This window comes from Pedobacter sp. SG908, from assembly GCF_011759615.1.
GTDB classification, from domain to species: Bacteria; Bacteroidota; Bacteroidia; order Sphingobacteriales; family Sphingobacteriaceae; genus Pedobacter; species Pedobacter riviphilus.
In genome coordinates, this window is the sequence record NZ_JAAOYY010000001.1 from 3,498,718 (window position 1) to 3,556,388 (window position 57,671).

Sequence of the window (57,671 nt, forward strand, 5' to 3'; positions counted from 1 at the left end):
GCGATCGTCATCCCCAACTTGATTGGGGATCTTAAAGCATTAAGCTGGGTTTGCAAGCTGCGTTAAGATTCCCGTCTGCACGGGAATGACGCGTGGGTTAGATATTGAGCCCGGGCATGGAATTGACAGTCCTACCCCACCTTCAATACCCAAACCGATACACTTCCGGCGTTGCAGTGAAACTCCGCCCAGCCATTTTCATCAATAATTACTTCCTGCTGGCGATAGCCTAAGGCATCAACAAAGGTTTTTCCGGCAAAGTGTTTACCGATTTCCATTTCTTTATAACCTTCCTCTCCTGTGCTTAACAATACCGCTAAGCCACTATTTTCATGTTCATCATCACCAGCGCGGGTCCAGCCAACGCAAATGCCATGGTCAAAATAATCGCGTTGCTCACCGTAGGCTAAGGTTGTACGGATTTTACTCATGGTTTCTACTACCGGAATGGCCACCAGCTCAACGTGTACCTCATCACCTTCTTTGTCTTTATCGTCATAAATCCCTCCATACAGATCAGGGAAGAATAAACAGGGAATACCCTGTATACGCAACAGGATCATTGCATAAGCCAGAGGCCTGAACCAAAAATCGACGTATGATTCCAGCGCCTGCAAAGGTTGCGAGTCATGATTATCAACAAATGTTACCGCCAGATCGGGCTTCACCTGTACCAATGTTCCGTCAAAAATCGTTCGCATATCAAATTCCTCGTCCTTACTCGCCAGGAAAAAATTATGGTGCAAAAGCGAATCGAATATTTGTGTCCTGCCGCCGGTAATTTCAATATATTTCAATTGTCCTTCTCTATCCACCACATTCCAATCTTCGGCCACGATAAAAAATTCGCGGTTAAATTTTTGGTTCAGGTGATCGATCCACTCAACAATAAAATCTGGATTGATGTGTTTAACCGCATCTAACCGAAAACCATCTACCTTAGTGGTTTCTACTATCCATTCGCCCCAGTATTTTAACTCTTCAATTACAGCCCTGTTGCGGTAATCGATATCGTTAAACATCAGGTAATCGTAATTGCCAAATTCGGTTGATGGAACCTCTTCAAAACCTTCGCCTAAATAATTCTGAATCGAATAGATAGCAGTTTTTTTGAGGTCTTCGGCCCAGTCTACCCCACTAAAACACTCATGATTCCATATAAATTCAGAATATTTCCCCTGCCGCCCTGGGAAAGTAAACTTTGTCCAGGCTTGTATTTCGAAAACATCGCTGGTAAATTCAGTTCTGTCATCAGGATTTACCGTTCTAACGGCTATTTTTTCCAGTTCATCGCCACCTGCCTTATGGTTAAAAACGGCATCGGCCAAGGCTCCAATTCCATTATCGTGCAGGGCTTCAATAGCTTTGATATACTCATCTTTGGAGCCATGTTTGGTATTCACACTTCCTTTCTGATCGAACTCGCCCAAATCGAAAAGGTCGTAAACCGCATAACCAACATCATAAGCTGCATTGTTAGATTTATAGGCTGGCGGCAACCAGACAGCAGTTATCCCAATTTCTTTTAAATGACTCGCTTCGGCAGCTACTTTAGTCCACAAATTTTGTTCTTCATTATAATACCAATGGAAAAATTGGATCAGGGTCTGGTTCTGCATTAATTCGATTTTTTTTGTTAGGATAACATGATAAAAGATGAATTGTTTTTAAATAACACGCTCCCAAATCTATTTCGCACTGATTACAACTATCGTTAATAGCGAGCGCATTAAGATTGCTTCGTGCCTAGCAATGACAATCCCTCGAAAACAACTCCGTCCAAATGCTTTAATTTTTCTAAATATGATCACTCAGCGTAAAGACCGCCTATGCTATTTCACCACATTTTAATTACTTTTGCCTCAAATGAGTTTAAAAAAGAAATTTGCCAGAGAAAGTTTTACCATCATGAACGAATTGGTATTACCAAATGATACCAATACCTTAAATAACCTAATGGGCGGACGCCTGCTTCATTGGATGGATATTGCAGCGGCAATTTCGGCTCAAAAACATTGTAACCGCATTGTGGTGACCGCTTCGGTTGATAATGTTTCTTTTAAACAGCCCATTAAATTAGGTGATGTAATTACCATCGAAGCCAAAGTTACAAGGGCTTTTAATACCTCGGTAGAAGTTCGTTTAGATGTTTGGGCAGAGAATATTCCAAGTGGTGCACGCCAAAAAAGTAATGAGGCTTATTATACCTTTGTTGCGGTTGATCAGAGTGCACGTACCATACCGGTACCCGAACTTGTTCCGGAAACGCCAGAAGAAATTGATTTATTTGATGGTGCTTTGCGCCGCAGGCAATTACGACTGGTTTTAGGAGGCAAAATGGACCCCGATGAGGCCAGCGAACTCAAGGCACTTTTCTTTAAAGCATAATTTTTACATTAAATTGCTTTCAGCTTAGCCTGATTGTTTTATTTTAGCGTTTACCCTACGCTGAAAAATATGACAACTTATACCATTCTTATTATTTTAAGCGGATTAGTAATTTTCTCTTATCTGTTTGATTTAGTGGCGAGTAAAACCAAAGTACCCTCGGTTTTATTGCTGCTCCTTTTAGGTATTGGTTTACGTTTGCTGGTCGATAACCTCAAGATACAAACCTTCAATTTCCTGTCTATTCTACCCACGCTGGGTACTGTAGGCTTAATTTTAATTGTTTTTGAGGGCTCGCTCGAGCTTAAATACGACAGGCATAAAAACAAGATTATACGCAGTGCTTTTTTCTCTGCCCTAAGCATTTTAGCTGGAACTATCGTGGTAATAACCAGTATTATTTACCAGATCACGCATCACGATTTATATACCTGTATTGCCAATGCCATTCCCTTTAGCGTAATCAGCTCGGCTATTGCCATCCCTTCGGCGGCAGCATTAAACAATACCGATAAAGAATTTGTGATCTACGAATCTTCTTTCTCTGATATTTTGGGGATTATCATTTTCAACTTTGCCATTACCAACCACTCGATCAATACCTCTGCTTTTATTGGCCTGGGTTTAAGTACCTTCCTCATCCTTTTGCTATCGGCCATTGCCTGCGTGGTGTTGTTATACGTAATGGGCCGACTGGTACACCACATTAAATTCTTCTTAATTATAGCCATACTGATACTGGTATATGCCATTGGCCAGTCATACCATTTATCTTCACTGGTTTTAATTTTAAGCACCGGATTATTCCTGAACAATGCCGATGCCATCGAGAATGCCTGGTTTAGAGGGATCTTTTTATATAAAAATTTAACAGCCGATTTATCCCAACTCTATCAATTATCGGCAGAAAGTGCTTTTATATTACGCACTTTTTTCTTTGTTATTTTTGGTTTTACCATGAATATCAGTAGCCTGAACGATAAAATTGTACTGGCTAATGGTTTTTTCATTTTGATATCGATTTACATCATCAGAGTGGTATTTCTCAAAATATTCAAAAAAGAAAACCTGAGTCCGATTTTATACATTGCCCCCCGAGGACTGATCAGTATTTTGCTTTATTTCAACCTGCCAGCTTCCTTAAAAATACCAGAAGTGGGTACACCTTTTTTATTCCTGGTTGTACTGGGATCGAGTATTGTAATGACGCTGGGTATCACTTTGAGTAAGAGAAATACGGTGGTTCATTAGTTTATTGGGTTGATTGTGGAAACTGGTTAATCGGTTAATTGTTTAAACCGGTTAACTGATAGCCAACGCCTAGGGTTTAAAGGAAGATGATATGCTTTTTAATTGTTGCAGCTCAGCCAGTACGTTTGGATTGGCCTGGTAATAAATAGAATAATAACTCAGCTCGTTTATAGGCTTAGCACCTTCATTGTTAAACTTAAAACGTGCTACATTAGGGTTAATGGCATGAATAGGTAAAGCAAGAGCATTTCCCACTGCAGTAAAAATAACCGAATAAAAAGTGATGGCGGCATAGTCTTTTAAATCGGGTGCTTCGTGTCCAAATTTGTCAACGCTTTTACCCCGCTCATCTGTATGGTACTCATCCGGATCCTCATCCCCTACTTTAATGAGATTGATGCCTTTAAAGTCTTTTTTAACGGCACGGATCTGCACCGTTTTAATTTCTTTGAGCAGTACCGGAATAAGCGTACCATCGTGATTTAAAACCACCTTTACCGAATCTACCCTTTGTAAAATACCTTTGTACTTAGCCTTTTCGGTTTTAATGATGGCAATGTATGGCTTTACTCCCTGAGCTTTTAATAGCGTACAGGAGAGAAAAAAGATGAGCACAAAACAGATGGTTTTCATATTAAAGTATTAAGGTTTGTCTGTATAATATGCTTTTGAATACTTTTCCAGTTTGTGATACTCATTTGCAAACAGACTGGCGTCTTTATTGATTTTAAGCGTCATTTTATTTGCTAAAATTTCAGATGCCAGGCCATAACCTACGCCAGCTACCATTCCGGCAGATGTTACACTTGCTAAAATAAACAACCGCGAATCATCAGGAAGATCACCCAAAAACGCCATAGAACCAATAGCTGCGCCGCAAATTGTTCCGTACAATAAGCCTTGAGCTGTGGTGAAGCTGTTTTTCTTTAAACGGATACTCATAATATGCCGGGCCTTTATCGCCACAGATTTTCCATCAAGATCGAGCGTGAGCCCCTCACTATTGATCTGTGCTAAGATGCCTTTATGTGTACCTAAAGAATCGGTTTTTACCTTTACCTGGTAGTGGTTAAATTCCTGTGCGCTACTTCGATTCACGAATAAGCAGGTGGCCAGAACAACGAGCGATGCAATTATTTTAAATTTCATGTAGAGGGTGTCAATCGTAGATAAAAATATCGATAAAAACTGAAATTAATAACTAACAACTGAAATTGCCAACTGCTTACTGAAAACTGCCAACTGAAAACTTTAGTGCGTAGCATTAGGCGCTTAGCGTGAAAACTCCCAACAGAAAACTCTCAACTCCAAAATTTAGTGCGTGGCACTAGTCGCTTAGCGGGAAGACTCCAAACTCACAGCTCCAAACTCCCAACTTTATTACCCCCCTTAAATAGACTCAAGACTTCCGACTTAAGACTTTGGGACTCTGGACTTGGGACTCCGGACTAACCCTACGCCCCCATTTCTAAAATCTTATCAAATTCTGCTGCTTTTAATGGCATTACCGATAAACGCCCCTGGCGTACCAATGAGATATCAACCAAACTCGGCTCAGCTTTGATCTGCTCTAAAGAAACCGGGTTTTTCAGGCTTTCTACAGGCGATAAATCAACCACCACCCAATTCGTATCATCAGTTGTAGGGTCCTGGTAAAACTCTCTTACTACTTTGGCAATACCCACTACATTTTTACCTTCATTACTATGATAAAAAAGCACCAAATCGCCTTCTTTCATGGCTTTCAGGTTATTCCGCGCCTGGTAATTACGCACACCATCCCAAAAGGTACGGCCATCCTGATTAAATTTTTCCCAACTGTATTTAAAAGGCTCTGATTTGACTAACCAATGATTCATGCTAATTATGTTTATTTCTATTATTATGCCCTCAAAACTAAGAAAAGGGAATGGATTAGGAAATAGTCAAGAAAGAATGGAGAAAATATATGGAGATTAAGCACTGCGCTTCATCCTAGATAAATCTAATCAGGCTCCGCTTTTCAGCTCACCTGCTCTATCGAAAATGCTGCGCTGCGCTTGTGTTAAAACATAGATCGAACCTCGCTACTTTGCAGCTACCAGTTCTCACACATTTTCTCAGTTCGCAGACGGTGAGTCATTAATAGACATAAGGGCATTCATGTAATTTTTTAAATTAAAATGTATGTCTGCTAAGTAAAAATAGCCCATCTATTTGATTTGGTATAAAATTTAAGTATTTCATTTCGAGCAGCGATTCAGTTGTTATACTTTTAGGCTATTATTTCTCTCAATTTTGAAAATTTAAATTAACGATGAAAAAATTAACTCTCTCTAAAGGTAGGGCTATGGCTTGCCTAATTCTTATGTGCCTCCTCTTGGCACAAAGTTGTAAAAAAGACTTGCTTTTACAAAAGGAACCTCCGAAATCCGATGCTGAAATACAAAAAATAAGCTTTGTTGATTTTAAACGTTCTGTTAACTTAGACAAGCTAGGTTTCTTAAAACAGAGATTTGCTTCAGGATCTGGTAAAATCATGTCTATTAGTGATGGCGTTGGCTTTGGACTATCAGTTAATACAGATGTAATACAAAAATTGATAACGGAAGATGCCGTGAGTTATATTTTTGCCATGCCATTGATTAGTCCAAGAGCTGTAGAGTTCAGTAATTTAACGATAGAGGTTAAAGGTGACAAAACGATTGCATTCATCACCACTTTTACGCCAACAAAAGCTTGGAATGAGGCCTATAAAAAGAAACATACTATTGCTTTTGAGGGCGATATAACATTTATTCCAATTAGTTTGGAAACATTAAACCTAACTGAAGCATTATCATCTTTTAAAGCTAGTCCAGGTGAAAAAATAATGTCGGCACCGAACAAGGTTATGAATACCAGGGCATGTACCACTTATTACCTGTATGATTATGTGCCTTATGGTTGTTCGAGCGGAAATCATATGCCCGATGACCCAAATTGCATTTGGAATGATCCTTTTGCATCTGTTCCAGCCGGCGAGTATAGAGCGGGTTATCATGTCATTCCGAAATCTTATCAGATATGTGAAGATGGGGTACAATCTCCAGTAGGCAGTAGTGGCGGCGGAGGAGGAACAGATGGTGAAACAAGCCCCTATACACCAGGAAATTATAACCCTTGTGACGAACCCCCTCTAGATGGCAGCACCAGAAAGAAAAACACCCCATGTGATGATTCCCCCTCTCTTGAAGAGATAGAACAGATAACCAACTCGGCGCTACTCATAAAAATGCTCAATATTGGTGATAATCGAAGATTACAGTTTATTAATGATCCTGTTAATGCAGCAATTGTAAATGACCACTTAGCTTATATAGCGGCTAAAGGAAAAACGCCAGAAGTTGTTGATTTCTTAAACTGGTCGATCGAGTATTTAGCGGAGAATCCAACTGAAATTAATTCATTTATTAGAGATGTTTTTTCGATCGAAGATTTTATTAGTGATTTCGATAATAACAGCAATGATCTAACTTTCGATATAAATAATAATGGCAGTCCTTCTTTTGTTCGAGATAATATTGAATACTTTGGTTTTCATAATCAAATTGAGCCAGATTACCCACAAAATCATCCTGTTTCTCAAGTAATAGAAAATTATAATCCTTGGATTTATTGGGCATTCGCAGGTGCAAATAATACCAGTATAAAACATTTTCATCAAACAGCAAAAGGACTAGCTGGCGTTGATGGATATAGCAAAGCGATTGGCGCAATAGGAGAAGGACTATTCGTTAAGCGATTAACTAGTGTTCCAACATTTCCACCTGCAGATGTGGTAATAGGTAAGTATGTGGGTACGACACATATTGATGTTTTCCTTCAAAGATCCTTACCATCTTTTGGTCCCGCAGGGTTTGAGATCGCTATTAATTACAATACGATAGATGGAACTCCTACTGTTAATAAAATTTCTCATCCAAAAGGATTGACATTTGCTGGTCAAACTACAACGGCAGTTGCCTATGAGGTGAAAACATATAATGCTGACAAGAATACCGAACAAAGTTTGTTTAAAGCATTTAATGAAGGTGTAAGACAGGTGAAGCACAGAGCCAACTTACCTGGTATTGGTGCTGCCGTTTTAGTATTTGATGATAAAGCGTGGAAGAAACTTATAAATTCTTCGTATGGAGCACAAGTTATTACCACTATGAATGAAATAACCGCAATAACAAATCCAGATGGTGAGCAGATAATCTACTTAAAAATTGAGCAAGGATTAACTCGGGATGCTCAGAAAGTATATTTTGATTTGAAGAATCGTATAAAAAATTTATAGTATGAGAAAAATCAGCATTCTTTTCGTTTTTGTAATTTTGTATTCATCTTGCAATAAACCTATGGTCTTAGACATATCAGTTAAAAATTTCCTTGAGGGGTACGAAAAAATAAACCCGGGGTCCCTTGAGGCGACAACTATTTTAATAAGGAACGATAAAACAACAGTTTATCCCCCTTTTAATCAGATGCCACCAGATGCAACCTACTACACGATTCCAAGTTCAATAAGATTTTATAAAAACATCGAAAATCTTCATTTAGTAGGCTTGTTTGTTAAAGAATTACCTTATGAACTAGAAGGACTACCAAATTTGGAGAATATCTCTTTTTCGATAGGTGATGCCAGTTCTGTGTCACAGATCATTGACGTTTTAAAGTCGTGCAAAAAACTTAAAGCTTTGCATTTAATGACTGCCATAATGACGAATGCCCAATTGAATAATTTAAAACGAGGCTTGCCTCATGTCAATGTATCTATTCAACCTTAATTTTATTAAATTATTGTTTGAATAGATCGCATCTTATTATAATTGCAGACATATTCGCGATTTCCTTAAAAGGCTATCCGCCTTTTGGAGGGGCACTGAAAAACTACCCATTGAAAAAGGCTTATGAATCTTTAATTTCATACCCCCTACTAGCGCAAGTCTTAGTATCTAGCCTGACGGGCTGGATGACTTGTGCTTTGATGAGTAATTTAATTTAAAGTCTTTTTTAATACAAGTCAGGCCAATGCTTGAGGCAATGTGCGCTAAGACTTGCGTTAGAATGGGAGAATAAAGTCGAGTCTATCCCACTTCTAGAATTAATTCTTGTTAGGCTTGATTCACTTAAAACGAGTGGTTATATCGGGAACTCAAAATATCTGTATTGGGTTCAAGTAATAAACACCATCAAATTAAAATAATACAATTACATAAGCATATCGTTGCATCGTTCTACGAACTTCTTTGCAACGACCTTCGTTCCATACGCATGTCGGCCAGCAAGCAAGCTAATAGATGATAAGATATTTTATATCTTTAAATATGGATTTAGGAGCTATATTAAGCAATAACAAACGAGACTTTAATCGTGAACTCGTTCATTTTTCAGAAAAAAACACAACAATAATTCCGTTAGACTGTACCGAATATATAATTCAAATGTTCATCGAGCAAGCGGCAAATTTTGACACGCTAAAAGAGTATTTATCTCATTATCATTCATATATACGATATAAAACTGAATATAAGGATAACGCAATCATTGAAATTATTGAAAGCTTTAATCTGGATACATTTGTAATAGAATATAACTCTACTTTTGCTGATAGACCTCAAGATTGTTTGTTTCTTGCGATAATTGATGATGAGATAATGAAAGAGTCTATCTTTACCCCGGAGATTCAAAATCTCTGTGATCCCGGACCATTTTATAAAATTATCGGCGTTGATGAATCTTGGTCTAGCAATGAAGAAATATATTATGACTATGCCACGGCAAAAAAAGCATTTGATAAACTTCAATAACTCTTAATTAAACCAATGGAATTTTTACCCCCCCTGCTGGCGCACGCGTGCCGCGTGTGAATTAAATATTAAGATGATGCACCCGTAGTATCAAATGGGATTGGTATTAATAATTTAATTATTCAACAAATTTAAGCTTATAATCTCGACACACTTAAAGGATCTGCGGCATAAACACTCGCGTGGCAACCGCACAGCCTATTTATTCCGTTGCTCATTTACTTAATTGGTTTGAAAGCTTGATAAAAGTATCATATTTAAATGATGCAACTACATGGCTAAATTTTGGATATGCATGGGTATGATTTATATTTAATAAAATTAAAGATATGGCTCAACTAATTTGTGCATTAATAGTATTGGATGATACGGTCGTACCTCCTGAAATCGTACACTTTCGGGAAAATCGAGCATTTGTAATACCTTTAGACCCTGATAGGTATGATGTATACTGGCCTTCTCTTAGCGTTTTTATTGCTCACGTCTTTAGTTGTAATGACTTGTCTACTGCGCTAAATACCTCTTCAGCAGTGCAGGATAAATATGATGACGATGAAGAAGAACTATTTACCTACGACTTTTCAGCACTAGCTTCGTTAATAAAAAAAATTAATCCAGACAGATTCATACTCGAATATTTTGAAGATTTCGCAGATATCACGGTGCATCAATTATACTTAACAGTTATTGATGGTAAGGTTGTAAGGGAGGCTACTTGCTTTTATGATGGGGAATTTGAACTCAACCCTGAATTTGATGGATACCAAGCGCATCGTGCGCTAATTAACCAAGGGACAAAGATTAGTTGGCTTAATCATGAGAAGTATCGGAGTTATGATCATGCAAAAAGGGTATATGAACAAAGTTGAGGTAAAATAGTATTTATTAATGCAGCCTTCGCTAGCGCACGCGTGCCGTGTGTGCATTTGATACTGGTGCATCCTATAATATTTATTTACACGCGGCAAGCATGCGCCAGCGCATTGAATTGGTCGTAATTTTAACAAGACACATCAAGTAACAAAATCATAATATTAAATGGAATTCCAGAAAAAGATATTTTCAACAAAAACAAAAGATAAAGATATACCGTTACCAGAAAGGTATCCTGAAAATTCTATTGGAGATTTTTATGTAGAGAACCAGGTTTGTATTACTTGTGGTGCACCTGAGGCAGAAGCACCAGACTTAATAGAACATTCTAAAATCGAATATGGGCACTGCTATTTTAAGAAACAACCCGCAACTGCTAACGAATTAGATAGAGCAATTAGTGCAATGGAAGTCTCTTGCATTTCTGGTATTAGATACGGTGGTAAAGACAAGGCAATACTTAAGAGACTTTATGATTTAGGTTTACAAACAGAATGTGATTATAAACTGGAGGATTTAGAATGACACAAATCTTTGATTTTTTCAATACTGAAATGCCAGGCACTTAACAACTACTAAAATGATTGAATGGTACAGACGAAAAACTTGGACAAAAATTGACGAAGAGGAATTCTTTGCTAAACTTGTACGAGCAAGAAAGGATAGTCGAGCGCAATATTTAAAGATTCAAGCGATTGAATTAGTTGATACAAAAAAGAAGGAGCTATTAATCGTTGCTGAAACTTTGCTCAATAAAATGTTGGCTGAATATCCAGATGATAATTTCAACAAAGGTTCCGCACTTCACACCCTTGCTGACATTTACAAACTAAATGAAGATTACAAATTAGCCATCGACTTTTACAAGCAAGCGCTTGATTTTGAAAAAATTTATCCCAACGTTAGAACACAGGCTTATTTAGACTATTCAGAGCTAGTTATTAAAACAAACAAGTCCGAATTATTTGATGAGCTTGAAAAAATGCTCTTGGAACGTTACTCAGGACTTCTGTTTCCAATTGAAAAGTATAAAGTGAATTCAATTCTTTCAATACTTAACAAGATAAAAGGACAACAAGAGAAAGCAGAGCAATATGCAGATTTAGCTGAACAATTCGCAACCGCTAACGCGTCAGGACTTAGGTATCATAAATATTTAGGAGTTGTACAGGAGAGGGATAATTGGTTAAACATTCTTGTGCAAAAGAAATAAGAAGACTTACTCGTACTAGCGCAAGTCTTAGCGTCTACGCTAGTGGGCTGGATGACTTGTGCTTAACAGAGATTTAATTGACGGATTTATTAATCACAAGTCAGGCCTATACTTTGGCCAGCGCTAAGACTTGCGCTAAATGTAGTGAACATGTTTCCGTATTCAGGGACACGGCTGCAGATTTATATGAGATATTGATGCCTTTAAGCATAAACTGCCAGGAGCCAAGGAAATTTGTACTTGTTATAAGATACAAAAGAAACGAATTATTCTATTCCCCCCAACTTTTGCGATTGATCCCAAAAATCCCAAATGGCCGGTTATAGTCCTTACCAAGGCTCCGACAAAGCCATAGACCAACCATACCTTAAGATAACCTTCTCTTTACCTTTTTTTTAGCTATTGTTAACATGCTGCGCTAAAGCTACGCAAATCTTTGACCTACCTAATCTACAACAGGGCTATAACTCAAGCAAAGCAAGTGCGAAGCAGTGTGCAGGCAGGTACAAGGCAAACCTGGCCGGAAGGTGGCCTAAACGTGGGGTAAATGTGGCATGAAGGTGGACTTTAGAATAGTTTCTTTGGGGGGATTTTTAATCAGATGGATGGATTGGGGTTATCATCCCTTTTGATTAACCTAATATACTAAAATAAGCCAGAAAAACCAGACATAATACCCGCTATTAGGTATTTCACAAAGAAAATCGATCCTTTAACTTGCTTAAAATCAAAATCCAATGATACGCAAACTACTAATACCCTTGTTATTGTCAGGTTCAATAACATCAACAGTCTATGCCCAGGAATGTGAAAAACTATTATCTGACGGCCTCTATTCTTTTACTAAAATGACGAACACCAACTCATTTAGTCACGATTTAAGAACTTATTATCTTTCTGAAACCTTCAAATCGGACATGAAATCTGGTAAATGGGGCGCTTCTTTAACCATCCCAATTAAAGGGGTACCATTCTCAATCGGCGCAAATGATTCGGAAGATAAGTATACAGAATTAAAGACCAAGTTGTTGTCTATTACAGAACTAAACATAGGTGCTGAAAACGCCCAAATGCTGCTGCAATCGGTACCAAACACGAATTTATATGAAGCCTACGTTAATTGCGTAACCAAAAACGGGCAGAACAACCTATATGGTTTTATTCAGGGTACAAATGTGGAAACAGAAGATGCAGTGGTGTTTACCATTCATTACCGTCCTTCATCACCAGGCGACTCTATGCCAAAAGTCACCTCATTTAACGTATACCCCACCAGCGCACTATTAAGTGGCAAACTCGATGTAGGAGAATCATTAAAGGGTTTTACCACACTGGTAACCTGTAAGCGGCCTGCAAATGAAGATGTGATTTTAACCATTCAAACTGACCGGGGTTCATTCTCTAGCAAAGCTTCTGCGCAGGATAATATGACGAGTACCAAGGAGTTTCCAATCGGAACCATTATTACATCTTATTTGAATTATGAACAGTTTAATACCGTTACGAAAAATCACGATAAGAGTCCGGGGGGAATTTTTACTTCCAATAAAAGTAAATGGGCACCTTGTGATGGCCGTCCGGTTCCTAATTCAAAGTTTCAAATATTAACATCGCAAATTAATGTCCCTGATTTACGGGGGATGTTTGTTAGAGGGTTAAATATTTTTGATCCCTACCAGCCCGTACCTGCAGTTACTAAAGAGAAAAGTGATCCGGATACCCGTGTTGTTGGCGGATATCAAAGTGATTCTTTCCAGGGCCATAAACATCTTGATAAAGACAACGTTGGTGTACTGATTTCTGAGAAACAAGCGCCAAATACGCCAAGACAAAGATATACTGTTGAAGGAACGGCTGCCATAAATACTGAGGGAAGAATACCAGCCGGATATGGTGACCCCAGAATAAGTACGGAGACAAGGCCAAAAAATATATCGGTTTATTATTATATCAAAATTAACTAAGGCATTATGCTATATAACTAAGCACAAAATCAATAAAGAGTCGCATAGGCCTTGTGGCCCTTTATTGATTATTTTGAGCATTGCGCATTATTTTTAAGCTAAAGAACCAGCTGACTTGTGCTAGATATATTTAAATCAAACAAAACCCTATTCCCCACGCGTTAACACCTCATCTATCATTCCAAATTCCTTTGCTTCGGTGGCGGTCATCCAATAATCACGACTGGCAATTTCATTTATCCGCTCATAACTTTGTCCGCTATGGTTCGCCAAAATATGGTACAGATCCGACTGGACTTTTAACACCTCTTTAATCCTGATATCCATATCAATAGCCGTTCCTTCTGCCCCACCCGAGGTTTGATGGATCATGACCCTCGAGTGCTGCAGGGCCGAACGTTTACCGGCAGCTCCCGCACACAACAATACCGAACCCATAGAAAGTGCAATGCCTGTACAAATGGTAGCCACATCTGGCGCGATATACTGCATGGTATCATAAATACCAAAGCCTGCATAAACCGATCCACCAGGCGAATTGATGTACAATTGGATGTCGTTTTTGGTATCAACCGACTGCAAAAAAAGCAATTGTGCCTGTATCACATTTGCATTCCGCTCATCAACGGCTTCCCCTAAAAAAATAATCCTATCCATCATCAGCCGAGAGAAAACATCCATCTGTGCTACATTCAGCTGGCGTTCTTCCGTAATATAGGGCGTCATGGCAACAGGCATAGTATAAGCGGCGGTTCTGTCCATATACTGATCTACATAAAGGCTGTTTAAGCGTTGGTGTTTTACCGCATAAAGGCGGAATTCTTTGTTAATATCCATCGTATTGATTTTAAATTTTGGGCATAGCGATGCCCCTGCCTCGATAATGGGGCATGATGTATAAATTAAATTGATTGTTTATTTGTGGAACAAACGCATTACCTTTTGCCTGAAACTTTGATGCTCAACGGTATTAAACAGCGTTTCGTGTATGTTATTGATTTCATTTTTCAGCTGTTTCCGGCTATAATCGCGCACCACCTGGTAGGTTTTATTCTGCCAATACACTTGCTCTCTAAGTTCAGGCTGTAAGATCATTTTGGCTTCGAACAGGAAACTTTCTCCATCCTTAGCATCCGACAGCAGATAATGCTCAATTAAACGGAGCTCATTCAACAATGTCTTCATATTTTAAGGATTTTGCTTTAACCATATTTTTAACTTTTTCGAGGCATTTAAATTTCTGGGCAGTTGCAGAGCGTGCACCCGAAAAGCCAAAACGTCTGGCCAGTGTTTCCATATCCAGTTTTTCATAATAAAAAGCACTGAGCAATTGCATGCATTTCTGTCCGGCATGCTCTAGTAAACGCAACAGTTTCCCCGAAGAAACTTCCTCATAGCGGGTATCAGCCGAATCGATTTCTTCATTAAAAACAAGGCCCAAGGAATCAAGGGTAACCTGTCTGTCATTTTCCTGATAACGTTTGATCCATAAATATTTGGCAATTCCAAATAAATAGGCTTTCTCCTGGTACTTCAACTTTAATCCCGAAACCTGTACTTTCTCATAATATACCACCAGGGCATCCTGAAAAATGTCTTTTGCCTCTTCGAACGATCCGCCCATCTTGCTCACATGCCTTGCAACCAAAGGGAAGGCCTCTTTGTAGAGTTTCATAAAAAGCGCTTCGCGTTGGCTAGGCTTCTCATTAATGAATGTTGCTGTCATGATTATTATGCTTTTAATAGTATGTGGGTATTTTTGACCAGATATCACCTAAAATTAGTAATTATTTTTTTGGTGGTCTGGTTAAAGTGCAGCAATTCTTGATGTCGGATTTAAAACAAAAAGTACAAGATGTATTATTGCAGTGCTTATATTAGCCATTAAATTAATCGCTACATACCATGGATGACAGAGCATTCAAAACCCTAATTGATTACCTAACTCGTATCCCATCTGTTCAAACCCCAATTTCATTTGGATCGGACAATGATGGTAATTGGTGGGTTAAGTTCTAACAACGATTGAAACGAATTTTTGCAAATTCAAATTTGGTATTTCAAATAGATTACAATTTATTATGACAGCAAAAGATCTATTAAATAAAGTATTAGACTATAATTACCTATGGTCGTTGCCAGAGAGAAAGAATTCTAAACCAGCGAAAATCAGACTTTCGCAAATCGAAGTACTACAGGATGCATTGGGACTTTCAAAGAAATATGTTAATCCCCTAGTACAAATAAAATATTCATTTGCTGGAGAAAAGCAGAAACTGAACAGAGCTAAACAACTAAACAAACTAACAAATCTCGAATATTTGCTACAGGGCGAATTTCTTTTTGACAGAGAAAAAGATGAAAATTTAGAATTACAAAAAAAGATAATTACTACAATTACTTCTCTGTATCCAGACATGGAAGAATATATCAATCTTAGACCAATAGACATCCATTGGCTCTTCAAAGACCTAATTAATTTTAGGCAAGAAGTGTATAGACTCACTTATCCAAATGAAGGTATGTTAGAAGGATTTTCGGCAGGGCTTCATTACAGTTTTTATCTCAAGGCAGAACTTAAAAAAATAATAAAGTATAACCTTGCTGAAATTGATGAAACACTTTGGCAAATACTCGACCCCACAAAAAAAGTATTGAATAAAGCAGAAATAAATTATCCAGAAGCAGATTTAGAACGTATCGATTCAGCATGGTCTATGGAGAATTATTAAACATCTACATAACACTCATCACATGACCAATAGCTTCATTGCCATTAAAGGCAATTTCTTCGACAGCGCAGGCGAAATCTTTGCCACTTTCAAATACCTGGATACTGCGCAAGATACACAGTTTAACAATTGGGAGAAATTCAACAATTATCTATACGACAATTATGTTGAGTTTGCCAATAACGATACCGCAATCAGGGGAATATGGACAGATAACGGCTGGACCATGATTAACGACCCTGAAATGGTAGATACCATAGATGAGATGGCTTTATTACAGTTATCAAAAGTACTGGATACCGAAATGATCACCTTCCTGATCCAGACTACTTCCAACTCATTTGGTTTTACAGTATATCACGATACCATCAAAAGGCATTTCTTTGTTTCTGGTGGAGAGATCATTGACAATTTAGGCTCCCCTTTAGCACAGGAAAACGGTCTAAACATTAACGTGGGTATCTTTACCGACGATATTTTAAACCTCGCAAGCCGTTTGGGAATCGATTTAGAAGGTAAAAATAAACTTACCTATACCGTTAAACAATTGGCATATAACGACGAAATGAAAAATGAACTCAAACAATATAAAGCAAAGCAGCAAGAAACGGCTGGCAATACTAAACCCTGGTGGAAGTTATGGTAAAGGTAAATGGAAAAATGAGTAATGTCATGATCGCAGGTTTTAATTCTATGAGAATAATCATCATATTAATCATGGTGAGTTTAACTTGTTATGGTTGCTCACCGACCAAAAGAAATAACGATCATATGGGGTTCTTTAACAAGCTATTTGGCAAAAAGGATAATACCAATCGGCCCGATAACGAGCCAGAGAATATTGATTATAAGAATAAACTTTTAGCGACAAAAGCATTTTACCCGTTTGACCGATGGAGACAAAATTATAATAATGGCTTAACGCAGTATACAACCGAAAACTGTAACAAAGTAAAAAAAGTTTTTGACGACTTAATCTCATCGCTTATCGAAATTGGAGTAAATGCAGGCGAAGAACAAAAAAAGCAATTGTTTAAAACAGCCATTCTTAAAACCAATCAACTGAATGAAGAAATAGATAGCTTAATTGAAACAGGCGAAAGGGAAGATCTGTGTAACCTAACAAACAAAATAACCATTGCTTGTGGCCTTAACCCAGCTAAATATGGTGAAGGTGAAGGTTTGGCCAGTGAATGGAGAGAATGGTAAGTAAACTTTAGCTAACACCCATAAGTAAATTAACGACTTAAGCTAGTAGGCTTTAACAAAAAATTAAAATATAGATTTTATTATGATACCTTGCTTTGCAATTTGGAATAATACCTCACTGCGATGCCCTAAAACCTAAGCATATCATTATGAGCTTCGACCTATACTTCTACAAACGAAAAGATAGCCCATTAACAGAAGAACAAGTAGCTGCATACCTGACTAAAAACCTCGCCTATAACATTAGCGATCATGAGCGGCAATGGCACTACGAGAACCCAGAAACAGGGGTTTATTTTCTTATTGACTGGAATACACCAGAAGACGATCAGGAAAGCGTTGAGATCTTTGATCATTTTGCAGATTATCAAAATCTGAACTTCAGTTGCAGCATTAACTTTTTCAGGCCGAGATTTTTCGCTTATGAAATATTCCCTGTAATTGAAAAATTTATAAGCGACCTTGACCTCTTTGTTTTGGATTTACAAGACGCGACGGAACCAAACTACCCAAAAAAATTCCCTGCCGGATATATTCAGGATGAATGGATCAGACACAATGACGGAGTGACGCTGGATCACTTTGCCAATTTAAATTTCGAATACCTATCTGCTGAAAAATCAGGCTATTTGTGGCAGTTTCAGTTTCAAAGAGATAGCATTCAAAATAGTTTAACAGAAGATTTATTTGTTGCAGGCTATTTTTTGCTAAAGAGTAAAGAAGACGGGCAATTATATACTGCATGTGTTTGGCCTACACATATCTCGATAATACTTCCCCCAGTTGATTTTTTAATCGTAAAAAAACAATACAAAAAGCTTTTTAGAACGATAGAAGAAACCGGCCTAATTGCTTATGATACGGTTCTTGATGAATTTGCAGATGAGTTTGAGGACTATCCACATGAAATTCCAAATCTAAAAGTCTTCAGAAATACCGGTTCTGGTAAAATTAAAAAGAAATTTAACGCATTAAAATTAGGAAAGACTGTAAGTGAATTTGGTAGCGGAATCGGCTTGGATAATTTTGTTAATGTTCGACCTTGATATTAAAAAGCTTTGAAATAATAGTTGGTCAAGCTAACTTTTGATTACAATCTATTCAAAGAAAAACGTAATTAGTCTTAACCTTCTTAAATGACGATCGACGAACTAACCCTGGAAGTTTTAGCAGATAAAGCCTTATCTCAATTTGACAGTAAAAAACTGGTAAGCTGGGCGGTTAGTGTTTTAGAATTGGGTTACGAAAACGAAAATTTATTTATTCTTGCGGGCTTAGACTTTGATTCGACAGAAGAAAGAGAACATTATTTTTGGAAAAGTATTGCAGACCTCAAACTCAGTGTTGAAAAAACTGAAGAGCAATTGCTTGAAAAATATGGACAGGCGATTGCCAATAGAGCCATTGAGAAAAAGATTAGCATTGAATATGCATTTCAGCAAATGAATAGAATAGTTTCAGCAAGCGGATACGACAGCAAATACTTAGCCTTTTACGAAATAAACGAAGATCTGGAGTACCTGAAGTACGAGAATAAAACGATATATCATTCCGGGCTAACTACGGAAAATGCAAACGAATTTATCTTTGAAGAGTTTAGGATTTTTGCCTTGATGGAAGATTTAAAAATTCCACAAGAATTTAGAAACCAGTGTTATTGTCAGCGATGCAAAAAGCTTAATATTCCGGTTACTAGGAATAAGTTCCAATTAAAAAGACCTTTTAGATATGCAGTCTCGACTTGTGGCATTTGTGGATCTGAAAAGCTTAAACACAGCAATGATCACGAAGTGAAGTGGATCATAATTAATGAGTATAAAAAAAGCAGATTAAGCGCTTAAATCGTGTCTGTCCGTAGAGTTCCGAAGGGCTCTACGGATTAATAATAGATAAGAGTCTGTGACTCGTTTTAGTTGAGTTTTAAACTCAATTTTATTCTTGTATCCGTAGAGACGCTATGCTTAACTCTACGGACAGAACGGAGTGATCACAATGTTGTTAGTTGAGTGCTACATTTAGTCTAAGCGTAGCCAAAGACTTCATAGACTTAATAAATCGCAAATAAATTCCTTCGATTATGTTATCAATAGCAGACTCCAAAAAAGTCGTCATTGCGAGGAGAAACGACGAAGCAATCTTTCTTGCAGTATGGAATTACATTCGTAATCCTTATTATAAAGATTGCTTCGTCGGCTGAAAAAGCCTTCTCGCAATGACGATTTATTGAGGAACCTAGCGCAAAAGGCTAGCGGGCTTGATGACTTGGGCTCCCTAATTAATCCTTATCATACGGTCAAGGTGGTAATTCAAGAAATAAAAAAAGCAGATTAAATGATTAAATCATTCAATCTGCTTTTTTTTGCTGTAGAGCGGTGATGTTATTTTATCACTTTAATCTGTCCTTTCATCACCATGTAATGGCCCGGATAGGTACAAATAAAAGGATATACACCCGGTGTTTTAGGTACTGTAAAATAAATCGTATCTGATTTTCCAGGCTGCAATAATGACGTGTAAGCCAGCACCTTAGGTGTGCTAGGAACAAAATCATACTTTTCGCCATCAAGACCCATTTTCAGGGCCATTTCTCCTACCGCATTGCCCGATCCTGGTGTGGTAAACACAAAATTGTGCAACATATCGTCAACATTCTTAAAAGTTAGTTTTACTTTAGTACCTGCCTTTAAGGTAATGCTGGTCAAATCGAATTTTAAACCTGGCTTAGTTCCTAACACAATCGTTTTATCAGGTCCTTTAGTCCAGTTTTCTGGTTGTTGGGTAACATGTTTTGTAACATCGGTATTCCCTTTAACTGAGCCTCCGGCAGCTGGCATATTGCCCATTTGGTGATGATCCATGCCCTCCATATGGTGTTCGGCCGGCGCGTTGCCTGTGGGTTTATTTTCAGCAGTTAATGCCAACTTTTCTCCATCGGGGATTTTGTTTAGAGTATAATATCCATAATTGTGCAACAAAGGGATCTTGTCGTTCTCGGCAAGTAATCCTTCCATTTTAATTTCGTGGATGTAACCTTCTTTTAAGCTATCCAACACTAACCGCACCCGTTTATGATCAGGAGAAACAACAATGGCTTTAATGCTGCGCGCCGATTTATTGATCACCGGACTGCCGTAAATGTGGTGATATTTATAGGTAAAAGTAGATAGTTGATAAGCACCGGCATCCCGGGCGGTTTTTTCATCAACCGGCATGGTAAACTCGAGCTCAAAACCATCGGGCTGGGCCTTTACCGTTTGCACTTCAAATGGCACAATACCCGACCAGGTTAAACGTTGTAGCCCGTATTCGGCTTTGCCTGTAGATGACCATCCTCTTGAAGTCATGCCCACCAGCATACTGCCATCGGAGCCCCAGTTCATCCGGAGGATACCGGAAGAAAATCCACGGCGGAAAGGGAAAACCACGCCCTGGTATACACCTTTAACTTTCTCTAAAAACACCCTGTTGATGTTACTCTGCGATTGATCGCCTACAAAAAGCTGCCCTTTAAATGGTCCCATGTTGCCATTATCGGTATAATTGAGGATACCTGATGTAGAGTTGCCCATAATCGAATGCGGAATCCACACCGATGGGGTTTTTAATCCCGGAACCCTTTTGGCTACTTCGAATTCGGGCTCGCCGGTATCGGGAATATCATTTTTACGCAGTTTAACCGGAGAACCTGGCTCACCTGCCCATACCAGGCCGGCAGGATTACCTACAAAATCGCCTTCCGCTACGTGGGTAATGCTGCCCGAGCCTACCCAGTCGCCCTGGTTTTCGGCATAAAATATTTCACCGTCGCTATTTAGCGCCATTGCTGCAGGCGAGCGGAAACCGGTTGCAAAAGGTTTTAACTTAAAATCGGGGGTGAATTTGAGCATCCAACCGTGCCATTTAGATAAACTGGCGCCATAACCAATCCAGCCTACGTTAAGCGTAACCACCATGTTGCCATCTTTATCCAATATAGGTCCATACGCATATTCGTGGTAATTGCCCGATAATGGCCACGAGTACATGGTACGGTATTCATCGGCTTCGCCATCGCCATCCAGATCGCGCAGGCGTGTAATCTCGGCGCGCTGGGTAAGGTAAAGGTCTCCCTTGATGTAATTCAAGCCCAATATTTCGTGCATCCCATGTGCAAACAAGCGGTATTTAGGTTGTTGCCCACCTTTCATGTACGGGTTAGTAATAATCCACACTTCACCTTTGCGGGTAGCTACGGCCAGCTCATCATTAGGTAAAAAGGTCATTCCACCAACTTCGAGTGCGATTTCTTTTGGGATGGGAACGGTTACTATGGGATAAATCTGTTTCTCTGTTTGTGCTTGTGTTTGTGCTTTTACGGTTACCAGTCCACTGCCCAGTAACAAAAGAGACAATAAGTATGTTGATTTTTTCATGTCTTGATTACCAGGTTAGCGAATAGGTTAACGAATCGGTGGCATTCGCCAGCAGTACCAGCAGCTCTTTGCCCTTCTGGGTTTTCCTGATAAAAGCTTTTGTGCCATCCGCAACTTTTAGGGTATAAGCCTTATCGCCAACAATGTAAGTATTGTTTTTATGTGCTTCGATGGTTGATGCGGCAGCAATACGACAATAAAGCGGCTGCTTGCTATTGCTGATGCTGATGGTGCGGCTTAATGCGGTACCATCACTTAAAACGGTTATTTTATCGGTTACATCGGCACCATTAGCCTCATATAAAAATGTTGGCATTTTGCTTTTATCTAATACATAACCCTTGTTTTGAAGGTCGTCAAAAGCAATAGAATCAGGCCATGCGGCCTCTTTATCAGCCAGCACAGCAAGGGCAGGTGCTGCAGAAAGTGGTAAAACGCTACCTAAAGGTTTGGCGAGCTGAGGTTCTCCCCTATCCTGCCACATTTCTTTCACGTCCATAAAATCTCCACGCCATACCTCAAGCAAGGCACCCTGCTTTAAATCGTAAGCATAGTTTACTTTTTCGGGTGTACCTACAGAAATTACATGGGTACGTTTTTTTCCTTCAAACATCAGGAAGCTTCGCAGTAAATAGGGTTTGTTCGTTACATTGATGACGTAAGGGCTAGTGTTTTGGGCCCTAGAATAGGCTGCACAGCAGATAAGAAGCATCAAGCAGCACATCATTCGCTTATAAATCATAATTTTCATTTGGTTAAGGCGCAACAAAACAATCGGTTGCATAACAAATATATCATTAGCATATCAGTTTACAAAAATTCCGGCACAACAATTATTAATAAACCTTGCAAACAACTAATTTTCAGAATATTAAACTTAAATGCAAACGGTAGCATAAGCAAGAACATTAAAACCTTTTATATTGCGCACAGGTTATGCCTCAATCACTAGCTATCTGTTTTTTACATTTTGGTTAGGGCATAGCCCAAGCTCTTATCTATCTATCTATTTCGTTACACAACAACAAACGTTTGCGTAAATAGGCACTCATTAAATCGTATTATTTTAATGATCAAATTACTAATTTGGGGGATGAAATATCTATTCTTACTCTGTTTCTTAGGTTTTTATTTAACCACCGAGGCCCAAAACAAGCCTAATACCAATATCGACTGGAGTAAAATTAATCCTGGCTTACAGGTTAGTTTTGCCTCTTCAAATATCCGTTATGCGAAAGAAGCTCCTCCTGAAATAACAGTACAGAAAGCATGGACAACAAAAGCATGGAAAGGAGAAAAGATAAACACCCAGGTATTATTGTGGAGCGGTGAAGCATCAAAATCAATCAAAATACAGGTTTCTGACCTAAAAGATGCACAAGGAAATGTGTTAAAAAAAGAAAACATTAGCAGCGGTTTTTTAAAATATGTAATTACTGATGAATTTAAAGGCGGTTGTGGTTACAGAAAAGCAAAAGATTTCGATTCTTCTTACGTAGCCGACATTATAGATACTAAAACCGCAGCCATAAGCCTGCTAAAAAATAATACGCAGCCCCTTTGGTTAAGCATAAAAGTGCCGGCAAACGCTAAAGCAGGTAGCTATTCTGGCCAGATTAAAGTTATTGGCAATAAAGAACAGGAATTACAAATTACTGTTCAGGTATTAGACAGAACGCTACCCCCTACCAGCAAATGGAAGTACGATTTAGATCTTTGGCAACACCCGCAAGCCATTGCGCGGGTACACAAGGTTCAAACCTGGAGTGCCGAACATTTCGCATTAATGAAAGAATACTACCAAATGCTGGCCAATGCAGGGCAAAAAACAATAACAGCCAGTATTGTAAACGAACCTTGGGGTCATCAAACATTCGACGACTATCCGAGTTTGGTTAAATGGACCAAAAAAAAGGATGGTAGCTGGAAATACGATTATAGCTTATTTGATAAATACATCGCTTTTGTAATGGAATGTGGAATTACAGATCGTATAAACTGCTATAGCATGGTGCCCTGGAAAATTGCGTTCACCTATTATGATGAAAATCTTGGGCAAGAAGCTGTGCTTAAAGATGCGATTGGATCTGAAGCTTATAATCGTTTTTGGAAGACCATGTTGGTTGATTTCACGGCGCATTTAAAACAAAAAGGATGGTTCTCCAAAACTTATATCGCCATGGACGAAAGGCCCATGGAAGCCATGAAGGCGGTTATAAAATTACTGAAAGAAACAGATAAAGATTGGAAAATAGCTCTTGCAGGTGATTATCATGGTGAGATAGAAGGCGATATTGATAACTATTGTATCGCTTCTAAATGGGATTTCCCTGCTGAGGTACTGCAAAAGCGCCAGCAACAAGGCAAAATTAGTACCTGGTATACTTGCTGCACTGAACCCTATCCAAATGCATTCACCTTCTCTTCTCCAGCAGAACAAGTTTGGATGGGCTGGTACTCGGCAAATAAAACCCTCGATGGATATGTAAGATGGGCTTATAACAGTTGGACAAAAAATCCACTGGTTGACAGTCGTTTTACTGCTTGGCCAGCTGGCGACACCTATCAGATTTACCCTGGTCCGTTAAGTTCAGTGAGGTTTGAAAAGTTAATTGAAGGCGCACAGGATTTTGAAAAAATTTCGCTGTTGAAAGCTCAGTATGCAGCCAATAAAAACACAAAACAACTTAATGCACTCAATAGTGCATTGGCAACTTTCGACATTAAGTTATTGGCAACCACTTCTGCAGATGAAATGTTGAAAAAAGTAAAAGACCTGTTAAATGACTAATGGAATAAGTTTACAGATTAGATTATCGGCGTGCATATTATGATGAAAATTTAAAGTTTTGCAATCATGTCTTTTGCATACCAATCAATCAGAATTATGTTAAAAGATTTCTCCGTTTCGCTTCAGCCGAATAACGCCTGTTTTCTGAAATCTATCATTGATCGCCTGTCGAAGGGCCTGCCTTAATACTTTTTATACGCCTCTATACTCCGTTGAGCGCAGTACAAGCTGGGCTCAACGGAGCAAAATTTAGAGAAACTTGTGTATGATACAGCTTCATCTCATTATTCGTAACCGTTTTCAAAAACAATAGTCTGTTGTTTTTTTAGGTTTACTTCAACAATTCCATCATCGCTCATTTTTATGCTTTCAATTGGTAAATCTCTTACCACATAGGTTTTAAAAGGCAGTTTAATTCTAAGTAAACCCTTTCTTTCTGCATATACGGTTATCTTTGTTGGCATACCGTTTTCTTTATTTCCACTTACTAAAAAGGCGCCTTCTGCACGCAGGTTATTAAAAGCAACATCTTTCCAGCTTTGTGGTACAGCCGGAAACGCCTGTATGTAACCATTTCTACTCTGTAATAAAAGCTCCTGAACGCCTTGTGCAAAGGCAAAATTGCCCTCTAAGGTAAACGGACGGTAGGTAAAGCCAGAGTACTGCCCTCCTTTTTGATCGCCGTTTAAGTGAAAACTATTTGCAGAGCAAAAATTTGAAGCAAAAATTTCTAATTGTTTTACGGCCTTATCGGCCTGGTAAGCCCTTGCGTATATAGAAGCCATCCAGCTAAAAGAATAACCACACCATTCCCTTGTACCTATTTCTTCTAAGCGTTTTAACGAATTATCAATAATGGTTTTATCTTGCGCGCGGTTAACATCTAATAAATCGAGCGGATATATGGCCATATATTGCGAAAAATGCCTATGGGAGCCCGTTAAATTAGATCCGGCTGCAATGGTAAAACCAGTTTCATTTATTTCATAATCCGGTAATTGCTTTAGTACTTCTGCCCAATGTTTACTTTCGTCTATTTTACCCTTTGCCATGCTTACTTCGGCTGCGGCTTTAAATAAGAATTTAGCTAACGATAAATCATAGTTGGTCCAGTTTAAAAACCAAGCTTTTATGCTGTTATCGTTATACTCAGGACTAGAGCTTAAAGGCAGTGAACGTTTGCCATCCTTCAATCTTGTAATGTTCTCCAGATAGGTTGCTGCTTCGCAGATGTATGGATAAGCCCTGGTTTTAAGAAACCTTTTATCCATGCTATATTTCCACTGCCAATAAAAATGTTGCGAGGTCCATGCGCTTACAGTTGGCGAAAGTGAATACTGGATCCATCCACCCATCGGATCGCCATTTAAGGTAACCACACCTGGTACATTTAAGCCATTAACACCAAAATATTGTTTGGTATAATCAAGGTTCTTTTCTTTGATCTTCCATAGCCAATCGGTAAAAGTGCTCCCCTCTGCAAGGTGGTTAGCGGTGTACGTTGGCCAATAACTCAATTGGGTATTCAAATCGTTATGAAAATCGCCTTTCCAGGGTGGTAAGCTACCATTATCGGCTGTCCAAACGGCTTGTAAAGTTATGGCTGGCGCACCTTTTCTGGCTACACACCCTAACTTGTACATTTCTAAATAGTATTGTTTTTGAATTAGCTGATCGGGAACAGAGATATTCGATTTATTCCAGAAATCCTTCCACCATTTGATATGAGAATCCCAGCCAGTAGCCTCTTTCGCAGTTGAAGAAATGACGGGTAATTTTGCAGCTTTATCATTACTAATAGTCCAGGAGCCGATTACATTGCCATTCGCCATTGTTTTCCATTGAACCAACACCTCATAATAATGACCTTCGTAAGTAGGCTGACGGTAACGGATACTATTTATAGTAGTGGCAACTGTTCCTTTTTCATAGCCCAGTTTCTGCAAACCTTCTCCTGCATGGCTGTTATCGCCTTTTTCTATCAAATTATTGGCATAATTATGCACAATCAAATTAGGTATGATTGCCGTAGATTTAAGATTTTCGAAACTAAAATATCCCCGTTGCTGCTCCGCATGGATGTAACAGTTAAAAACAGTACCATTTTCGAATTTTACGGTATTTAAGGCCGTTTCAATATCCAATTCGTTCGACAATACTTTACCTAGCTTCGCAATATCAAATTCCATTGCCGCGGCAGGCAATTTGGTTGGATACGGACTGTTATCATAAGGTTCATCGCCTATTTTTTGAACGGCTGCGTAATTATTTTGGTGAACCTGCTCTTCTACCCACTTAAAATTAAGCTTTGTGATATCCAGCGCTTTACGTTCATCCCACAGATCTGCACGATCTAATGAAAGGCGGAGTTTATTGTTCTTCTCCCAGATTAAAACGCCTAACATACCATTCCCAAGAGGCATGGCTTCATCCCACCTGTTAGCGAGTTTAGGAAAAGAAAGATTATATGGTTTTAATGATTGTGCAAAGCTTGTGACAGAAAAGCACAGGAGGAATAAAACAATTGTAATTTTAGTTTTCATTTGTTTGTTTAGAAATGGTTAGCACGTGTGGTGTTATATCAATTTCTAAAATAATGATATTAAATTACAATAAAACCGCTAAAATTTGCGCAAACGTTTGATGGGTAATATAAAACAGGCAATTGCAAAAAAAAGACTAGTGTACAATTTTGAAAACGAGTTCCTTTAAGAGTTCTCCATCATCAACATTTCCGGTACTATCTAAACCTTTGCTTTTTAAATCGTATTCGCGGAGTAACCCGATCACCTGAAAAACTTTTCCGGTGTTGTAATTTCTTGCTGCTACCTCATAATCTTTAATAAAGAATGGAGGCACGCCCAAAGCTGATGCGGCATCGGCCTTGTTTGGGATATAATGGTATTTTAGAAGTTTAGTAAAGTAACCTCCTAAATTGGCCAAAACCATTACTGTTGGATTGGCTTTAGGGTTGCTGGCGAAGTAATTGATAATTTTATTGCATTTCAGCACATCGCGGATGGCCAGCGCCTTTTGCAATTCGAAAACGTTATATTCTTTACTAATGCCTATGTTTTTCTGAACCAGATCGGTATTAATGGTTACTTCTTTTGGAACATTGAGCATTAATTTTTCGATCTCATTGGCAATTTTAGAAAGGTCGGTTCCTAAATATTCGGCCATTAAAGCCGATGCCTGCTGATCGATCTTGTAACCTTTATCTTTAATAAATTCTTCGATCCAGGGTACCAGTTTATAATCGCGAACAGGATCTGACTGAAAAATCAACCCACTTTTACTAATGGCCTTATAGATTTTTTTTCGTTTATCGAAGTTCGCATACTTAAAGGCCAAAACCAATATGGTACTCGGTAAAGGCTTTTCAAAATAATTGAGCACAAATTCGCCCTCTTTGCTGCTCGCATCTTCTTTGCCCCACTTTAAATCCTGTGCCTCTTTAACAATTACTACCTGGTAATCAGACATCATTGGGTATCGCTTTGCAGCACCCAAAACCGTTGCCATATCGGTATCTTTGCCATATAAAACTGTCTGGTTGAAGCCTTTTTCGGCATCATTCAGCAATTTATCTTCAATATAATCTGTTACTTGATCGATATAGTAAGATTCTTCGCCGTGCAGCAAATACACAGGTTTGAATTTTCGGGCTTTAATATCTTTAATAATTTCGGCAGCAGTCATTGCCCGTAAAATTACGATTTAGGTTTAAGGATTTGGATAAATGTTTATAAATTAAGGGACGTTAGATTTGAGCTGTGAGACATTAGCAGGAAACTTCCGGACGTAATCAAAATTAACTAACTTTGAAGCCGTAATAATTGTTTTATTGTTGCCTGTTAGCGCTAATGGAAAGCTGCTAACTGAAAACTGCCAACTATAAATTGAAAACTGAAATATTTAACCCTACCCCGCTTAACCTGCCGCCCTATCCATTTAAAATTACCCAAAAGGATAATGTAGTTTTTATTTTCGATGAGATCAGGAAGAAACATCTGGTACTTACGCCTGAAGAATGGGTGCGCCAGCATTTTATACAAAACCTGATTTTGGAAAAAAAATTCCCACGTACATTGATCCAGATTGAAGGTGGTTTGGTGTTAAACCAATTGCAAAAAAGGAGCGATATTTTGGTTTACAATACGGCTGGCGAAAAACTGATGTTAATTGAATGTAAGGCACCCAAGGTAAAGATTACACAATCGGTTTTCGAACAGGCATCGCGGTATAATTCGATACACCAGGCGAAATGGATTGTGTTAACCAATGGTTTGCAGCATGTTTATGCCAAGATGGACCTGGAGAAAGGGAAGTTTAACTTCGTACAGGAAATGCCTGAATATTTTGGATTATAGGATGTACATAGTTTCTTCATTACTGAGGAACGAAGACAATCACAACTTTACAAAATGATTCTAAGTTTTTTCTGGAAAGCAGAAATAGTAGCGTTTAGGTTTATCCAGCCCCGCTCCCGCTTCTGCCAATTGAAGAAATTGGCATCCCGCTTTGATCGGGTTTAGGTGGCACAGCCAGCAAAACCATTAGGGGTTGCATGGAGCAAGAATAACATCTTTTTTCTGAATCATGCGATTCATCTATCGGTTGGTGTCCCACCGACCGAAACTTAATCGGCATCCTCAAAACGAAATTAGGATAATGCTCTTCTTGGTCGGTGAGACACCAACCAATAGGAAAATAATTAATCGCATATTTTGTTATCCTGAACGTAGTGAAAGATCTTTATTGAATAATTTGAGTTCTTTTCTGAAAATCAGGTACAGAAGTGCTTAGGTTGGTTCAGTCCCGCTCCCGCTTCTGCTCCGATGAAACCTGTGAAACAAGCAAGCTCACCATAAAAAAACAAAATATACAGTGCTTAAATCGGGAGCATCTCGCTTTGATCGGGTTTAGGTTGCACAGCCAGCAAAACGATCAAAGGTTGGAAGGAGCAAGAATAGCGCTTTTTCTGAATCATGCTATGCAATCTTCAATAGCAGCAAAAGCCCTCAGATTCTAAACCTGATTGACGCGAAAATCCTTTTTTGTCATCCTGAGCGTAGTCGAAGGGCAAAAAAGATTGGAGCAGAAAGCAGGACAAAGGTTAAAAAGATCCACTACAATTGCTTTCCAAAATAAAATGAAAGTAGCATAATTATCTTCTTGGTCGGTGAGACACCAACCAATAGGAAAGATTTGCTTCGCAGAGCCTCCGGGTTCTTCCGTCGTTCAGAATGACAAAATAGAATATTACCTAAACACTATACTCAGATTTCCAAATCTGTTTATTCCCGCTATAAATGGCTTCGTTACACATGGCTACACATATGGCCGCCTGGGTTCCGGTATTGATATTCGATGCGGGTTCTTTCTTGGTTGTTATCGATTTATAAAACTCATCTAAGGCATAATTTGTACCATCTATAGTGGGTTTATCTAAAATCGGGATGCCCCCATCTTTATTTACCACAATTTTTGTAGCTCCAGTTACCCCATCAACAATACCTAATTCTTTTTTAGCACTTTCTTCGGGATAAAATAACCCGGTATTGGTAAGCAAAGAGACCGAACCTTTTGTACCTTTTATTTTAAACAAATATCCATCATGCGCATTGCCGCAAGTAGCCCCAAAGTTGCCAATCATTCCTTTTTCGTTATAACGCAAAATGGCCTGAATATTATCATAAGTTTCGCGTCCGTCTTTAAACACATCTATCCCACCCGATCCCATAATTTCATCAGGTTGCGTTTCGAAGGCCCAATTGATAAAGTCAATCTGGTGCGATAAAAGTTCGGCAGCTAATCCGCCAGAATATTCCTTATACATGCGCCAGTTGATTTTACGCTCTAAAGCCGGATCTGGCACCGCCCTGCGCCAATTACCATTACGGTCCCAACGGCAATCGATCTGGCTAACCTTACCCAAATAACCACTTTGTACCATGTCTTTCACCTTAAAATATAGGGGCGAATAACGGTATTGATATCCCACCTGAAAAACCTGATTAGGATATTGTTTTACCAGTTTTTTAAGTTCGAGCGCCTGGTCAATATTATAAGTCATGGTTTTTTCTACGTACACATGTTTACCAGCCAGTACCGCATCTTTTGCAATTCTGAAATGCTCGCTTAATGGTGTGGCAATAAAAACCGCATGAATGGTTTTATCGTCCAAAACTTTGTGGTAATCTTTTATGGCCTTTGCATCAGCAGGAACATACTTTTCGGTTTCCTTAAGCCTAAAATCGAGTAAATCGCAGTAAGCTTTAATTTTATACTTTGCTGGCATTGATTTAATTACCGACAAAACGCCTTTGCCGCGATCGCCACAACCAATCATGGCTACGTTAATAATTTCATCAGCCACTAAATTAGCAAAGCCTTGGTTACCCAAAAGTAAACCAGAGCCTAACAAAGTGGTATGTTTTACAAAAGATCGACGATGCATGGTATAATGATTAAAATATTAGTTATTGAAGCGCGCAACTCCTGCTATTATTAAGGGCTAGTCCCGCCAATGCTGCAATCTTTTTGTTGCCGCATCTGCAATATTAACGAAAATGCAACAAAAAGTATTTTCGCGTATGTCGGGGCTATTTAATTACTTTCAGTGCTTATGGGTTTGTTTCACAGCACAAACGCTAATGATAAACCCGATTGAGCTAAATAGCCCACAGCGTAGCGAGGACTATAAGCGAAAGCGGGACTGAAGGCTGCCATATTAAACTCACGTGCGTTTTCAAACCAATAAAAACTTACACTTATAATTTTTTGATTTTAATGGTCCTAAAATCCACCTTATTTCCATGGTCCTGCAATAGGATATGTCCTTTTGGTGCTTCACCAAAGTTTTTCCAATCTTTATACTTGCTGATGGCAACCAATTTTTTAAACTCTTCAGAGCCACGTGTATATTCTAACACTTTAACCCCATTTAAATAGTGTTCCACTTTGTTATTTGGGTACACCACCACACGGCCATTGTTCCAACTGCCGATTGGACGCAGGTAACGGGCTTCTTTTTTCGAAGTTATTAAATCATATAAAGATGCTAAAGTACGGTTTCCATCTCTGCCTAATTTTGCATCCGGATGTAATACGTCATCTAAAACCTGATACTCAAGTCCGATGGCAGAACCCGTATTTTTTTCGCTTAAGGTAACAAAATATTTTACACCGCTATTGGCTCCAGGGGTAAGCTTAAATTCGAACGATAAATCAAAAGCAGCATATTCATCTTTGGTTACAATATCGCCACCGTTGGTCGATTCAGCACCTCCAGATGGTTCAACGCTGATTACGCCATCGGCAATTTTCCATCCTTTGGCAGGGAAAGTAGTTTTATAAGCACCAACCCAACCTGCATTGCTTTTGCCATCGAACAATAGTTTATAACCTTCCGATTTTTCGTAGGCAGATAAAGTATTCGGAGTTAAATTAACCGTATAAATTCCTTTTGGAAAAGCCTTGGCTTTTAACCCTTCTGTTTGGATGTTAATATTTTTGAAATAAACCCTCTTACCATCGTTCTCGAGGTTATTGCCAATACCGTGAACCTGTAAGCCAATAAACCCAGATTTATCTAAAGTATCGATTACGTAGGCAACAGGTGTTCCATTTACCCAGGTTTTGGTTTCGTTACCAATACATTCAATTTTGTAGTGGTTAAACTCATTCTTTTTATACAATGGTTTTGCAGATGGATTAAGCTCTAAAGGATAAAGCCACAATCTTCTGGCTTCGTCGTAAATGCCACCAGTCCAAGCCCGCGGTGTAGGGTCTATTTCCATCTGCCTGCCAAAAACCAATCCTTTGCCATTGTTTCCTTCTGGTTTAATATGACTACGTGTTTGCACGCCCGAGTTGGTGGTTTCGCCTTCTAGTTTCACATCCAGTTCTAAAATGAAATCGCCATATTCTTTTTCGGTTATTAAGAATGAATTTGGTGTGCCTTTGGTCATTGTTCCCACAATCATTCCATCTTCAACCTTGTAAGGAGCAGCACCTGCAACGGCTTTCCAACCGGTAAGTGTTTTACCGTCAAATAATGGTTTTGTTTTTTGAGCAGCAGCTGATAAGCTGATTAGCGAAAGCGCTAGAATACTATATTTTTTTAAATTTAACATGATTTTTTTTCTTGCCGCCATTCTTCCTTGCAATGACGATATTTCTGTTTTAATATTTAAATACTTTTCCATTTGCCATTACTTCCTGTTTACCTTCATCGAAAACTGCTTTCGCACCCGTGTGTACTGCAGCATTGGTCATGATATTGGCAATAGAGTGCGAATAACCCGCTTCAACAGGCGCATTAGGTGTTTTACGGCTACGCACACATTCCATCCAGTTGCGCATATGGCCAGAAGTTAAGGCATCCCCGCCCATATTGGCTCCTGTAGCCGCTTTAATTTCGGTTTTACTTAAATCAAACTCAGGCAAAAGATTGGCTTTTAAGCCCATCGCTGCGGCCTCTTTTTCCTTTAAGCCACCTTTTGGCGATACTTTATTGGTAATTAAATTTAGCTCGCCACCGTTCGAATAATAAACCTCGCCTACATCGCCCACACTATTCTGCATTCTTGAAGTAAAAGTAACCTGAAAGCCATCGGTAGTATCTGGTTGGCCATAATCGAATACGGCTACCATCGAATCCCAGTTTCTACGGCCATCTTTCCAGGTGTAAATACCTCCGTTTGCCACTACACTTCGCGGATGTTTTAAATTGGTAAACCAATGCACCGTATCAATCTGGTGCGACATCCACTGCCCTGGCATTCCCGACGAATAAGGCCAGAACAACCTGTACTCCAAATATTTTCTCGGATCGAAGGCTTCAACCGGGCGATTCAATAAGAAACGTTTCCAATCAATATCTTCTTCTTTTAATTTAGCCACTAAATCTGGTCTGCGCCACCGGCCTGGCTGGTTTACATTCCATACCAGATCTACAGCGGTGATCGGTCCGAATTTTCCGTCCTGTATAAATTTTGCTGCATTGATATAATTCTCACCACTTCTTCTTTGCGAACCAATCTGTACAATCTGTTTGCTTGCTTTAACGGCTTTAAATGCTGCTTTGGCATCGTCCATAGTTTCGGCAAAAGGCTTTTCTACATAGGCATCGCAACTGGCTTTTACGGCCTCTATGGTGTGAAGTGCATGCTGAAAATCGGCGGTGCTGATAATTACGGCATCAAGATCTTTAGTTGCATAAAGCTCATCATTGTTGCGACAGGCTTTAATATCATGACCAAATTTTTCTTTTAAATGGGCAATTCCTAAATCTCTGCGGTAATTCCATAAATCAGAAAGGCCAACAATATCGAAATTCAGCTCCTTGTTGTGGTTCAAAAAACAAGGCAAAAGCGTATCTTTAAAACGATCAGAAAACCCAACAACACCAACGCGTACCCTATCATTTGCACCGATGATGCGTCCATAACTTTTGGCGCTCATGCCCATGGTACCTGCATAGGTTGCTGCAGCAAATATTGCCGATTGCTTAATAAATTTTCTTCTGGAATTTTCCATTTGGGATATTAGGTTAGATTATCGGTTAACTAGTTCGCTATTAAACAAACCATTTTAATAAAACCTAAATTATGGTTAATAAAAACAAACCTTAAATATTCGCAAGTAATATTTTTGAAACTTTATAATAAAACAATGGCTTATAATCATATTAACCTTAAAATAAACAGCCAAGAGGCCTGTATTTACGGCAATAGCATATTTTTATGGAGATCTAGGAAAACGTTTGAAATAATTTATTCTTAATCAAATAATTTTATTCGACTATTAAATAAAAAAGCCATTAGAAACTAAATTTCTAATGGACTGAATATACCTTGTAGGTTAATTATTTTTTTTTACAGAACCCAATTATTGTTGGTTACTTGAATTACCAGCGTATCCCTATCTAACAATTCTTTCAAAAAGTTTTCATTAAATTCACCGAACATGTGCCCACCGCCTCGTCCAACTCCTCTACTGTAAAGACGTATTCTATAAAGATAACCTGGTATTGAAAGTTTTTTTCGGTTTCCGACAGCTTTGAATCCCATATTTGTTCGATAAATAACTGGAGGCATCAATGTAGGCTGAGGAATTATTCTAACCCCCTGAACAGAGCTGTTTGTTTTATAAATCAAAAAAGACCGATCTAAAGTTTCTTGATTCCCAAAAAAAGTGTTACTAAAAAGTTGAACATCTCCTTTAAACTCAATATTTGCCGTGTCTAAAACTTTATAAGTCCACAAACCAAATAAAGCAGCAGGAAATCGTATTTCGGCAGAATCAGCACTTTTGAAATTTACCTGATGAAAATATGCATTGAAAATATTATCAAAACTATTCCCAACAAATGAGTTAATTTTTTGTTGGTCCAAAACTTCACCGTCTTTGGTCCACATTCGCATTTTCCCCCTACTATAAGATTTATAATTTAAGGAAATTGGATATTTCAGCTCTTTTTCCTTATCGCTTTCTTTTTTACAGGAAACAACCAATAATAACAGGCAGAAAAAGATGTATAATAAATTTAGGGAGCGCATCATATTTTTTAATTAAAGACCTACAAGGCTCTTAGAACCTTATAGATCTATCAGGGTATATTATCCTAAAACCGCTAGGCTTTCTTCAATAATTTTAATTTTAGCTTCAGCATCGGCTTTTTTATTCCGTTCGTTTGCAATAATTTCTGGTTTTGCATTCTGTACAAAGCGTTCGTTACTCAATTTAGCATCAACCGACTTTAAAAAGCCTTGTAAATATACTAAATCGGCATTTAAGCGTTCGCGTTCTGCTTCTATATCAATGTTTTCTGTGAGTGGAATAAAGAATTCATCTTTACCGGCCATAAAAGCAGTTGCACCAACAATTTTATCGTTTACAATTTCGGCCTCTGATACATTGGCTAATTTGAAAACAATGTTTAACCATTTTTCATAATCGAGATCAGAGTTTATTTTGATACTTAAAGGTAACGCTTCTTTAGGAGAAATCTGCTTCTGGTTCCGTACGTTTCTAATTTCAGCTACCACGGTTTTAATTACCTCCGCATCTTTCAGTAGTTGCTCATCAAAAGCGCCACCTTTCGGAAATTCGGCTACAATACAACAATCCATTTCGCCACGGTCGGCAAACAAATCATCATGCCATAACTCTTCGGTAATGAAAGGCATATTCGGGTGCAATAATTTGATGATATTTTCGAAGAAAGCAATCGTTGCTTTATAACTCTCTGCATCAATCGGTTGTTGGTAAGCCGGCTTAACCATCTCTAAATACCAGGCACAGAAATCATCCCAAACCAATTTATAAGTGATCATTAATGCTTCTGATAGGCGATATTGCTTAAAGTTGGCTTCAATTTCTACCAAAGCTTCGTTAAAGCGGTTTTCGAACCACGATATGGCCTGGATATTCGGGTTTGCGAGGTTTTCGTCAACTTCCCATCCTTTTACCAAACGGAAAGCATTCCATATTTTGCTGGCGAAATTACGTCCCTGTTCACAGTAGCTTTCATCGAACATTAAATCGTTGCCCGCCGGTGACGACATTAACATCCCCACGCGTACCGCATCGGCACCATATTTTTCGATCAATCCAATCGGATCAGGTGAGTTACCCAACGATTTAGACATTTTACGACCTAATTTATCGCGCACAATACCTGTTAAGTATACATTCGTAAATGGCTTTTTGCCCATAAACTCATGCCCGGCCATAATCATACGGGCCACCCAGAAGAATAAAATTTCAGGCGCGGTAACCAGATCATTGGTTGGGTAATAATAATTGATGTCTTTATTTTCAGGATTTTTAAATCCATCGAAAACCGAAATTGGCCATAACCATGATGAAAACCAGGTATCCATCACATCATCATCTTGCCTTAAAAATGGCTCTAATTGATGTTTGAATCCAGCTTTTTCAGCTTCTGAACAGCTTTCATCCAAATGTTTTTTCTTCCAGAATTCTTCTAACGCTTCATCTTTGGTTTTGGCAACCACCCAATTTCCTTTATCATCATACCAGGCCGGAATTCTTTGCCCCCACCATAACTGACGACTAATGTTCCAATCGCGAACATTTTCCATCCAGTGGCGGTAGGTGTTTTCAAATTTATTTGGAATCAGGTTTACCTCTCCATTTAGCACATCATCCAAAGCAGGCTGCGCCATTTCTTTCATCTTTACAAACCACTGCATCGAAAGTTTTGGTTCGATAGCGGCATCGGTACGTTCAGAAAAACCAATCTGCGATTTATAATCTTCAACTTTGTCTAAATGCCCGGCTTCTTCCAACATTTTGGCAATTTTTTTACGGGCAACAAACCTGTCTTCGCCTACTAAAATAACCGCTAATTCATTTAAAGTTCCATCATCGTTTAAGATATCGGTAACTGGTAAATTGTGCTTAACACCAAGCTCATAATCATTCAGATCGTGCGCCGGCGTAACTTTTAAACAACCTGTACCAAACTCAATATCAACATATTCATCTTCAATAACCGGAATTTCATGATTAACCAAAGGCACAAAAACCTTTTTACCTTTTAAATGTGTAAAACGTTCGTCATTCGGATTGATACAGATTGCTGCATCGGCCATAATCGTTTCCGGACGCGTTGTAGCTATTGTTAAAAACTCGTCTTTTGTTCCCGAAATCAGGTATTTAATGTAATATAGTTTTTGGTTTACTTCCTTACGGATTACTTCTTCATCAGAAACGGCAGTTTTACCAGCCGGATCCCAGTTTACCATACGGATACCACGGTAAATCCACCCTTTTTTATATAAGTGGATAAACGAATCGATAACCGCTTCAGAAAGATCCTCCTCCATGGTGAAACGGGTACGGTCCCAATCGCAGCTTGCGCCTAATTTCTTTAACTGGTCTAAAATAATACCGCCGTATTTCTCTTTCCACTCCCAGGCATATTTCAAAAACTCTTCGCGCGAAAGGTCTTTTTTATTGATACCCTGCTCTTTTAACATGGCCACAACCTTTGCTTCGGTAGCAATAGAGGCATGGTCTGTTCCTGGCACCCAGCATGCGTTTTTACCTTGCATGCGGGCTTTACGGATCAATACATCCTGAATGGTATTGTTGAGCATATGCCCCATGTGTAGTACACCTGTGACGTTTGGCGGCGGAATTACAATGGTGTAAGGTTCGCGTTCATCGGGTTCGGAGTGGAAAAATTTCTTCGATAGCCAATAGCTATACCATTTATCTTCTGTTTCTGCAGGACTGTACTTGGTGGATATGCTCATGAATGATATTAAAAGTCCAAAAATAGCTAATTAAGCTGAAAGACCAAAGCAGAGTAAGCCGAAAGACTCAAGCAAAATCAAGGCGTTTTAATATTCTCTATGCCTATGTTGTGTTTATTTTTTGGAAAGTGGGTGCAGCATTCCATTTTAAAGTGAGTCCTGCTTTTCGTTTTACTTCTCCCGATGAAGAATCGGGCCTGCGCTCACTACAATCAGTATCTAGGTAATAAAGGTTTAGAAACATTGGCTATGCAACCTTAAATCGTGCGCTATAAATATGATTTAATAGATAATTGTATTTTAGCAAAAAACACTCAAACTACAATGAACGCTAAAAATTTAAAAATTGGTTATGCCATACTAAGAATATCAATCGCTATCATTTTATTATCGCACAGCATACTAGGCATGTTTGATGGCGGAATTAACGATTTTGGCAATTTTTACCTGAATAAAAATGGATTTGCACCCTTTGGAGTAGCAATAGCTTGGACAATTAAACTTTCACACATTGTTTGTGCAGTGCTTTTAATCATGAACAAATATATCCGGCTGGCCTATTTTGCAACAATTTTTGTATTGATTATGGGAATAATCATGGTCCACTTTAAAGAGGGCTGGTTTGTTGTGGGAGGCGGAAGAAACGGCATGGAGTATAACTTCGTACTTATATGTGTACTAACCGCAATTATGTTTTTGAATGCTCACTTAAATGATACTGCTCAAAAATCAAAAACGGAAAAATGAGTTAATCGATATCGTCAAAAACATCATCTAATTCCAATTCAAAACCTGGTAATACCGATGAAGTGATTTTTTCGCTACGGGTAAATATTTTAGAGGGCTGAAATTTGCCCGAATCATTAAGGGTGTAAATGAGGATGCTTTGATCGCTTTGGCTAACCACCCAATATTCTTTAACACCGAATTCTTCATAAACGCGATATTTATTAAGCAGTTCCATTTTGGTATTGCCGGGAGATAAAATTTCAATAACAAGATCGGGCGCACCGATACAGCCGCGGGCATCTAATTTACTTTTATCACAGACAACACAAATATCGGGTTGCAATACCGTATATACATCTTTATCAGCTTTACTTCCTTTTGGAAAACGGACATCGAACGGGGCAGAGTAAACTTTACAGGGTTTATCTTTTAGAAAAATGCCTAAATTTAAGAAGATACTGCCAGCGACTTCCTGATGCACCCTTGAAGGCGCAGGACTCATTTTAAAGATTTTACCTTTAATCAGTTCTACTCTTTCAGGAAAAAGCCAGTTTAAATAATTAGAGTAGCTATAAGTTAATGATGCATCAAGTTCATTGAATTGCCTTACGGGCTCATCATCATTTAAAACTGGATATTGAACAGGTTTAGACATAAACGAATATACTAATTTTTATAGTAATCCGCCTTTCTGTTTTTCAACATATATTACTTACCATTAACAGGTTAGTAAAGACAAAGGCTGTTTTACCCTAATCTTATTAATGCCCTTAACTTCTTAATGGTAAACGGATCTACATTGCTTTTTCATCATGAAGAAGTTAAGAAAGGTTAAGGCTTTATGTAATTTTCTTAATTATCTAAATGCCTTAATGGTAAACGATTATAGACTCCACATACAAATTGCGTGTTAAAACTTCATTTTCTGTATTCTTACCGCATTTAAAATGGCCAAAAGTGCAACACCAACATCGGCAAAAACGGCTTCCCACATGGTTGCTATTCCTCCTGCTCCTAAAATTAAGACGATCGCTTTTACAGCAAATGCCAGTACGATATTCTGGATCACAACTTTTTTGGTTGCCTTACCTATTTTAACCGCGGTTGCAATTTTAGAAGGCTGATCGGTTTGAATCACCACATCAGCGGTTTCAATAGCAGCATCGCTTCCCATTGCGCCCATGGCAATACCAATATCGCTAATGGCCAACACGGGTGTATCATTTATTCCGTCGCCAACAAAAGCCACCACCTTACTTTTGTCGCTTTTAATTTCTTCTAGCCTGGCAACTTTATCTTCAGGTAATAAATCGCCAAAGTAAGTATCAATACCTAAACCTGTTGCTACTTTTTTAACAATTGAGGTTTTATCACCACTCAGCATCACAACCTGTTTTATTCCGTTTTCATGAAGCTGCTTAACGGCTTCGGCGGCATCTTCTTTTATTTCATCGGCAATTAGCACATAGCCAACGTATTTCTGGTCAACAGCAACGACAACGATACTTTCTTCAATCGATGCAATCCTGGCATCAAAGGCAATATTAAATTTTTCTAAAAGCTTTGTGTTCCCTGCCAAAACTGCTTTGCCATTTACCATGCCCTTTAAGCCCATTCCAGCAATTTCCTCAATATTTTCAGCGGGATGAATTTCTTTCTCTCCTGCATATTCTACAATGGCTTTCGCAATTGGATGGGTAGATTTTGCTTCAACGGCAGTTAATAAATTCAAAAACGTTGCTTCATCGATACTGCTTTCTACTTGCTGAACTTTAAAAACGCCTTTTGTCAAGGTTCCTGTTTTATCCATTACAACAGTATTTAGCTTGGTAATTAAATCGAGGAAGTTAGAGCCTTTAAAAAGAATGCCATTTGCCGATGCGGCACCAATGCCACCAAAATAACCCAATGGGATGGAAATTACCAGCGCGCACGGGCAAGATATAACCAGAAAAACCAGCGATCGGTACAACCAGGTTTGGAAATGATATTCGCTCCCTAAAACCAAAATTGGAATAGTAACCAGTGCGAGGGCTAAAAAGAAAACAATTGGTGTATATATTTTCGCAAACTTGCGAATAAAGAGTTCGGTTTTAGCTTTGCGCGTAGTGGCATTCTGAACCATTTCCAAAATGCGCGACAATGCGCTATCAGCAAAAGCCTTGGTTACTTTTACTTCAATTACCTTATCCAGATTAAGCATCCCCGCTAAAATCGATTCGCCTTTATTAATTGTACGTGGTTTGCTCTCGCCCGTTAAAGCAGCAGTATTAAAACTGCTTTTATCACTAATCAGTTCTCCATCTAAAGGGATTTTCTCACCAGCTTTTACCTGTATAGTTTCGCCAATTTCTACCTTTTCAGGATTAACATCTTCGTATTTTCCGTTTCGGAATACATGTGCTACATCTGCCCGGACATCAAGCAAAGCTTTGATATTCCTTTTGGCCCGGTTTACCGCAGCCATTTGAAACAACTCGCCAATGGTATAAAAAAGCATCACCGTTACCCCCTCCGGATATTCGCCAATAGCGAAAGCACCGATTGTAGCGATAGACATTAAAGAGAATTCGGTAAAGAAATCTTTGGCTTTAAAAGTTTCCCAAACCTCACGTAAAACCGGAATACCCACAGGTAAATAAGCTACTATATACCAATAAGGCCGGATGATCTGAAATGCAGGAACATTAAATAGATTATCAAACGCAATTCCAACAAGTAACATAGCCAATGTTACTATGGCAGGCAAATAAGTTTGAAAGGCCGATGGATCTCCTCCATGATCGTGGTCGTGCTCGTCACCTTCTTCGTGCGAATGATCGTGGTTATGTTTTGGGGCGGAATGTACTTTACTGCTGCAACAGCTATCTTCTTTATCGTGTGAGTGGCTCATTATATCTATTGTATGCTAAACATCATTTTTATTTATTGTCGATAAAACCTCGCAGGTTTAGATAACCGTTTTCAAATTTATGGAAAATAAAACGCTTTATTCCGAATCATTCTTGATAGCAATAATTTTTACAAGCGCACAATAAATTTTGTTAAAAAATGTTAATAGTGTATAAAAGATTTAAAATCATGAAATCTATTAAAATTTCTTTTTCAGCATCCGAACTCATTAGACGGCTTGGTTTAGCAAAGATTTACTACTGGTTTAACAAGTAATATTCTTAATATATAATACCAGTATTAATTAGTATTTCATAAATTTCGCATAATTACTAACTTATTAAGCGAATGAAATACCAAAATTTGAAAAGATATTTTGCGGCGCTAGGTATAGTCGCTGCTGGCTTTTCTGCAAATGCTCAAACCAAAAAATTTATCGACCCTGCTAACATGGACCTTTCTGTTAAGCCGGGCGACGATTTCTACACCTACGCAAGTGGTACGTGGGTAAAAAATAATCCTGTTCCTGCTAAAGAAACGCGTTGGGGTTCATTTAACGAACTTCGCGATTTCAATATCAATGCCGTTAAATCTTTAGTAGAAGATGCCGCTGCTGATAAATCTGCTCCTGCCGGTTCTGTTAAGCGTAGAGTTGGCGATTTTTATACGGCCGCCATGGATAGCGTAACCATAGAAAAATTGGGTTATACACCAATAAAAGCCGATTTAGAAAAAATTAAACAGATTAAAAACATTCAGGGCGTGTTAGATCAGGTTGCTTACATGCGAACCAATGGTTTAGGCGGTGGAATGTTTGGACTCGGTGTAGGCCAAGACCGCAAGAATGTAAACAAATACATGGTGAATATTGGTCAGGGCGGTACAACACTTCCCGATCGTGATTATTATCTGAAAGATGATGCCCGTAGTATTAAAATCCGCGAGGCTTACAACACCTATATGGTTACGCTATTTACCTTAACAGGAAGTACGCCTGAAGAAGCAAAACAAAAAGCAGCAACAGTTTACAAAATAGAAAAAGCCTTTGCTGAAGCGCAGATGAGCCGTTTAGAAATGCGCGATCCTTACGCCACCTACAACAAACTTACTATTGCAGAACTGAACAAAAAAACTCCGGATATTGACTGGACAACCTATTTACCTAAATTCAAAATCAAAAATCAAGATACCGTTCTGGTTTCTTCGCCTAAATTTATGGCAAGCCTGGATGGAATGTTGAAATCGGTTCCGGTTAGAGATTGGCAGACCTATTTAGAGTGGAACATTTTAAAGGGTTCTGCTTCTAGTCTAAGTTCTCCATTTGTTAAGGCGAGTTTCGCTTTCACACAGGCTCAAACTGGCCAGAAAGTACAAACACCACGTTGGCAAAGGATGTCATCTTTAACAGATGGCACTATTGGCGAATTATTGGGCCAGCTTTATGTGGCTAAATATTTCAAACCAGAGGCTAAAGAACGTATGAACCAGATGATTGTGAACTTGCGTAAAGCATTCGAAATCAGGATTAATGGTTTAGAATGGATGAGCCCTGAAACCAAACAAAAAGCATTAGCTAAGTTACATGCATTTACACCAAAAGTGGGTTATCCGGAAAAATGGAAAAACTATGATGGTTTAGTGATTAATAAAAATACTTATTTCCAAAACTTACGCAACGCAAGTGTTTGGGGGTATAATGAAATGGTCGATCAGTTAGGCAAACCTGTTGATCGCAAACGTTTTGGCATGACACCTCCAACAGTTAATGCTTATTACAGCCCTACTTTGAACGAAATTGTTTTCCCTGCTGGCATTTTACAGTTTCCTTTCTTCGACCCAAATGCTGATGATGCTGTTAATTACGGTGGTATCGGTGCAGTAATCGGTCATGAAATGAGCCATGGTTTTGATGATAGCGGAAGCCAGTACGATGCTGCCGGCAACTTAAAAAACTGGTGGACGGCTGAAGATAAAGCCAAATTTGACGCTAAAACAAAAGCTTTAGGCGAGCAGTTTGATGGCTACACCGTATTGGATACCATTCATGTAATCGGTAAATTAACCATGGGCGAAAATATTGGCGATTTAGGTGGCCTAAATGCGGCTTATACCGCTTTTAAAATGACCAAACAAGGTCAAAGTAATGAAAAAATAGATGGCTTTACACCAGATCAGCGTTTCTTCCTGGCCTGGGCACAGGTATGGAGAGGTAATATCCTACCAGAAAGTGCAGCCCAGTTAATCAAAACAGATCCACATTCTCCAGGCCCATACCGTACCATTGGTGCACCAGTAAATATGGATGCATGGTACAATGCTTTTGATGTTAAACCTGGCGATAAGCTCTATAAAAAACCAGAAGACAGAATTAGAATGTGGTAAGTTAATTTAATTATTTATATCACCCCTATATTGTAAACGTCCCGATTATTTTCGGGACGTTTTTTTATTGGTGTGGTTTCAGAGGTTACCATCTGACATCTACCGAAAGTATCAATTCACTCTGAAAACCAATAGTTTTTATAGTTATGAGACAAATCTGGAGGCTGGTAACCCTCCCTCACAATCAAGTCCAATATTTCTACAAATCAAAAAATTAATCTATCTCCCTTCAGCAATTCTTAATTATCATTCTATCTTTGGAAAAACATAAGCCCCTTTTCATGAGAAGCGCATCCAAAACAATTCTTATCCTAAGTTTAACTTTATTCTCTTCAATAACCTTTGCTCAAGATAATAAGTTAATCAGTCTCGAAGCATTGATAAACAAAACCGATCCGGCTTGGCCACTGGTACAAAAATGGATTGACTCTGCCAAAAATAAGGTTGAAGTGTTACCTGTTGATTCTGCAAAAGCTAAAGAAGTATTATATAACTCACAAATGACTACCTATGCTACACTCGGCTCAGTAATTTACAATACTGGCGGCATAATGGTTGATAACGGATGGATTAGAATTTTAGGTTCGGGCAGCGAAAGATTGAACAGGAATATTGCTGAGTGGAACAAAGGAAAAACCTTAAAAGAGTATGGCGATAACATTCCTTACCTTTTAATTGCCGATGATGCTGTTGGCGGTTTCTTCGCTATTAATTACGGTGGTTTGGGCAAAGACATCAAAAACGTGTATTACCTGGAGCCAAACAGTTTAACCTGGCAACCACTTGGGGCTGGCTATGGCGAGTTTCTTGTTTTTTGTTTCGACAGCGATCTTTCTAAATTTTATAAAGGCTTACGTTGGAGCAGTTGGAACCAGTTTATTGCAAATTTAGATGGGACCAAAACTTATAGCTTTCGCCCTTATTTATGGGAAGAAGGAACCGACATTGATAAATGCACACGGAAACTTGTTGGGATTGAAGAAATGTACCGTTTTAATATCATGAAGTCGAAAGAACTGAATGCAGGTAAAGGCATAAAAAAAGACGAAACCAGCAAGGAGGAAACGAAAAAAGAAGAAACCAAAAACGAGCAGTAAGCCGCCATTTATAAAACAATTCAATGTCTAACACACTTGCTACCATTACCCAGATTAAAAATACCAGGACTTTTATACTAGAACTGGTAAAAGATTTGAGCATCGAGCAGTTAAACAAAATCCCTGCAGGTTTTAACAATAACATCATCTGGAATATTGCCCATTTAACCGCGGCGCAGCAAAATATGTGTTATGTACGATCGGGCTTAGCAGTAACCATCAAAGAAGAACACTTTTCGGCATTTTTAAGCGGCACAAAACCTGAAAAGTTTATTGAGCAGAAAGCGATTGATTCGATTTTCGATGCACTCTTAAACAGTATGGACCGTTTAGCCGCTGATTATTCGAGTGGTATTTTTTTAAAGTTCGACCCATGGGATAAACGTTATGGCATGAAATTAAATTCAATAGAAGATGCGATAAATTTTATCCCTTTCCATGAGGGTATGCACATCGGCTACATCATGGCCTTAAAGAAACTGGTATAAAAATATTGTCTTGAAGATATTTCGATTCTTCCATGTTTCTATGGCAAACTTAGGCGTACTTAGCCTGTGTTTTCTTAGGTAACTTAGCTAAAACCATCGCTCTCGAATCGGCCACTCTTTTTTTCAGTTCTGCTTCATTAAACACCTCCAGGTTATCAACACGTATCCATTGTCTTTTAGCCATATGGTGGGCCTGCTGTATGCCATCTCTAGCCGTTAATACATCAAACTCCTCGGGATCACACTTTATAGAGAAACTATTATCTTCATCAATGGCGATAATGAAATACATTTTTTCTTCGATCATAAAGCATAAATGTCCCCATTTCATTCCCTCGGTTGTACCAGGTAAATTCAAACAATATTCTCTGAAAGATTCGATATCCATTTTAGGGTTTAGGGTTTAGGGTTTAGATGAGATCAAAGCTAACAACAAAAGGTTAAAGAAAAAAGACCATAGTTGAAAGTACAATGAGAAAAAGTCAGAAGCCGGGAGTCCGAAGATTAAAGCAGATGAGCACTCTTATCTTTGGCTAATTTATCGACAAATGTTTTGATCCTGTCTATATTTGTACCAGGATCTTGAAATCCAAGCATCCTTTAAATCCAAGCTCATGAATATTATAACCCCAACAGCTGATGGCTCTAACACCCTTTATAACGAAACTATAGGCGAACATTACCACAGTAAACATGGTGCATTACAGGAAAGCAAACACGTATTTATTGATGCCGGATTAAAATTTGCTTCTACCGATCAAACTGAAATTTCTATTTTGGAAATTGGTTTTGGCACCGGATTAAACTTTATTTTAAGCTTCGATTATTGCGGGGCGAACAACATCAACCTCAATTATACCAGCATAGAAGCCTTTCCGCTTACTACCGAAGTGATTGAGCAAACAGGTTATTCAGCATACGTTCCTGAAGTAATATGGGCAGATTTTATCTCAAATTACCCAGAAGCGCTTAAAGCACCTCAAAAATTAACTTCGCTTTGCACATTAGAAATTCCGTATACTACATTGGCCGAGTACCGCAGCGACCAAAAATTTGACCTGATTTATTATGATGCCTTTTCTGTACAACACCAGCCAGAAATGTGGAGCGATGAAATTATTGCCCATGCCTGCGGTTTCTTAAAACCTGGTGGAACTTTTGTTACCTATGCCATTACCGGAAAATTGAAAAGAGCAATTAAAGCATGTGGATTTACCATAGAAAAATTGCCTGGTGCCCCCGGGAAAAGGGAAATGCTTAGGGCCATCAAAGGTTGAAGGTTAAAAGGTTGAGGCCATAAGGTTTTTAGGTGTTTATAAGCTAAAAAACAAATCTTAACTTAAGGTTCTTTTTTGGAAAGCTTAGCAGAAGCTATTGGTTCTCTGCAGTCCCGCTCCCGCTTCTGCCGATGAAATATCGGCATCTCGCTTCGATCGGGTTTAGGAGGCTAAAACAGTACTGCTACCTGGGGTAAAATAAACCCGACCGACAGCGTTATCCCGATTTGAGTATTATTTTATTTATTGGTTTATCTATCGGGATTAAGCAAAGGGCGGGACGGGTTTAACCGAAGCACCACAGGCCTTGCTTTTCTAAAAAGTAGAACGCATTTTAATTTATGGAGAAAGATTGCTTTGGCTCCGCTTATCTTGCCCCGTGTCCGATAGCTATCAGAGACGATTATGGCAACGAACTGACTACAATAAACCGACTGACAGGAATAACTTTAAAATTGAAGGTTGACTGCTTTCCAAAAAGTACTGACATAATTCAGACTTCTGCACAAAACCTCAGTCCATATAATTTTGTTAGCATACTATTAATATTCATATCATGGAAAAAAGAATTTTAGGAAAAACCGATTTAAATATTGCGCCCATCGTATTTGGAGGAAATGTTTTCGGCTGGACGATTGATGAAAAAAAGTCGTTTGAAATATTAGACCAATTTGTAGAAAGCGGTTTCAATTTTATAGATACAGCAGATGTGTATTCGCGTTGGGCACCCGGAAATAAAGGTGGTGAATCGGAAACGATTATTGGTAAATGGCTTAAGAAACATAATAAACGCCATAATGTAATTATTGCAACAAAGGTAGGCTCTGATATGGGTCAGGGTAAATCTTTAAAGAGAGATTATATCATAAATGAAGTAGAACATTCTTTATCGCGCCTACAAACAGACTATATCGATCTTTATTTTTCTCATTTTGATGACGAAAGTACACCTGTTGAAGAAACCTTAGGTGCTTACGAAACTTTAATTAAAGCCGGCAAAGTACGCTGGATCGGGGCATCGAACTTTTCAGCAGACAGACTTAAAGAATCTTTGGTTTATGCTACCGAACATAGCCTGCCCCGTTACGAAGTTTACCAACCAGGATATAATCTTTACGATAGAGAAAACTTTGAGCAGGAACACGAAAAAATTTGCCTGGATTATGGCTTGGGCGTTGTAACTTATTATTCGCTGGCCAGTGGTTTCTTAACCGGGAAATACCGTAGTGAAAATGACCTGAATAAAAGCCAGCGTGGTGGGGGCATTAAAAGGTTCCTGAACGAACGGGGCTTTAAAATTTTAGCTGCACTAGATCAAGTTGCTGAAAAGCACCATATCGAGCTAGCTTCGGCAGCCCTGGCCTGGTTAATTTATCACCCATCAATTACGGCCCCAATTGCAAGTGTTACCGATTTAAGCCAGTTAAAATCGTTCACTGAAGCAGCAAATTTAAAATTAACTGCTGAAGACATTTCCCTTTTAGATAAAGCGAGTATCTATTAAAAATAATCTCTTATATTTAAATGCCCGATTAATAAAACAATTAATCGGGCATTTTGTATTAAACAGAATCTAAAATATATGAAAGACAAACTATCATTTCTACCCAAACTTGCATTGGTTCTTTTCTGTCTAATGAGCCTAACCTACATTGCCATTTTAGGGCAATCGCTGTTAGCTCCTTTACTTTTCTCTTTTTTAATGGCGATTTTACTATTGCCAGTGGGTAACTTTTTAGAACAACGATTAAAGTTTAAACGAAGTCTATCAACTATTGTTTCTGTAATACTGATGATAGCCGTAATTGGAGGGATCATATATTTCTTTGGCAATCAATTAAGCGATTTATGGGCAGATTGGCCTTTACTTAAAGCAAAAGCAGAAAATTCTTTTACCGAATTGAACAAATGGAGCAAACACACCTTTAATTTCAATCTCGAAAACACTACCTCCTATTTAAAAGACAGTACCGAAAAAGCTTTGGCTACCAGTGCTGCTATTGTTGCTACAACCCTGGCCACACTATCTTCTACCCTATTGTTTTTAGGTTTTACACTACTATTTACATTTTTCATTTTAAACTACCGTAGGGTTTTATTTACCTTTTTAACTTCGGTTTTTAGAGAAGAGCACAAAGAAAAAGTTTCAGAAATTGTCAGTCAGATTCAATATATCATAAAAAAATACATTATAGGTCTATTTCTGCAGATGCTTATTGTTACGGTATTAATGATTACCGTACTGAGTTTATTAGGTGTTAAATATGCGGTTCTGTTGGGCCTGGTTGCAGGTATTTTTAATGTAGTTCCTTATTTGGGAATATTCTTTGCCCTGTTAATAAGCTGCCTAATTACTTTTGCAACAGCAGGTGCAGGTAAGGTACTTCTGGTTTTGATTACTTTTGTTGGCATTCATGCTATAGATGGAAATGTATTAATGCCACTGGTGGTGGGTTCGAAAGTAAAAATAAATGCATTATTTGCCTTTATTGGTATTGTAGTTGGCGAAATGATTTGGGGAATATCGGGCATGTTCTTATGTATTCCTTATCTGGCCATGTTAAAAATAATTTTCGATAGAGTAGATAACTTAAAACCTTGGGGCATTTTAATGGGCGAAGAGCATAAACCCGACAAAAAGAAACGTGTTTACCGGATTACAAAAAAGATTAAATTAGAAGAAAAAGACTAAAATGGCCGAAAATAGATCGCCTCATATTTTAAGCACCTCTGCCAATCTTTTAGGTATTTGCTTTATTGTACTTACTTCTTTAAAAAAACTTGCACTTACCGATGGTTCCATAATTGATGAATTTGCCGTAGCTGCCGTAATGTTTTTTATGACCAGCTGTATCTTATCTTTTATCTCTATGAGAAGAGAAAGAAATGCAAGTCAAAAGTTAGAAAAAGTTGCCGATTTTGTCTTTCTATCAGGCTTGGTTGTCTTATTCGTAGCAACGATTTTAATTGCCTTTAATCTGATCAAGTAAGTTAAAAATTGTAATAAATGAAACCTTTATTTGTATTACTTATCGTTTATGTTGCCCTATTAGCCTTTGGTGGTCATACCACCTTTGATAAAGGAAATATTTTTGCAGGTAATATCGCCATGGGTGTGATGTTACTTTTTACTGCTATTGGCCATTTCAAGTTTAAAACCAGTATGGCTGCTATGGTTCCGCTATTTATCCCTAAAAAAGTAGAAATTGTACTTTTAACAGGTGTGCTGGAAATCTTATTTGCCATTGGCCTAGCGATTGAAAACACCAGGTATTTTACCGGGATTGCCCTAATTATTTTTTACATTGCTATTTTACCTGCCAATATTTACGCTGCCAAACACCGCATCAATTACGAAGATCTGCATAAGCCAGGCCCGGGACCAAAATATTTATGGTTCAGAATACCCTTTCAGCTTTTCTTAATCGCTTGGGTTTGGTACTTTAGCGTTCGATAAACATAGTTCAACCATAAAACATGCCTAACAATCCAATTCCTGCAAGTGCCAATAATCCAGCTGATGCTTTTACACGTTTACTCACTGTTTTAGATACGCTACGTACGCAATGTCCGTGGGATAAAAAACAGACCATGGAAACACTGCGCCATTTAACTATAGAGGAAACGTATGAGTTAAGCGACGCCATTTTAGACGGCGATTTAGATGAAATTAAAAAGGAACTTGGTGATGTGATGATGCATCTGGTTTTCTATTCGAGAATTGCTTCCGAAACCAATGATTTTAACATTACAGATGTTTTAAACGGGGTTTGCGATAAACTGGTAAACCGACATCCACATATTTATGGCGATGTTGAAGTGCAGAACGAAGAAGATGTTAAACGAAACTGGGAACAGATTAAACTGAAAGAAGGCAACAAATCCGTGTTGGCCGGTGTTCCTTCTTCACTACCTGCTTTGGTTAAGGCTGCCCGCATTCAGGAAAAAGCCCGCGGTGTGGGTTTCGATTGGGAAGATAAAAATCAGGTTTGGGAAAAGGTAGAAGAAGAACTTCAAGAATTTAAAACTGAATTTAATGTTGCTGATAATACAGCCATTGATATCGAAAAGGCCGAATCAGAATTTGGTGATGTACTTTTCTCTTTAATCAATTATGCACGTTTCATTAACATCAATCCTGAAAATGCATTGGAAAAAACCAATAAAAAATTCATTAAACGTTTCCAGTACCTCGAAACCAAAGCAAAAGAAAACGGAAAAGCCTTGGCCGATATGACACTTGCAGAGATGGATGTGTACTGGAATGAAGCAAAGAAAATATAGCAAAAAGGAGTAAAATCGCAAAATTCACATTAATTCTGCGAATGGAATCGCAAATTTTATATGAATTTTGCGATTTCAAGTTTATTCATAAAATTCTCCATCCACATAATACCATTGCCCATCTTCTAACCTGAAGTTAGATTTTTCATGCAATACTTCAGTCTGAAATTTCTTATTGAGATAATAAGCCTTAAACTCTACAGTATCAAAATCTGAAAAAACAATTTCGAGTTTTAGCCATTTGGTATTTTTCGCACTGCTTAAATAAGCACTTTCCGAATGCCCTTTTCTTTTACTGCGATGTGTAGTATCGTAAAGATAAGCAGCATCTGCCACTACAAAAGCCGAATATCTGGAACGCATTAAAGCTTCTGCAGTTGGTGCCTTTTTCACTTTTAAATGATAAGGCTGGCAACACTGGTTAAAGGCGACTCCACTTCCGCAAGGACAGTTTATTAAATCCATGATTAAAATTTACCGCACAAAAATATGATTTAATATTCCTGCTGCTAAAATTTCCGTAAAATTGCAGCTGAAAAATGAGGTATTTCTTTCACATTGCATATCAAGGCCAGTACTTTAGTGGGTGGCAAAAACAACCTGGGGTAAAAAGCGTCCAGGAAGTTATTGAACAAACACTTTCTAAGATTTTAAAATCGCCGATTGCTATTAATGGCTGTGGACGGACCGATGCGCATGTGCATGCCAGCCAGTTTTTTTTCCATGCTGATATTGAAAAAGAAATTGATTTCGATCTGCTTTATATTTTGAATAAAGCCTTACCTTATAATATTGCGGTATTCGACATTATTAAAATGGAGGGTAAACCCCATGCCCGGTTTGATGCTGTACAGCGGAAATATGATTATTTTATCCATACCTATAAAGATCCTTTTTTAAGCACCCAAAGTTCCTTTTATCAATTAAACAATTTGGATTTTGATAAAATGAAAGCGGTTGTTAAATTATTACCCCAATACAAAGATTACAGGGCTTTTTGTACACATCCGGATAAATACGAACATACCATATGTAATGTAATGGAAGCTGATTTATTTGTAAATCCAAAAGGCGACAGGCTGAGGTTTCATATTGCCAGCAACCGCTTTTTAGGGAAAATGATCCGCATTATTATGGGTAAAATTTTAATGGTTGGTAAAGGAGAACTTAGCTTTGATGAATTTGAAAGCGAGCTGATTACCCTTCAACCTTCAAAACTATCATTACCCGCCCACCCTACAGGCCTATACCTTTCAAAAGTTACTTACCCCTACCTCAACCTCGAACCACGGACTGAATTTATCCATAGTACGCAAGGTATAGACTGGATTTCAATCTAAGTGTAGCGTTTTCATATTGAGCTCCGTTTAAGGGGTATGAAAGTTCAAATCTGTATTTTCCTTTTTGCCCTGATCTTATCTTTAGGTTGTAAAAAATCTACAACGGTTGATGTTTTATTGGATGGCAACTATACAGGTGTACTGGTAATTACCAATAGTATTAAGTCTGTGCCGGTAACCCGCCCAATTTCAATTTCGTTAAAGGATGGAAAATTCAATATTACGCCGGGTGCTGATGCTAACTTAAAACCATCTGGAGGTAAGGGAACCTATACCTTTAAAAATGGGATAGGATATTTTACCGATGAGGGCGTTTGGACGGCAGATTTTGATTGGAATATGATTTTAAATGGCGAATACGACATTAGAAGCAGTGGAGTAGATTTAACCCTTAGAAAAAGATTCAGTGCAAAGACAGATTTTTCTCCTGCTATCTCTTATGCAACCATAGATTATGAATATATTTTAAAAAGAAGTAATTAATCCGCATACACAAATGAAAAATTTAATATTCTTCTTTATTACCTTATCTACTTTTGTTTTTGGATGTAAGAAGAATTCTGAAACAAAAACAACGAATTACGAATTTGAAATCAATACTTCAAAATCAATCGGTGCATCTACATTAGTATTAAAATCGATTAGTGACAACCGTTGCCCAGTAAATGCCGATTGTATTAGCGCTGGAGGTGCAACAGTATATTTCAAATTAACGGGCAATAACGTTGATCAGGAAATTACCTTATGCAAAGGGGTTTGTGGCGCATTAGAAAGTGTAAAAAACCTTAAAATTAATGGCATAAATTACTCATTAAAATTAATAGACATCACACCATACCCTCAGCTTCAGAAGAGTGCTATTACACAAACTGTAAAAGTTGAGTTGACAAAAGCTTAAGTTTAGGTTTGCTTGGGCATCGGAAATGATCTGTTCGGTGACCCAAGTTTTTTCCTTATTTAAATCTGATTGCTTTAAGCGGGGAAACCTTGCTGATCAATAGCGAAGGAATAATCAAAACCGTTAAACACACCACTACCGTAACGATATTAAGCAGCAGCACATCGATAAAATGAAACTCTATGGGTGCATAGGCTAAAAAATAAGAAGCCTGGTTAAGTTTAAAAATGTGAGTGGCCTGCTGTAAGAAACCAAGTCCTAAGCCCAGAATATTCCCAAGTAATAAGCCAATGCCAATTAAATAAGCTGCATTGTAAAGGAAAATCTTCATAATACTCCAGTTGCTGGCCCCAAAAGATTTTAGCATCCCAATCATATTTGTTTTTTCTAAAATCATAATCAACAATGCTGTAACCATGTTAATTACGCCTACAATGAGCATCAGGATTAAAAGCACCTTGGTATTTACATCAAGAAGGCCTAGCCAGGTAAAGATATTAGGAAAATTTTCTTCAATAGAATACGAGCGCAGATTGCGTGGAAGCTTTTCATAAATATTATCGGCAATAGGCTTAAGCCTGTTAAAATCCTTAATCTTGATCTCCATGCCACCAATTTCATTCGCTTCCCAATTATTGAGGCGTTTAATGATATTCAGGTTGCCCAGTACAAAGCCCTTATCAATATCTTCTACACCTATATCGTAAATACCTACAATTTTAAATTTACGAGGTCGCAATTGGTTTTGAACAAAATACATGATAAAATCGTCACCTGTTTTAAGCTTTAAACGCTTAGCGGTATAATTCGAAATAAGCAGTTCTTGCATGGCAGCTGTACTGTCAGAAAAATCGATGATGGTTCCGCTGATAATATGCTGTTTAATGTAATCCCATTTGTAGCTTTTGTCTATCCCTTTAAAATTAATGCCTTCAATTTCATTATTTGCCGAAAGGATGCCCGGTTTTGTCGCAAAAGGATAATAATATTCGATATCGGAATTGTTTTTGAGCATCTTTTGCGTTTCTCCATCTAATACAAAGGGAGAATGCTCAAATGAATTATTCAGATCGTAACGGGTAATCTGTACATCGCCTAAATAACCCCTTACTTTATCCTGAATTTCAGTTTTAAAACCTTTAATAATGGCTATAGAAAGAATCATAACAGCCAAACTCAACATCACACCTGCTATTGCAATGCGGACAATAAGTTTTGAAAAAGTACGCTCAGATTTAATGGCTATCCGCCTTGCTATGAAATATTCGAAATTCAATTTAATCAATTTGTATTAACAAAAATGCTCAATTCCTTTTTAAAAATGGCATTTTCAAAAATAAATAACCAACTTTAAACATCAACCATTAAGTTGTAACAAGAAAATACCAATAGCATAAATGAAATATGTTGTAAATTGTTTTGTTATAATACCGGAAGATTAGAATATACTGAAAATGAAAAATTACATCAGCTTTGCTTTAACCAGTTTAATTGCATTATCGGCCTGCGGACAACCTAAACCACTCGAACAAGAAGTTCTTGGAAAGAAAAGCCCGGAAAACAGAAAACTAATGATCAAGACTGTTAAGCTGCCATCGGCAATTAAAACCGGTGCAGAGCAGACAGAAAAATATCTTCCCCTATTAAAAGGTAAACGTGTTGGTATGGTAGTTAACCCTACATCGATTATTGGAACGCAGACTTCGGTTGATAGCTTGCTGAAACGAGGTATTAAAATCCAGAAAATATTTGGTCCTGAGCATGGTTTTAGAGGAAACGCCAGTGCCGGTGTTACTGTTAATGATGATGTTGATACCAAAACAGGCATAAAAGCCATTTCACTTTATGGCAAACACAGCACACCTACTGCTGAAGACTTAGCAGACATCGACATTATGGTGTTTGACATTCAAGATGTTGGTGTTCGTTTTTACACCTATATAAATACCTTACAGCATGTTATGGAGGCTTGTGCCGCAAACAATAAAACATTATTGATTTTAGACCGTCCAAATCCAAATGGCTATTTAATTGATGGGCCGATTTTAGATCCAAAATTTAAATCGGGTATTGGTGTACAACCTATTCCAATTGCTCACGGCTTAACGGTTGGCGAATATGCGCAGATGCTAAATGGCGAAGGCTGGTTAAAAGATAAGGTGAAGTGCAAGATTACCATTATCAAAAATGCCAATTATGATCATGATATGGAATATACTTTACCTGTTAAACCTTCTCCTAACCTGAATACACAGCAATCTATTTTACTTTATCCATCTACCTGTTTATTTGAAGGCACGTATTTAAACCACGGCCGTGGAACAATGTTTCCTTTTACAGTTGTTGGAGCACCTTACCTTAAAGGGAAATTCGATTTCAGTTTTACGCCCAAAAGTATAAAAGGAATGTCTGAAACACCATTATTTCAAGATCAGGTTTGTTACGGCTTAGATTTAAGAACTTATGATACCTCAAAACTGATAAAATCGAAACAGGTAAACATTAGCTGGTTAATCGAACTGTATAAGGCATCACCAAAAAAGGAAGATTTCTTTAATAGTAAATTAAGTAAAGAAATGGGTACTATTGAAAGATTAGTTGGTGTGGCAGATTTTAGGCAACAGGTAATTGATGGAAAAAGCGAAGCAGAAATTAGAGCAAGCTGGGAACCAGGCCTAAGTGCCTACAAAGCCATGCGTAAGAAATATTTGCTGTACAATTAATTATTGAATGAGAACGGGATTCAATAACTCTTGCAATATTTTCAAACTTAACAGATAGAGATTTGTTATTATTGATAGTTGATAGGCGCTGTGCTATTCAATCATTAAAAAACTCAATCATTCAAAATTCATCATTAAAATTATGAGCGGTCCAAAAGTTAAAAGCGATAAACCCGGAAGTAATTACCAGGAAGAGGTACCTAAAGGCCGAGAACCTATAGACCATAAAACGGTTAGAAAGGAAAACGACAGCTTACCCAATAAGCCTGTTCGGACGAATAATCCAGCTAAACAGCGTGAGAACGAAGAACAGCCTGTGCATCCGATCAAGAAAGCTCCGAAAACATAAATGATCTTTCAGATTGCAGCCTGCGGTATTATCTGAACGATTTGATTTTTAGCGCAAAGAAAAAAGTAGCGCCTTGTCCGGTTGTACTTTCAACCCAAATTCTGCCACCCTCACTTTTAATAATTTCGGCCGAAATGTAAAGGCCTAAGCCCAATCCAGGATAGGTATGCTGTAAATTGCCGTCTATGCGGTAAAACTGATCAAATACCAGGTGTTGCATATCCTTCGAAATTCCGATGCCATAATCTTTAACGCCTAAAACAACCTCTCCATCCTGATTAAATGTAGTTACATCTATCTCATTGGCATCGGTTGAGTATTTAATTGCATTAGATAGAAAATTAATGATTACCTGCCCAATACGCTGCTTATCGGCATAAACAACTGCTTTACTGGATAAACTGCAGATAATTCTGTGTTTAGAACTGATGTGCTGCATTTCGCCTACAATTTCTTCAACCGCTGCATCAAAATTAAATTCTACAGGGTTAAAAGTCATTTTGCCCGATTGAATTTTGGTAACATCCAATAAATCGCCAATCAATCCGGTCAGCCGGTTTAACTGCTGATCCATCTTGCGAACCATATTTGCCTTTTTCTCATCACCTTCATTTCTGATCATGCGTTCGAGCACTTGAGCATATGCTTTAATACTGGTTACAGGTGTTTTTAATTCATGGCTGGCAATCCCCAAAAATTCGTCTTTTTGTCGTTGTAACTGCACTTGCTTGGTAACATCCATTGCGGCATGAATTATGGCATATACCTCACCATTCGAATCTTTAAGCGGTTTATACGTAAAACTGAACCACCGTTTTTCTTCCTGGCCATCAACCAGTAAACGGGCTTCTTCCTGATCGGCATGGTAGGTAATTCCGGTACGGTACACTTCTTTTAAAATACCGACAAATGGCTGTACGTTTAATTCTGGTATAGCTTCTTCAACGGTTTTGCCAATCACACTTTTATCTTTGCCCCAAAACCGGAGCATTTCATCATTAGCCAGTCTGATGATAATATTTTCAGTTTCATAATAAGCGGTGGCCATGGGGATATCATAAAGAAAATTCCGAAAACGCTCTTCGCTTTTAGCAGCTTCCATTTTTGAAATAACCTGTAAAGTAATTTCGTTGGCAACTACCATAATACCAGAAACCTGACCATCCTGATCTAAAATCGGATCGTAAACAAAGTTGAAATAAAAATCGCCTAAAACTCCGTTGCGCTTCAGCCGGGCCATCGTTTCATAACCATAATGGGCAACTCCG

Annotated in this window: 53 protein-coding genes (1 of these 53 running past the window's edge); 31 read left to right on the plus strand and 22 right to left on the minus strand. The window is 38.3% G+C overall.

Going from position 1 to position 57,671, the window contains the following annotated elements:
- Window positions 1-131: 131 nt before the first annotated feature.
- Complete coding sequence (locus FHT21_RS14180; RefSeq protein ID WP_167295288.1) at window positions 132-1,619, minus strand: alpha-amylase; 1,488 nt, start codon at window positions 1,617-1,619, stop codon at window positions 132-134.
- A gap of 247 nt (window positions 1,620-1,866) precedes the next feature.
- On the opposite strand from FHT21_RS14180, the gene FHT21_RS14185 reads away from it, so the two are divergent.
- Window positions 1,867-2,388, plus strand: a complete 522-nt coding sequence (locus FHT21_RS14185; RefSeq protein ID WP_167295289.1) for an acyl-CoA thioesterase — start codon at window positions 1,867-1,869, stop codon at window positions 2,386-2,388.
- A gap of 69 nt (window positions 2,389-2,457) precedes the next feature.
- Window positions 2,458-3,639 carry a cation:proton antiporter gene (locus FHT21_RS14190; RefSeq protein ID WP_167295290.1) on the plus strand — a complete coding sequence of 394 codons (1,182 nt, stop codon included), beginning with the start codon at window positions 2,458-2,460 and terminating at the stop codon, window positions 3,637-3,639.
- Between the two features lie 69 nt (window positions 3,640-3,708).
- Here FHT21_RS14190 and FHT21_RS14195 read toward each other — a convergent pair whose 3' ends face one another.
- From FHT21_RS14195 to FHT21_RS14205, 3 genes are all read right to left on the minus strand, one after another.
- A complete protein-coding gene (locus tag FHT21_RS14195; RefSeq protein ID WP_167295291.1) occupies window positions 3,709-4,272 on the minus strand; it encodes a hypothetical protein in 564 nt (187 codons plus the stop codon).
- A gap of 9 nt (window positions 4,273-4,281) precedes the next feature.
- Complete coding sequence (locus FHT21_RS14200; protein ID WP_167295292.1) at window positions 4,282-4,788, minus strand: hypothetical protein; 507 nt, start codon at window positions 4,786-4,788, stop codon at window positions 4,282-4,284.
- Between the two features lie 305 nt (window positions 4,789-5,093).
- The gene (locus FHT21_RS14205; protein ID WP_167295293.1) at window positions 5,094-5,498 is read right to left on the minus strand and encodes an EVE domain-containing protein; all 405 of its coding nucleotides are present in this window, start codon (window positions 5,496-5,498) and stop codon (window positions 5,094-5,096) included.
- 437 nt (window positions 5,499-5,935) lie between these two features.
- Here FHT21_RS14205 and FHT21_RS14210 point away from each other — a divergent pair, with 437 nt between their 5' ends.
- From FHT21_RS14210 to FHT21_RS14240, 7 genes are all read left to right on the plus strand, one after another.
- Window positions 5,936-7,942: a hypothetical protein gene (locus FHT21_RS14210; RefSeq protein WP_167295294.1), complete on the plus strand. Its 2,007-nt coding sequence runs from the start codon at window positions 5,936-5,938 to the stop codon at window positions 7,940-7,942.
- A gap of 1 nt (window position 7,943) precedes the next feature.
- The gene (locus tag FHT21_RS14215) at window positions 7,944-8,432 is read left to right on the plus strand and encodes a hypothetical protein (RefSeq protein WP_167295295.1); all 489 of its coding nucleotides are present in this window, start codon (window positions 7,944-7,946) and stop codon (window positions 8,430-8,432) included.
- Between the two features lie 540 nt (window positions 8,433-8,972).
- Entirely contained in the window at window positions 8,973-9,455 is a 483-nt protein-coding gene (locus FHT21_RS14220) for a hypothetical protein (protein ID WP_167295296.1), read from the plus strand.
- 329 nt (window positions 9,456-9,784) lie between these two features.
- Window positions 9,785-10,324: a hypothetical protein gene (locus tag FHT21_RS14225; protein ID WP_167295297.1), complete on the plus strand. Its 540-nt coding sequence runs from the start codon at window positions 9,785-9,787 to the stop codon at window positions 10,322-10,324.
- A gap of 169 nt (window positions 10,325-10,493) precedes the next feature.
- Window positions 10,494-10,853, plus strand: coding sequence for a ferredoxin (locus FHT21_RS14230; protein WP_167295298.1), 360 nt, complete (start codon window positions 10,494-10,496; stop codon window positions 10,851-10,853).
- A gap of 55 nt (window positions 10,854-10,908) precedes the next feature.
- Window positions 10,909-11,541, plus strand: coding sequence for a hypothetical protein (locus tag FHT21_RS14235; RefSeq protein WP_167295299.1), 633 nt, complete (start codon window positions 10,909-10,911; stop codon window positions 11,539-11,541).
- Window positions 11,542-12,278: 737 nt separating this feature from the next.
- Entirely contained in the window at window positions 12,279-13,505 is a 1,227-nt protein-coding gene (locus tag FHT21_RS14240) for a phage tail protein (protein WP_167295300.1), read from the plus strand.
- Window positions 13,506-13,652: 147 nt separating this feature from the next.
- Here the strand turns inward: FHT21_RS14240 and FHT21_RS14245 are convergent, their stop codons facing one another.
- The 3 genes from FHT21_RS14245 to FHT21_RS14255 all read right to left on the minus strand — a co-directional run bounded on the left by FHT21_RS14245 (window position 13,653) and on the right by FHT21_RS14255 (window position 15,231).
- Window positions 13,653-14,342, minus strand: coding sequence for an ATP-dependent Clp protease proteolytic subunit (locus tag FHT21_RS14245; protein WP_167295301.1), 690 nt, complete (start codon window positions 14,340-14,342; stop codon window positions 13,653-13,655).
- A 78-nt stretch (window positions 14,343-14,420) separates the two neighbouring features.
- Window positions 14,421-14,690 (minus strand): hypothetical protein, encoded by a 270-nt coding sequence (locus FHT21_RS14250; RefSeq protein WP_167295302.1) that lies wholly within the window; start codon window positions 14,688-14,690, stop codon window positions 14,421-14,423.
- Window positions 14,671-15,231, minus strand: coding sequence for a sigma-70 family RNA polymerase sigma factor (locus tag FHT21_RS14255; protein ID WP_167295303.1), 561 nt, complete (start codon window positions 15,229-15,231; stop codon window positions 14,671-14,673). The genes FHT21_RS14250 and FHT21_RS14255 overlap by 20 nt, the downstream gene beginning before the upstream one ends.
- A 355-nt stretch (window positions 15,232-15,586) precedes the next feature.
- Between FHT21_RS14255 and FHT21_RS14260 the strand changes: the two genes are divergently transcribed.
- The 5 genes from FHT21_RS14260 (at window position 15,587) to FHT21_RS14280 (ending at window position 19,287) form a co-directional block, all read left to right on the plus strand.
- Window positions 15,587-16,237, plus strand: a complete 651-nt coding sequence (locus FHT21_RS14260; protein WP_167295304.1) for a hypothetical protein — start codon at window positions 15,587-15,589, stop codon at window positions 16,235-16,237.
- 22 nt (window positions 16,238-16,259) lie between these two features.
- The gene (locus tag FHT21_RS14265) at window positions 16,260-16,883 is read left to right on the plus strand and encodes a hypothetical protein (protein WP_167295305.1); all 624 of its coding nucleotides are present in this window, start codon (window positions 16,260-16,262) and stop codon (window positions 16,881-16,883) included.
- A 47-nt stretch (window positions 16,884-16,930) separates the two neighbouring features.
- Complete coding sequence (locus FHT21_RS14270) at window positions 16,931-17,446, plus strand: hypothetical protein (protein ID WP_167295306.1); 516 nt, start codon at window positions 16,931-16,933, stop codon at window positions 17,444-17,446.
- A 149-nt stretch (window positions 17,447-17,595) separates the two neighbouring features.
- Window positions 17,596-18,492: a hypothetical protein gene (locus tag FHT21_RS14275; protein ID WP_167295307.1), complete on the plus strand. Its 897-nt coding sequence runs from the start codon at window positions 17,596-17,598 to the stop codon at window positions 18,490-18,492.
- A gap of 90 nt (window positions 18,493-18,582) precedes the next feature.
- Window positions 18,583-19,287, plus strand: coding sequence for a hypothetical protein (locus FHT21_RS14280; RefSeq protein ID WP_167295308.1), 705 nt, complete (start codon window positions 18,583-18,585; stop codon window positions 19,285-19,287).
- Window positions 19,288-19,824: 537 nt separating this feature from the next.
- On the opposite strand, the gene FHT21_RS14285 is transcribed toward FHT21_RS14280, so the two are convergent.
- Together FHT21_RS14285 and FHT21_RS14290 are read right to left on the minus strand one after the other, a co-directional pair.
- The gene (locus FHT21_RS14285; RefSeq protein ID WP_167295309.1) at window positions 19,825-21,858 is read right to left on the minus strand and encodes a plastocyanin/azurin family copper-binding protein; all 2,034 of its coding nucleotides are present in this window, start codon (window positions 21,856-21,858) and stop codon (window positions 19,825-19,827) included.
- Window positions 21,859-21,865: 7 nt separating this feature from the next.
- Complete coding sequence (locus tag FHT21_RS14290; RefSeq protein WP_167295310.1) at window positions 21,866-22,471, minus strand: hypothetical protein; 606 nt, start codon at window positions 22,469-22,471, stop codon at window positions 21,866-21,868.
- Between the two features lie 456 nt (window positions 22,472-22,927).
- Here FHT21_RS14290 and FHT21_RS14295 point away from each other — a divergent pair, with 456 nt between their 5' ends.
- Window positions 22,928-24,649 (plus strand): glycoside hydrolase domain-containing protein, encoded by a 1,722-nt coding sequence (locus tag FHT21_RS14295; protein WP_167295311.1) that lies wholly within the window; start codon window positions 22,928-22,930, stop codon window positions 24,647-24,649.
- 284 nt (window positions 24,650-24,933) lie between these two features.
- On the opposite strand, the gene FHT21_RS14300 is transcribed toward FHT21_RS14295, so the two are convergent.
- Window positions 24,934-27,192, minus strand: coding sequence for a glycoside hydrolase family 95-like protein (locus tag FHT21_RS14300; protein ID WP_167295312.1), 2,259 nt, complete (start codon window positions 27,190-27,192; stop codon window positions 24,934-24,936).
- A 136-nt stretch (window positions 27,193-27,328) separates the two neighbouring features.
- Entirely contained in the window at window positions 27,329-28,351 is a 1,023-nt protein-coding gene (holA, locus tag FHT21_RS14305) for a DNA polymerase III subunit delta (RefSeq protein ID WP_167295313.1), read from the minus strand.
- A gap of 212 nt (window positions 28,352-28,563) precedes the next feature.
- On the opposite strand from holA, the gene FHT21_RS14310 reads away from it, so the two are divergent.
- Window positions 28,564-29,022 (plus strand): type I restriction enzyme HsdR N-terminal domain-containing protein, encoded by a 459-nt coding sequence (locus FHT21_RS14310; protein ID WP_167295590.1) that lies wholly within the window; start codon window positions 28,564-28,566, stop codon window positions 29,020-29,022.
- 896 nt (window positions 29,023-29,918) lie between these two features.
- Here the strand turns inward: FHT21_RS14310 and FHT21_RS14315 are convergent.
- The 5 genes from FHT21_RS14315 to FHT21_RS14335 all read right to left on the minus strand — a co-directional run bounded on the left by FHT21_RS14315 (window position 29,919) and on the right by FHT21_RS14335 (window position 37,944).
- On the minus strand, window positions 29,919-31,112 hold the full coding sequence (locus FHT21_RS14315) for a Gfo/Idh/MocA family oxidoreductase (RefSeq protein ID WP_167295314.1): 1,194 nt from the start codon (window positions 31,110-31,112) through the stop codon (window positions 29,919-29,921).
- Between the two features lie 313 nt (window positions 31,113-31,425).
- Window positions 31,426-32,790: a DUF1080 domain-containing protein gene (locus FHT21_RS14320; RefSeq protein WP_167295591.1), complete on the minus strand. Its 1,365-nt coding sequence runs from the start codon at window positions 32,788-32,790 to the stop codon at window positions 31,426-31,428.
- 49 nt (window positions 32,791-32,839) lie between these two features.
- Window positions 32,840-34,195: a Gfo/Idh/MocA family oxidoreductase gene (locus FHT21_RS14325; RefSeq protein WP_167295315.1), complete on the minus strand. Its 1,356-nt coding sequence runs from the start codon at window positions 34,193-34,195 to the stop codon at window positions 32,840-32,842.
- Between the two features lie 338 nt (window positions 34,196-34,533).
- Window positions 34,534-35,220 carry a hypothetical protein gene (locus FHT21_RS14330; RefSeq protein WP_167295316.1) on the minus strand — a complete coding sequence of 229 codons (687 nt, stop codon included), beginning with the start codon at window positions 35,218-35,220 and terminating at the stop codon, window positions 34,534-34,536.
- Window positions 35,221-35,277: 57 nt separating this feature from the next.
- Complete coding sequence (locus FHT21_RS14335; protein ID WP_167295317.1) at window positions 35,278-37,944, minus strand: valine--tRNA ligase; 2,667 nt, start codon at window positions 37,942-37,944, stop codon at window positions 35,278-35,280.
- A 264-nt stretch (window positions 37,945-38,208) separates the two neighbouring features.
- Between FHT21_RS14335 and FHT21_RS14340 the strand changes: the two genes are divergently transcribed.
- Window positions 38,209-38,691, plus strand: coding sequence for a DoxX family protein (locus FHT21_RS14340; RefSeq protein WP_208398922.1), 483 nt, complete (start codon window positions 38,209-38,211; stop codon window positions 38,689-38,691).
- A 1-nt stretch (window position 38,692) separates the two neighbouring features.
- On the opposite strand, the gene FHT21_RS14345 is transcribed toward FHT21_RS14340, so the two are convergent.
- Complete coding sequence (locus tag FHT21_RS14345; protein WP_167295318.1) at window positions 38,693-39,328, minus strand: Uma2 family endonuclease; 636 nt, start codon at window positions 39,326-39,328, stop codon at window positions 38,693-38,695.
- Window positions 39,329-39,583: 255 nt separating this feature from the next.
- Complete coding sequence (locus FHT21_RS14350; RefSeq protein ID WP_167295319.1) at window positions 39,584-41,566, minus strand: heavy metal translocating P-type ATPase; 1,983 nt, start codon at window positions 41,564-41,566, stop codon at window positions 39,584-39,586.
- 347 nt (window positions 41,567-41,913) lie between these two features.
- On the opposite strand from FHT21_RS14350, the gene FHT21_RS14355 reads away from it, so the two are divergent.
- The 3 genes from FHT21_RS14355 (at window position 41,914) to FHT21_RS14365 (ending at window position 45,532) form a co-directional block, all read left to right on the plus strand.
- Complete coding sequence (locus tag FHT21_RS14355; RefSeq protein ID WP_167295320.1) at window positions 41,914-43,947, plus strand: M13 family metallopeptidase; 2,034 nt, start codon at window positions 41,914-41,916, stop codon at window positions 43,945-43,947.
- A 281-nt stretch (window positions 43,948-44,228) separates the two neighbouring features.
- On the plus strand, window positions 44,229-45,044 hold the full coding sequence (locus tag FHT21_RS14360) for a DUF2625 domain-containing protein (RefSeq protein WP_167295321.1): 816 nt from the start codon (window positions 44,229-44,231) through the stop codon (window positions 45,042-45,044).
- Window positions 45,045-45,067: 23 nt separating this feature from the next.
- On the plus strand, window positions 45,068-45,532 hold the full coding sequence (locus FHT21_RS14365) for a DinB family protein (protein WP_167295322.1): 465 nt from the start codon (window positions 45,068-45,070) through the stop codon (window positions 45,530-45,532).
- A gap of 49 nt (window positions 45,533-45,581) precedes the next feature.
- Here the strand turns inward: FHT21_RS14365 and FHT21_RS14370 are convergent, their stop codons facing one another.
- On the minus strand, window positions 45,582-45,920 hold the full coding sequence (locus tag FHT21_RS14370) for an MmcQ/YjbR family DNA-binding protein (RefSeq protein WP_167295323.1): 339 nt from the start codon (window positions 45,918-45,920) through the stop codon (window positions 45,582-45,584).
- Window positions 45,921-46,146: 226 nt separating this feature from the next.
- On the opposite strand from FHT21_RS14370, the gene mnmD reads away from it, so the two are divergent.
- From mnmD to mazG, 6 genes are all read left to right on the plus strand, one after another.
- Window positions 46,147-46,809, plus strand: a complete 663-nt coding sequence (gene mnmD, locus FHT21_RS14375) for a tRNA (5-methylaminomethyl-2-thiouridine)(34)-methyltransferase MnmD (protein ID WP_167295324.1) — start codon at window positions 46,147-46,149, stop codon at window positions 46,807-46,809.
- 556 nt (window positions 46,810-47,365) lie between these two features.
- Window positions 47,366-48,313 (plus strand): aldo/keto reductase, encoded by a 948-nt coding sequence (locus FHT21_RS14380; protein WP_167295325.1) that lies wholly within the window; start codon window positions 47,366-47,368, stop codon window positions 48,311-48,313.
- A 78-nt stretch (window positions 48,314-48,391) separates the two neighbouring features.
- Entirely contained in the window at window positions 48,392-49,501 is a 1,110-nt protein-coding gene (locus tag FHT21_RS14385) for an AI-2E family transporter (protein ID WP_167295326.1), read from the plus strand.
- A 1-nt stretch (window position 49,502) separates the two neighbouring features.
- Entirely contained in the window at window positions 49,503-49,799 is a 297-nt protein-coding gene (locus FHT21_RS14390) for a hypothetical protein (protein WP_116253049.1), read from the plus strand.
- A 17-nt stretch (window positions 49,800-49,816) separates the two neighbouring features.
- Complete coding sequence (locus FHT21_RS14395; RefSeq protein ID WP_167295327.1) at window positions 49,817-50,266, plus strand: hypothetical protein; 450 nt, start codon at window positions 49,817-49,819, stop codon at window positions 50,264-50,266.
- A gap of 20 nt (window positions 50,267-50,286) precedes the next feature.
- Window positions 50,287-51,093: a nucleoside triphosphate pyrophosphohydrolase gene (gene mazG / locus FHT21_RS14400; RefSeq protein WP_167295328.1), complete on the plus strand. Its 807-nt coding sequence runs from the start codon at window positions 50,287-50,289 to the stop codon at window positions 51,091-51,093.
- Window positions 51,094-51,174: 81 nt separating this feature from the next.
- Here the strand turns inward: mazG and FHT21_RS14405 are convergent, their stop codons facing one another.
- Window positions 51,175-51,558: a YchJ family metal-binding protein gene (locus tag FHT21_RS14405; protein WP_208398923.1), complete on the minus strand. Its 384-nt coding sequence runs from the start codon at window positions 51,556-51,558 to the stop codon at window positions 51,175-51,177.
- Between the two features lie 74 nt (window positions 51,559-51,632).
- Between FHT21_RS14405 and FHT21_RS14410 the strand changes: the two genes are divergently transcribed.
- From FHT21_RS14410 to FHT21_RS14420, 3 genes are read left to right on the plus strand one after another with little or no spacing between them, the layout of a single operon-like run.
- A complete protein-coding gene (locus FHT21_RS14410; RefSeq protein WP_167295329.1) occupies window positions 51,633-52,433 on the plus strand; it encodes a tRNA pseudouridine synthase A in 801 nt (266 codons plus the stop codon).
- A gap of 36 nt (window positions 52,434-52,469) precedes the next feature.
- On the plus strand, window positions 52,470-52,916 hold the full coding sequence (locus tag FHT21_RS14415; protein WP_167295330.1) for a hypothetical protein: 447 nt from the start codon (window positions 52,470-52,472) through the stop codon (window positions 52,914-52,916).
- Window positions 52,917-52,929: 13 nt separating this feature from the next.
- The gene (locus FHT21_RS14420) at window positions 52,930-53,331 is read left to right on the plus strand and encodes a hypothetical protein (protein ID WP_167295331.1); all 402 of its coding nucleotides are present in this window, start codon (window positions 52,930-52,932) and stop codon (window positions 53,329-53,331) included.
- A 55-nt stretch (window positions 53,332-53,386) separates the two neighbouring features.
- On the opposite strand, the gene FHT21_RS14425 is transcribed toward FHT21_RS14420, so the two are convergent.
- Window positions 53,387-54,607: an FtsX-like permease family protein gene (locus FHT21_RS14425; protein WP_167295332.1), complete on the minus strand. Its 1,221-nt coding sequence runs from the start codon at window positions 54,605-54,607 to the stop codon at window positions 53,387-53,389.
- 178 nt (window positions 54,608-54,785) lie between these two features.
- On the opposite strand from FHT21_RS14425, the gene FHT21_RS14430 reads away from it, so the two are divergent.
- Together FHT21_RS14430 and FHT21_RS14435 are read left to right on the plus strand one after the other, a co-directional pair.
- A complete protein-coding gene (locus FHT21_RS14430; RefSeq protein ID WP_167295333.1) occupies window positions 54,786-56,054 on the plus strand; it encodes a DUF1343 domain-containing protein in 1,269 nt (422 codons plus the stop codon).
- A gap of 142 nt (window positions 56,055-56,196) precedes the next feature.
- Window positions 56,197-56,403: a hypothetical protein gene (locus tag FHT21_RS14435; protein ID WP_167295334.1), complete on the plus strand. Its 207-nt coding sequence runs from the start codon at window positions 56,197-56,199 to the stop codon at window positions 56,401-56,403.
- Window positions 56,404-56,431: 28 nt separating this feature from the next.
- On the opposite strand, the gene FHT21_RS14440 is transcribed toward FHT21_RS14435, so the two are convergent.
- A protein-coding gene (locus tag FHT21_RS14440) for a PAS domain-containing sensor histidine kinase (protein WP_167295335.1) crosses the window boundary here: on the minus strand, window positions 56,432-57,671 show its 3' portion. The gene runs 620 nt beyond the window's last position; the window shows 1,240 of its 1,860 coding nt (coding positions 621-1,860); its start codon lies off the right edge, out of view; the stop codon is at window positions 56,432-56,434.

Bases quoted from the DNA above. Each gene is read 5' to 3' on its own strand.
- FHT21_RS14180 (WP_167295288.1), bottom strand. From the start codon at position 1,619: ATGCAGAACCAGACCCTGATCCAATTTTTCCATTGGTATTATAATGAA.
- FHT21_RS14185 (WP_167295289.1), top strand. From the start codon at position 1,867: ATGAGTTTAAAAAAGAAATTTGCCAGAGAAAGTTTTACCATCATGAAC.
- FHT21_RS14190 (WP_167295290.1), top strand. From the start codon at position 2,458: ATGACAACTTATACCATTCTTATTATTTTAAGCGGATTAGTAATTTTC.
- FHT21_RS14195 (WP_167295291.1), bottom strand. From the start codon at position 4,272: ATGAAAACCATCTGTTTTGTGCTCATCTTTTTTCTCTCCTGTACGCTA.
- FHT21_RS14200 (WP_167295292.1), bottom strand. From the start codon at position 4,788: ATGAAATTTAAAATAATTGCATCGCTCGTTGTTCTGGCCACCTGCTTA.
- FHT21_RS14205 (WP_167295293.1), bottom strand. From the start codon at position 5,498: ATGAATCATTGGTTAGTCAAATCAGAGCCTTTTAAATACAGTTGGGAA.
- FHT21_RS14210 (WP_167295294.1), top strand. From the start codon at position 5,936: ATGAAAAAATTAACTCTCTCTAAAGGTAGGGCTATGGCTTGCCTAATT.
- FHT21_RS14215 (WP_167295295.1), top strand. From the start codon at position 7,944: ATGAGAAAAATCAGCATTCTTTTCGTTTTTGTAATTTTGTATTCATCT.
- FHT21_RS14220 (WP_167295296.1), top strand. From the start codon at position 8,973: ATGGATTTAGGAGCTATATTAAGCAATAACAAACGAGACTTTAATCGT.
- FHT21_RS14225 (WP_167295297.1), top strand. From the start codon at position 9,785: ATGGCTCAACTAATTTGTGCATTAATAGTATTGGATGATACGGTCGTA.
- FHT21_RS14230 (WP_167295298.1), top strand. From the start codon at position 10,494: ATGGAATTCCAGAAAAAGATATTTTCAACAAAAACAAAAGATAAAGAT.
- FHT21_RS14235 (WP_167295299.1), top strand. From the start codon at position 10,909: ATGATTGAATGGTACAGACGAAAAACTTGGACAAAAATTGACGAAGAG.
- FHT21_RS14240 (WP_167295300.1), top strand. From the start codon at position 12,279: ATGATACGCAAACTACTAATACCCTTGTTATTGTCAGGTTCAATAACA.
- FHT21_RS14245 (WP_167295301.1), bottom strand. From the start codon at position 14,342: ATGGATATTAACAAAGAATTCCGCCTTTATGCGGTAAAACACCAACGC.
- FHT21_RS14250 (WP_167295302.1), bottom strand. From the start codon at position 14,690: ATGAAGACATTGTTGAATGAGCTCCGTTTAATTGAGCATTATCTGCTG.
- FHT21_RS14255 (WP_167295303.1), bottom strand. From the start codon at position 15,231: ATGACAGCAACATTCATTAATGAGAAGCCTAGCCAACGCGAAGCGCTT.
- FHT21_RS14260 (WP_167295304.1), top strand. From the start codon at position 15,587: ATGACAGCAAAAGATCTATTAAATAAAGTATTAGACTATAATTACCTA.
- FHT21_RS14265 (WP_167295305.1), top strand. From the start codon at position 16,260: ATGACCAATAGCTTCATTGCCATTAAAGGCAATTTCTTCGACAGCGCA.
- FHT21_RS14270 (WP_167295306.1), top strand. From the start codon at position 16,931: ATGAGAATAATCATCATATTAATCATGGTGAGTTTAACTTGTTATGGT.
- FHT21_RS14275 (WP_167295307.1), top strand. From the start codon at position 17,596: ATGAGCTTCGACCTATACTTCTACAAACGAAAAGATAGCCCATTAACA.
- FHT21_RS14280 (WP_167295308.1), top strand. From the start codon at position 18,583: ATGACGATCGACGAACTAACCCTGGAAGTTTTAGCAGATAAAGCCTTA.
- FHT21_RS14285 (WP_167295309.1), bottom strand. From the start codon at position 21,858: ATGAAAAAATCAACATACTTATTGTCTCTTTTGTTACTGGGCAGTGGA.
- FHT21_RS14290 (WP_167295310.1), bottom strand. From the start codon at position 22,471: ATGTTTGAAGGAAAAAAACGTACCCATGTAATTTCTGTAGGTACACCC.
- FHT21_RS14295 (WP_167295311.1), top strand. From the start codon at position 22,928: ATGATCAAATTACTAATTTGGGGGATGAAATATCTATTCTTACTCTGT.
- FHT21_RS14300 (WP_167295312.1), bottom strand. From the start codon at position 27,192: ATGAAAACTAAAATTACAATTGTTTTATTCCTCCTGTGCTTTTCTGTC.
- holA (WP_167295313.1), bottom strand. From the start codon at position 28,351: ATGACTGCTGCCGAAATTATTAAAGATATTAAAGCCCGAAAATTCAAA.
- FHT21_RS14315 (WP_167295314.1), bottom strand. From the start codon at position 31,112: ATGCATCGTCGATCTTTTGTAAAACATACCACTTTGTTAGGCTCTGGT.
- FHT21_RS14320 (WP_167295591.1), bottom strand. From the start codon at position 32,790: ATGTTAAATTTAAAAAAATATAGTATTCTAGCGCTTTCGCTAATCAGC.
- FHT21_RS14325 (WP_167295315.1), bottom strand. From the start codon at position 34,195: ATGGAAAATTCCAGAAGAAAATTTATTAAGCAATCGGCAATATTTGCT.
- FHT21_RS14330 (WP_167295316.1), bottom strand. From the start codon at position 35,220: ATGATGCGCTCCCTAAATTTATTATACATCTTTTTCTGCCTGTTATTA.
- FHT21_RS14335 (WP_167295317.1), bottom strand. From the start codon at position 37,944: ATGAGCATATCCACCAAGTACAGTCCTGCAGAAACAGAAGATAAATGG.
- FHT21_RS14345 (WP_167295318.1), bottom strand. From the start codon at position 39,328: ATGTCTAAACCTGTTCAATATCCAGTTTTAAATGATGATGAGCCCGTA.
- FHT21_RS14350 (WP_167295319.1), bottom strand. From the start codon at position 41,566: ATGAGCCACTCACACGATAAAGAAGATAGCTGTTGCAGCAGTAAAGTA.
- FHT21_RS14355 (WP_167295320.1), top strand. From the start codon at position 41,914: ATGAAATACCAAAATTTGAAAAGATATTTTGCGGCGCTAGGTATAGTC.
- FHT21_RS14360 (WP_167295321.1), top strand. From the start codon at position 44,229: ATGAGAAGCGCATCCAAAACAATTCTTATCCTAAGTTTAACTTTATTC.
- FHT21_RS14365 (WP_167295322.1), top strand. From the start codon at position 45,068: ATGTCTAACACACTTGCTACCATTACCCAGATTAAAAATACCAGGACT.
- FHT21_RS14370 (WP_167295323.1), bottom strand. From the start codon at position 45,920: ATGGATATCGAATCTTTCAGAGAATATTGTTTGAATTTACCTGGTACA.
- mnmD (WP_167295324.1), top strand. From the start codon at position 46,147: ATGAATATTATAACCCCAACAGCTGATGGCTCTAACACCCTTTATAAC.
- FHT21_RS14380 (WP_167295325.1), top strand. From the start codon at position 47,366: ATGGAAAAAAGAATTTTAGGAAAAACCGATTTAAATATTGCGCCCATC.
- FHT21_RS14385 (WP_167295326.1), top strand. From the start codon at position 48,392: ATGAAAGACAAACTATCATTTCTACCCAAACTTGCATTGGTTCTTTTC.
- FHT21_RS14390 (WP_116253049.1), top strand. From the start codon at position 49,503: ATGGCCGAAAATAGATCGCCTCATATTTTAAGCACCTCTGCCAATCTT.
- FHT21_RS14395 (WP_167295327.1), top strand. From the start codon at position 49,817: ATGAAACCTTTATTTGTATTACTTATCGTTTATGTTGCCCTATTAGCC.
- mazG (WP_167295328.1), top strand. From the start codon at position 50,287: ATGCCTAACAATCCAATTCCTGCAAGTGCCAATAATCCAGCTGATGCT.
- FHT21_RS14405 (WP_208398923.1), bottom strand. From the start codon at position 51,558: ATGGATTTAATAAACTGTCCTTGCGGAAGTGGAGTCGCCTTTAACCAG.
- FHT21_RS14410 (WP_167295329.1), top strand. From the start codon at position 51,633: ATGAGGTATTTCTTTCACATTGCATATCAAGGCCAGTACTTTAGTGGG.
- FHT21_RS14415 (WP_167295330.1), top strand. From the start codon at position 52,470: ATGAAAGTTCAAATCTGTATTTTCCTTTTTGCCCTGATCTTATCTTTA.
- FHT21_RS14420 (WP_167295331.1), top strand. From the start codon at position 52,930: ATGAAAAATTTAATATTCTTCTTTATTACCTTATCTACTTTTGTTTTT.
- FHT21_RS14430 (WP_167295333.1), top strand. From the start codon at position 54,786: ATGAAAAATTACATCAGCTTTGCTTTAACCAGTTTAATTGCATTATCG.
- FHT21_RS14435 (WP_167295334.1), top strand. From the start codon at position 56,197: ATGAGCGGTCCAAAAGTTAAAAGCGATAAACCCGGAAGTAATTACCAG.